The 57,671-nt window shown below is 61.4% G+C and carries 47 protein-coding genes and 1 pseudogene (1 of these 48 only partly in view); 28 read left to right on the forward strand and 20 right to left on the reverse strand.

Annotation, left to right across the window (positions count from 1 at the left end; genetic code table 11):
* Together BCL93_RS13625 and BCL93_RS13630 are read left to right on the forward strand one after the other, a co-directional pair.
* Window positions 1-2,142 (forward strand): type I secretion C-terminal target domain-containing protein (locus BCL93_RS13625; RefSeq protein ID WP_181463102.1); only part of this gene is annotated, 2,142 nt, incomplete at its 5' end.
* 60 nt (window positions 2,143-2,202) lie between these two features.
* Window positions 2,203-2,535 (forward strand): tryptophan synthase subunit beta like protein, encoded by a 333-nt coding sequence (locus tag BCL93_RS13630; protein ID WP_112055813.1) that lies wholly within the window; start codon window positions 2,203-2,205, stop codon window positions 2,533-2,535.
* A 128-nt stretch (window positions 2,536-2,663) separates the two neighbouring features.
* Here the strand turns inward: BCL93_RS13630 and BCL93_RS13635 are convergent, their stop codons facing one another.
* The 8 genes from BCL93_RS13635 to iscB all read right to left on the reverse strand — a co-directional run bounded on the left by BCL93_RS13635 (window position 2,664) and on the right by iscB (window position 11,930).
* Window positions 2,664-4,568 carry a bifunctional diguanylate cyclase/phosphodiesterase gene (locus tag BCL93_RS13635; RefSeq protein WP_112055814.1) on the reverse strand — a complete coding sequence of 635 codons (1,905 nt, stop codon included), beginning with the start codon at window positions 4,566-4,568 and terminating at the stop codon, window positions 2,664-2,666.
* 43 nt (window positions 4,569-4,611) lie between these two features.
* Window positions 4,612-5,319, reverse strand: a complete 708-nt coding sequence (locus BCL93_RS13640; protein ID WP_112055815.1) for a transglutaminase-like cysteine peptidase — start codon at window positions 5,317-5,319, stop codon at window positions 4,612-4,614.
* 58 nt (window positions 5,320-5,377) lie between these two features.
* A complete protein-coding gene (locus tag BCL93_RS13645) occupies window positions 5,378-6,598 on the reverse strand; it encodes a cation diffusion facilitator family transporter (protein WP_112055816.1) in 1,221 nt (406 codons plus the stop codon).
* 204 nt (window positions 6,599-6,802) lie between these two features.
* Window positions 6,803-7,963, reverse strand: a complete 1,161-nt coding sequence (locus BCL93_RS13650) for a 1-acyl-sn-glycerol-3-phosphate acyltransferase (RefSeq protein WP_258396556.1) — start codon at window positions 7,961-7,963, stop codon at window positions 6,803-6,805.
* Between the two features lie 49 nt (window positions 7,964-8,012).
* The gene (locus tag BCL93_RS13655) at window positions 8,013-8,936 is read right to left on the reverse strand and encodes a recombination-associated protein RdgC (RefSeq protein WP_112055818.1); all 924 of its coding nucleotides are present in this window, start codon (window positions 8,934-8,936) and stop codon (window positions 8,013-8,015) included.
* A 114-nt stretch (window positions 8,937-9,050) separates the two neighbouring features.
* A complete protein-coding gene (locus BCL93_RS13660; RefSeq protein WP_112055819.1) occupies window positions 9,051-9,827 on the reverse strand; it encodes a UDP-2,3-diacylglucosamine diphosphatase in 777 nt (258 codons plus the stop codon).
* Between the two features lie 162 nt (window positions 9,828-9,989).
* Window positions 9,990-10,502 carry a peptidylprolyl isomerase gene (locus BCL93_RS13665; protein WP_112055820.1) on the reverse strand — a complete coding sequence of 171 codons (513 nt, stop codon included), beginning with the start codon at window positions 10,500-10,502 and terminating at the stop codon, window positions 9,990-9,992.
* Window positions 10,503-10,568: 66 nt separating this feature from the next.
* A complete protein-coding gene (gene iscB, locus BCL93_RS13670; RefSeq protein WP_112055821.1) occupies window positions 10,569-11,930 on the reverse strand; it encodes an RNA-guided endonuclease IscB in 1,362 nt (453 codons plus the stop codon).
* Window positions 11,931-12,396: 466 nt separating this feature from the next.
* Here iscB and BCL93_RS13675 point away from each other — a divergent pair, with 466 nt between their 5' ends.
* Window positions 12,397-14,076: a glutamine--tRNA ligase/YqeY domain fusion protein gene (locus tag BCL93_RS13675; RefSeq protein WP_112055822.1), complete on the forward strand. Its 1,680-nt coding sequence runs from the start codon at window positions 12,397-12,399 to the stop codon at window positions 14,074-14,076.
* A 1-nt stretch (window position 14,077) separates the two neighbouring features.
* Complete coding sequence (cysS, locus tag BCL93_RS13680) at window positions 14,078-15,463, forward strand: cysteine--tRNA ligase (protein WP_112055823.1); 1,386 nt, start codon at window positions 14,078-14,080, stop codon at window positions 15,461-15,463.
* A 24-nt stretch (window positions 15,464-15,487) separates the two neighbouring features.
* Here cysS and BCL93_RS13685 read toward each other — a convergent pair whose 3' ends face one another.
* Window positions 15,488-16,615 (reverse strand): DUF1853 family protein, encoded by a 1,128-nt coding sequence (locus tag BCL93_RS13685; RefSeq protein ID WP_258396558.1) that lies wholly within the window; start codon window positions 16,613-16,615, stop codon window positions 15,488-15,490.
* A 57-nt stretch (window positions 16,616-16,672) separates the two neighbouring features.
* Here BCL93_RS13685 and osmF point away from each other — a divergent pair, with 57 nt between their 5' ends.
* The 14 genes and pseudogenes from osmF to BCL93_RS13750 all read left to right on the forward strand — a co-directional run bounded on the left by osmF (window position 16,673) and on the right by BCL93_RS13750 (window position 34,838).
* Window positions 16,673-17,581: a glycine betaine ABC transporter substrate-binding protein OsmF gene (gene osmF / locus BCL93_RS13690; protein WP_112055824.1), complete on the forward strand. Its 909-nt coding sequence runs from the start codon at window positions 16,673-16,675 to the stop codon at window positions 17,579-17,581.
* Window positions 17,582-17,607: 26 nt separating this feature from the next.
* Entirely contained in the window at window positions 17,608-18,798 is a 1,191-nt protein-coding gene (locus BCL93_RS13695; RefSeq protein WP_258396559.1) for an ABC transporter permease, read from the forward strand.
* On the forward strand, window positions 18,791-19,927 hold the full coding sequence (locus tag BCL93_RS13700; protein ID WP_112055825.1) for an ABC transporter ATP-binding protein: 1,137 nt from the start codon (window positions 18,791-18,793) through the stop codon (window positions 19,925-19,927). Before BCL93_RS13695 ends, BCL93_RS13700 begins: the two co-directional genes overlap by 8 nt.
* Window positions 19,917-20,678 (forward strand): ABC transporter permease, encoded by a 762-nt coding sequence (locus tag BCL93_RS13705; RefSeq protein ID WP_309251235.1) that lies wholly within the window; start codon window positions 19,917-19,919, stop codon window positions 20,676-20,678. Before BCL93_RS13700 ends, BCL93_RS13705 begins: the two co-directional genes overlap by 11 nt.
* A gap of 131 nt (window positions 20,679-20,809) precedes the next feature.
* Window positions 20,810-22,066, forward strand: coding sequence for an ISL3 family transposase (locus BCL93_RS13710; protein WP_112055826.1), 1,257 nt, complete (start codon window positions 20,810-20,812; stop codon window positions 22,064-22,066).
* A gap of 323 nt (window positions 22,067-22,389) precedes the next feature.
* Window positions 22,390-23,604, forward strand: a complete 1,215-nt coding sequence (locus BCL93_RS13715; RefSeq protein WP_112055827.1) for a thiamine pyrophosphate-dependent dehydrogenase E1 component subunit alpha — start codon at window positions 22,390-22,392, stop codon at window positions 23,602-23,604.
* A gap of 1 nt (window position 23,605) precedes the next feature.
* Window positions 23,606-24,583, forward strand: coding sequence for an alpha-ketoacid dehydrogenase subunit beta (locus tag BCL93_RS13720; protein ID WP_112055828.1), 978 nt, complete (start codon window positions 23,606-23,608; stop codon window positions 24,581-24,583).
* Window positions 24,584-24,623: 40 nt separating this feature from the next.
* Window positions 24,624-24,773, forward strand: a pseudogene (locus BCL93_RS17710) (biotin/lipoyl-containing protein); the annotation flags it as partial.
* A gap of 216 nt (window positions 24,774-24,989) precedes the next feature.
* Window positions 24,990-26,315, forward strand: a complete 1,326-nt coding sequence (locus tag BCL93_RS13725; RefSeq protein WP_258396579.1) for a 2-oxo acid dehydrogenase subunit E2 — start codon at window positions 24,990-24,992, stop codon at window positions 26,313-26,315.
* Window positions 26,316-26,363: 48 nt separating this feature from the next.
* Window positions 26,364-28,205: a protein kinase domain-containing protein gene (locus tag BCL93_RS13730; protein ID WP_112055829.1), complete on the forward strand. Its 1,842-nt coding sequence runs from the start codon at window positions 26,364-26,366 to the stop codon at window positions 28,203-28,205.
* A gap of 171 nt (window positions 28,206-28,376) precedes the next feature.
* On the forward strand, window positions 28,377-32,069 hold the full coding sequence (locus BCL93_RS13735) for an ATP-binding protein (RefSeq protein ID WP_112055830.1): 3,693 nt from the start codon (window positions 28,377-28,379) through the stop codon (window positions 32,067-32,069).
* Window positions 32,066-32,692, forward strand: coding sequence for a condensin complex protein MksE (locus BCL93_RS13740; protein WP_112055831.1), 627 nt, complete (start codon window positions 32,066-32,068; stop codon window positions 32,690-32,692). The genes BCL93_RS13735 and BCL93_RS13740 overlap by 4 nt, the downstream gene beginning before the upstream one ends.
* Window positions 32,689-33,933, forward strand: coding sequence for a hypothetical protein (locus BCL93_RS13745; RefSeq protein ID WP_112055832.1), 1,245 nt, complete (start codon window positions 32,689-32,691; stop codon window positions 33,931-33,933). Before BCL93_RS13740 ends, BCL93_RS13745 begins: the two co-directional genes overlap by 4 nt.
* Window positions 33,930-34,838 (forward strand): DUF7281 domain-containing protein, encoded by a 909-nt coding sequence (locus tag BCL93_RS13750; protein ID WP_112055833.1) that lies wholly within the window; start codon window positions 33,930-33,932, stop codon window positions 34,836-34,838. Before BCL93_RS13745 ends, BCL93_RS13750 begins: the two co-directional genes overlap by 4 nt.
* Before the next feature lie 29 nt (window positions 34,839-34,867).
* On the opposite strand, the gene BCL93_RS13755 is transcribed toward BCL93_RS13750, so the two are convergent.
* From BCL93_RS13755 to csiR, 5 genes are all read right to left on the reverse strand, one after another.
* The gene (locus tag BCL93_RS13755; RefSeq protein WP_112055834.1) at window positions 34,868-35,404 is read right to left on the reverse strand and encodes a winged helix DNA-binding protein; all 537 of its coding nucleotides are present in this window, start codon (window positions 35,402-35,404) and stop codon (window positions 34,868-34,870) included.
* A complete protein-coding gene (locus BCL93_RS13760) occupies window positions 35,404-36,702 on the reverse strand; it encodes a TRAP transporter large permease (RefSeq protein WP_112055835.1) in 1,299 nt (432 codons plus the stop codon). Before BCL93_RS13760 ends, BCL93_RS13755 begins: the two co-directional genes overlap by 1 nt.
* Before the next feature lie 15 nt (window positions 36,703-36,717).
* Entirely contained in the window at window positions 36,718-37,269 is a 552-nt protein-coding gene (locus tag BCL93_RS13765; protein WP_112055836.1) for a TRAP transporter small permease, read from the reverse strand.
* 156 nt (window positions 37,270-37,425) lie between these two features.
* Window positions 37,426-38,427 carry a TRAP transporter substrate-binding protein gene (locus BCL93_RS13770; RefSeq protein WP_112055837.1) on the reverse strand — a complete coding sequence of 334 codons (1,002 nt, stop codon included), beginning with the start codon at window positions 38,425-38,427 and terminating at the stop codon, window positions 37,426-37,428.
* A 324-nt stretch (window positions 38,428-38,751) separates the two neighbouring features.
* Window positions 38,752-39,486, reverse strand: coding sequence for a DNA-binding transcriptional regulator CsiR (csiR, locus tag BCL93_RS13775; RefSeq protein ID WP_112055838.1), 735 nt, complete (start codon window positions 39,484-39,486; stop codon window positions 38,752-38,754).
* A 237-nt stretch (window positions 39,487-39,723) separates the two neighbouring features.
* On the opposite strand from csiR, the gene glaH reads away from it, so the two are divergent.
* The gene (gene glaH / locus BCL93_RS13780; RefSeq protein ID WP_112055839.1) at window positions 39,724-40,704 is read left to right on the forward strand and encodes a glutarate dioxygenase GlaH; all 981 of its coding nucleotides are present in this window, start codon (window positions 39,724-39,726) and stop codon (window positions 40,702-40,704) included.
* 65 nt (window positions 40,705-40,769) lie between these two features.
* Window positions 40,770-41,972: an L-2-hydroxyglutarate oxidase gene (gene lhgO, locus BCL93_RS13785; protein WP_112055840.1), complete on the forward strand. Its 1,203-nt coding sequence runs from the start codon at window positions 40,770-40,772 to the stop codon at window positions 41,970-41,972.
* A gap of 28 nt (window positions 41,973-42,000) precedes the next feature.
* Here lhgO and BCL93_RS13790 read toward each other — a convergent pair whose 3' ends face one another.
* Window positions 42,001-43,713 (reverse strand): SulP family inorganic anion transporter, encoded by a 1,713-nt coding sequence (locus BCL93_RS13790; RefSeq protein ID WP_112055841.1) that lies wholly within the window; start codon window positions 43,711-43,713, stop codon window positions 42,001-42,003.
* 6 nt (window positions 43,714-43,719) lie between these two features.
* Window positions 43,720-44,649, reverse strand: a complete 930-nt coding sequence (gene rarD, locus BCL93_RS13795; protein WP_112055842.1) for an EamA family transporter RarD — start codon at window positions 44,647-44,649, stop codon at window positions 43,720-43,722.
* A 179-nt stretch (window positions 44,650-44,828) separates the two neighbouring features.
* On the opposite strand from rarD, the gene BCL93_RS13800 reads away from it, so the two are divergent.
* Both BCL93_RS13800 and BCL93_RS13805 read left to right on the forward strand, forming a co-directional pair.
* Complete coding sequence (locus tag BCL93_RS13800; protein ID WP_112055843.1) at window positions 44,829-45,632, forward strand: amidohydrolase; 804 nt, start codon at window positions 44,829-44,831, stop codon at window positions 45,630-45,632.
* Window positions 45,632-46,333, forward strand: coding sequence for a pseudouridine synthase (locus BCL93_RS13805; protein WP_112055844.1), 702 nt, complete (start codon window positions 45,632-45,634; stop codon window positions 46,331-46,333). The genes BCL93_RS13800 and BCL93_RS13805 overlap by 1 nt, the downstream gene beginning before the upstream one ends.
* Before the next feature lie 298 nt (window positions 46,334-46,631).
* Here the strand turns inward: BCL93_RS13805 and BCL93_RS13810 are convergent, their stop codons facing one another.
* Window positions 46,632-47,219: an outer membrane beta-barrel protein gene (locus BCL93_RS13810; protein WP_112055845.1), complete on the reverse strand. Its 588-nt coding sequence runs from the start codon at window positions 47,217-47,219 to the stop codon at window positions 46,632-46,634.
* A gap of 79 nt (window positions 47,220-47,298) precedes the next feature.
* The gene (locus BCL93_RS13815; protein WP_181463103.1) at window positions 47,299-47,760 is read right to left on the reverse strand and encodes a hypothetical protein; all 462 of its coding nucleotides are present in this window, start codon (window positions 47,758-47,760) and stop codon (window positions 47,299-47,301) included.
* Between the two features lie 194 nt (window positions 47,761-47,954).
* Here BCL93_RS13815 and pyrC point away from each other — a divergent pair, with 194 nt between their 5' ends.
* Entirely contained in the window at window positions 47,955-48,995 is a 1,041-nt protein-coding gene (gene pyrC, locus BCL93_RS13820; RefSeq protein WP_112055846.1) for a dihydroorotase, read from the forward strand.
* 57 nt (window positions 48,996-49,052) lie between these two features.
* On the forward strand, window positions 49,053-51,491 hold the full coding sequence (gene hrpB / locus BCL93_RS13825) for an ATP-dependent helicase HrpB (RefSeq protein WP_112055847.1): 2,439 nt from the start codon (window positions 49,053-49,055) through the stop codon (window positions 51,489-51,491).
* A 6-nt stretch (window positions 51,492-51,497) separates the two neighbouring features.
* On the opposite strand, the gene BCL93_RS13830 is transcribed toward hrpB, so the two are convergent.
* Both BCL93_RS13830 and BCL93_RS13835 read right to left on the reverse strand, forming a co-directional pair.
* A complete protein-coding gene (locus tag BCL93_RS13830; protein ID WP_112055848.1) occupies window positions 51,498-52,880 on the reverse strand; it encodes a pyridoxal phosphate-dependent aminotransferase in 1,383 nt (460 codons plus the stop codon).
* A 75-nt stretch (window positions 52,881-52,955) separates the two neighbouring features.
* Window positions 52,956-53,915 (reverse strand): MurR/RpiR family transcriptional regulator, encoded by a 960-nt coding sequence (locus BCL93_RS13835; protein ID WP_181463104.1) that lies wholly within the window; start codon window positions 53,913-53,915, stop codon window positions 52,956-52,958.
* A 293-nt stretch (window positions 53,916-54,208) separates the two neighbouring features.
* On the opposite strand from BCL93_RS13835, the gene BCL93_RS13840 reads away from it, so the two are divergent.
* The 4 genes from BCL93_RS13840 to BCL93_RS13855 form a co-directional block, all read left to right on the forward strand.
* Window positions 54,209-55,000, forward strand: a complete 792-nt coding sequence (locus BCL93_RS13840) for a ZIP family metal transporter (protein ID WP_220086287.1) — start codon at window positions 54,209-54,211, stop codon at window positions 54,998-55,000.
* Window positions 55,001-55,198: 198 nt separating this feature from the next.
* The gene (locus BCL93_RS13845) at window positions 55,199-55,402 is read left to right on the forward strand and encodes a cold-shock protein (RefSeq protein ID WP_112055850.1); all 204 of its coding nucleotides are present in this window, start codon (window positions 55,199-55,201) and stop codon (window positions 55,400-55,402) included.
* A gap of 527 nt (window positions 55,403-55,929) precedes the next feature.
* Window positions 55,930-57,168: a polysaccharide export protein gene (locus BCL93_RS13850; RefSeq protein ID WP_258396568.1), complete on the forward strand. Its 1,239-nt coding sequence runs from the start codon at window positions 55,930-55,932 to the stop codon at window positions 57,166-57,168.
* A gap of 161 nt (window positions 57,169-57,329) precedes the next feature.
* On the forward strand, window positions 57,330-57,671 hold the beginning of the coding sequence (locus tag BCL93_RS13855) for a polysaccharide biosynthesis tyrosine autokinase (RefSeq protein ID WP_258396569.1). It continues 1,905 nt past the right edge of the window; only the first 342 of its 2,247 coding nucleotides appear in the window; the start codon lies at window positions 57,330-57,332; its stop codon lies beyond the right edge, outside the window.

The raw sequence follows: 57,671 nt of genomic DNA on the forward strand, positions 1-57,671 counted from the left end.
AGTGCCACCGGCACGCTCACCTACACCGTCAGTGACGGCACCGCCACCGATACCGCGACGGTGACCCTGACCGTTAACGGCGTGAACGACGCCCCAGCGTCATCGGATTCCCAATTTACGGTTCAGGAAGATACAGCCTATACGCTAGATCTCGATGATTTCGGGCATTACACCGATATTGAAGGCGATGCCTTGGCGGCCATCGAAATCACTTCGCTTCCGGAAAATGGCGTACTGGAGCTATCGGGGGAGCAGGTGTCTGCGGGTGACACCATTGCTATCTCCGCTATTGAGGCCGGCGATCTCGTATTCGTGCCCGACACGAATACGGATGAAGATGGTGCCTTTGGATTCCGCGTCCAGGATGCCGCCGGTGACTGGTCGCAGAGCACTTATCAGGCCGCGGTAGTGGTAGAGGCGATTGCCGATACACCTGAGGTTGCCATCCAGCTCGGCGCCCCTTCGGAGCTCAAGGATACGCTTCAGTATGAGAGCAAGTCTCTGACCTTCGATGCTAAGCTCGGCGACGATAAGGGTGATGGCAACATCGATGGCAACTCCAGTAACTACGAGGAAAGTGTCTCCCAGACACTGAGCTTCGGCCCGCAATATGCGGGACAGACGGTATCCCTGACACTGGATGTCGATATTCAGGGTACCTGGAACCAGGGATGGGGAGTTACCGATGATTATTGGCAGGTGCTGTCAGGTGATGAGGTGCTCGAGACATTCAAATATGGTTCACCTTTGAACGAGGACGTGTCAGGGAATGTCATCACCAACATAGCCGTGGTACTTGATGAAAACGGTGAAGTGGAACTGTCGTTCCGAGCCTCTACCACTGAGAAAAGCGAAACGGTCACCATCAATGGGGCAACCGGCGAGGTGGCCGGCACTACCTATGAGGTCGTCACAGGATATGAATATTCCATCGATGTCTCGGCGGCGCTTCAGGATCGCGATGGCTCCGAGAGCCTGAGCCTGTTGATCGAAGGGGTGCCGGAGGGCGCGACGCTTAGCCAAGGAACAGACAACGGCGATGGTACCTGGACGCTGTCGGTGGCGCCCGGAGAACAAGACTTTGCGACCAACCTTACAATGACAACACCCGCTAATGTGAATGGTGGCTTTACGCTTACTGTTAAGGCGACGGCGACAGAGGCGTCTGGAGGCGACTTGGCCGTGAATACGGCGATGGCAGTCGCATCTGCTTATGAGCCAGGAAGCCCGAGTCTCGACGCGCCGTCAGCCGAACCGATCATTGCCGGTTACCACGGCTATGTCTCCGGCCAAGGTAATGGTAACAATACCGGCACCTATGCCAATAACAATGGCTTGAAGGAGACCTCGGCTTCCAATGCTGAAGCGATAGTCAGTGCCGATGGCTTTTACTCGGTGGAACGAAACGGCAATCCGCATTCAGAAACCAGCGATAGAATTGATCCAACCGAAGCACTTGTCCTTGAGCTGGGCCAAGCGGTAAACAGTGTGACCTTCGAAGTTCAGGGGAATGTTGGCGAGGCTCAGTGGTCTGTATTTGCCGCTAATGGCGATCGCCTTGGGGGGGGCAGCGCTCTCGGTGAGCCTAATAGTGAAGGCTTCCTGACGGTCTCCTACGATATGCCTTTTAGCTATATTGCCCTGGATGGTGGTGATGATTCTGCCTTCGCGGTCAAGCCAATCGGTGTCGGCATTGCGGGCACAGCCTCGGATGACACACTGAATGGGTCGGCGGGAGACGATACGCTGATCGGCGGTGAGGGAGACGACATCCTCTATGGCCAGGAAGGTGCTGATGTCTTTGCTTGGCAACTCGGTGACGAAGGGCAACCCGGCAACCCGGCCCAGGATACTGTGAAGGACTTTTCGCTTGCCGAAGGGGATTCCCTCGATCTTGCCGAGCTGCTGGTCGACGAGCAACCTGGCTCAATTGATGACTATTTGCATGCCGCACCCAGCGCCAGTGGCGGCGACACCATCCTGCATGTCAGTACTGGCGGAGGTTTTGCTGGCGATTATGCCAACAATTCGGGGCAGGAAAATCAGACGATTACCCTGGAGGGGGTGTCGATGGGTGATCAATCGTCACAGGAATTTATCAACGATCTGATTAATAATGGCAACCTGAATATTGATCAATGATGGGTCTGTGGCGATATCGCAAGCCCGTGTCAGGGATGAAACGTCTCGCGAGGAGGCAGTGTGTACATCAAACGCAATAAGGCGGGAGATATCGAGCAGGTCAGCCGCGTAGCGACAGACGAGTGTCGGGAGCGAATCGATGTTGACGACCCCGAACTGGATGTCTTTCTGGGACGAGAAGACAATGAAAGCGGGGCCAGGCTCGCCCAGTCGGATTTGGGTCTGGTTCGCGTGATTGAGGACCTGGTCGATGTGCTCATCGAACGCAACTTGATCAGCTTCACCGACCTACCAGAGCCTGCGCGGGAAAAATTGATGACTCGCCAGACTCTACGTCAGCGTCGTAACAGCGTGAGTCTGTTAAGCGAGCAAGACGAGGAAGAGTCAATTTAGGTCCCAACTTAGTTCAATGCGGTCCCGTTGTTGCTTGAACCTCATAAGCCGGATTTGCCATTGGCCAATCCGGCTTATTCGTGACTGCCTGTATCGTGACTTTGCGCGGTACGGCTTTGCGTATTGCATTAATCCTTGATCTTGATTGCTGTTCCCGTTACACCATCCATGCCGATCTCAAGGAGCACTCGATGCTCGCCAGGCGTTGATACGCCCTCGGCGATAGCCAGGATGCCCAGCGAGTGACTGAGGGTGGCCATGCCGCGAAGCAGGGTCTGTTGGGCCGGTTGATGGTCAACCCCTTTAGTAAGTGAGGTATCGAACTTCAAGTAGCTAAGACCACTGTCCTGCAGATCGGCTAGGCGAGTAAATTGCTGTCCGACGTGCTCAAGACCAATACGGCATTCGAAACGGCGCAGGTCACGGCAAAGTGACTTGAAGTCCTCCATATGATGGACGGCCACCGATTCGGGTAACTCCAGCCATAAACGCTTTGCCTCTCGAGGGTAGGCCGTCAGCAGTTCGCTCAACCGCTGTCGGAAACCGGTACTTGAAATGGCCCTTGAAGAGAGGTTGAGTGCCAGAGGGGTCTCTTCCTTTTCAAGACAATGGAGAGCACTAGTGATGCTGGCCAGATCCAGGGCGTCATCCATCCCGAACCGCGAGATCCAGCCAAGATAAACGCCTGCTGGTTGCCACTCGCCTCCCAACCATAGTCGTGACGGGCATTCCTCGTGTAACAAGTTGCCTTCGGCATCCATGACAGGGTAACGAGCCAACTGGACGCCATGAGTGAGTGCAGCATCCAGGGCGCTGCGCCATTCAGCGTGGGTGCTAAACAGCAGGTGGCTCGCTTTCTGGTCGGTCACGCAAACCGTTCTGCCGCCACGAAGCTCAGCCTTGGCGAGTTCACCATCAAGCTGACTCAGCAGCACGTCACGGGGTTCGTGGCGCGAAAAGCCCACAATGCCAATGGGAAGGTTGAGGAGCACCGGTTGGCGATCGGCAATCGGATGCAGGCGTCGTTTGAGCTGATCTGAAACATCATCAGGTGACAGGCCATTGGGCAGCAGCAGCGCAAAATCACTGCCATTGAGCCGCCCCGCCTGGCTTCCCGGATATTCCAGGGCAAACTGTTGGAGTGTGATGGCCAGGTCATGGAGGAAGCGGTCGGTCTCGGGACGTCCCATTCCATCATTGAGGCCTTCAAGGTCGGTGACGCGTACTATGGCTAAGCAGCCATGATGGAACTCTTCGTCGTTTTCCAGCACATATTCCAGACGCGTCATGAAGTAAGAACGGTTGGCAATGCCAGTGGGTTCATCCTGTTGTAGCTTGCGCCGTAATTCTTCGAGCTGACCGCTTTCACGGGTCAGCATCTGACGTACGCTGCCAGACAGCCTGTTCATGGCCATGACAAGATCGCGCAATTCCCGCGTCTTGGGTTCTGGAGAGATGGTGAAGCGCCGATTGCCGATGTCGTTGGCCTGGGCAATAACCGCCGTCAACGGGCGTTGGATGCGACGTACGATCAGCCAGGCGATCAGGGCGCTGATTAGCGCGGCGAGGGCAAACCACATCACCAGCCTCTGGCTGCTTTGCCACAGGGAGCGATAAGCATAGCTATGTTGGCTTTCGATTGTCAGGGTCCCGTATTGGCGCCAGCCGTCCTGCACTACGGCATGGCCGGCTGGAACGGAGATGCGGGCCAGTTCGACAAACCAGGCGGGGACATCGCCAATGAACGTCGGGGCCTCACGACGCAGGATGAGTTCGCCACTGGGATCCCGCAATTCGATGCGTCGATAGTGGCCGGTATCGAACTGGGCGGCCAGCAGGAGCTCGATGGTGACGGGGTCCTTGTCAAGCTGGCTCATGGACAAGGCGAGGGCATTGGCGTTGTCGGCGTTCTTGATGCGCACTTCCTGCTCGATGTAATGCCGACTCGTGGACAAGCCCACGATCAGGCTGCCGCCGAAAGCGAGTAACAGTACCGTCGCGATGGCGAGCCATAGCTGCTTGATTAGAGACATCCCGAGCCTCCCCTGTGCCGCCCGAAGGCGTTGCTGTCGATCATCATCCTAGAAATCCTTGTTCTCGCATCCTTGCCAGTACGTTGCGCCAGCGTGATAGCCGCTGGACGGGGTCGGCTCGCGAGCGGCTGGAGCCGCCTGCCCAAAGGCCGTCGCTATTGAAGCTGAACACGGGGGTGAGATCGAGCCGCTCGCTAGCCGGCCGGATGGTCTCCACCAGATTGTCCAATACGAGAGGTTCCGCGCCGGGCAAGCGGTAGTACCCCAGCACCATATGCGCCTGAGAAAGCCCGCCGCGCCCAAGACTTGCGCGCACGTATATCAGCCTGAGCCGCTCAATGGGCACGCCCAGCTGCATGAGGCTTATATACTTGGCGATCGTAAAGTCTTCGCAGTCACCTTTGCCCCTTCCCAGCGTTTCCAACGGTGTGGCCCAGTAATCCTCCTGTTGCCAGATGGCGCGATCATCAAGCCAGCGGATGCGCTGATTGAAGAAATCGTTGACCCCCGCCAGCTGCTCGGCGATGCCGAGTGGCTTAAGGCGCTCGAGCAATGCAAGCCAGGCGTTCAGGGCAGCCGTGCCCTCGGTGCCGTAGCGAGACTGCATGACCTGGCGTAATCGCGAGGGATCGAGCGCTGCGCCGACCGGCGACGACAGACCCAGGCAGGCACCCGCCAATAAACCTCCCAACCCCATCAGCAGCTGACGTCGCTGACGGCGAAAGGTAGGGCTGGCAAGTGGTCGAGCCATCGACGATTTCCTGCCCGAAGGGCCTAAAGGAGAGATGTTTTAAGGCCAAGTGAATATATCAGGCCTTGCCTGGCCCCTGCCAGATACGTAACCGACCGATCCAAGGCAAGCCGGCGGCATGCTTTCGCAGGCTATCGGCCGCCTCGTCGAGGTTAACTTCGGGCTGCAACTGCTGCACGTAGAGGGACACGTCGATGCGCTGGTCCAGATAGTGAAGGTCCAGGGTCAAGCAGGATTCCCAGGCGGCGAGTCCGGACCAGGCCTTGGCGAGTTCGGTCTCCACTTCCTCACGCAGCGGCAGCGCATGAAGAGGGCTCTGTGGTGGTGCGTGCTGATCGTCTTCGGGGTCGATGTGGAACGTCACATCGCTAAGGTCTGGAAATGAATGATGCAGTTGTCGGCAGACTTCATTGCCGACTTCATGGGCTTCCGAGACGGTGACTCGGGGGTGTACCACTAGGTGCAGGTCGAGCAATATCTGGCCGCCGACGGTGCGAGTGCGCAGGTCGTGCACGCCGCGAACGCCTGGGACCTGTTCGGCGGTTTCTCGCATGCGTTGCTGGTCGGACGCGGGGAGCGCGGTGTCGATCAGCTCCTGGCTCGCTTCCCACAAGAGCGAGCCGCCTATCTTACCGACCATGATGGCGACCACCACAGCCGCTGCGCCATCCAGCCAGCCGGCCCCGAGCTGAGCGCCAAGCAGGCCAACCAGCACCACCACGGTGGATAGCGCATCGGAGCGCGAGTGCCAGGCATTGGCCTCGAGAAGTTTGGAGCCTACCTGCTTGGCGATCTTCATCGTGTAACGATAGATCCACTCCTTGGCGAGCAGAGCCACCACGGCGATGCCGATCGCCCAGGGCCCAGGCGCCAGAACCGGCGTGCCGCTGAAAAGCCGCTCAAGGCTGGCCCAGGCGATGGCACCGGCAACGAAGATCAAGATGCTGCCGAGCCACAGTGTCGCCAGCGTTTCGATGCGACCGTGGCCGTAGGGGTGACCGCTATCGGGCGCTTGACGACCGAAGTGGGTGGCGCCGATCACGAAGATGTCGGTGAGGATGTCTGAGAAGGAATGAATGCCATCGGCCACCAGGGCCGCCGAGCCGACCATCAGCCCTGCCACCAGCTTGAACATGCCCACCACGAAGTCGATGCCTGCACCAATCAGGGTGACCCGATGTGCGGCCCGTGTGTTGGCAGCGTGGTGATCAGCCTGGTTCTTGGCCGTGCTGTCGATAGCGTGATCGCCAGCCGAAGTGGGGGAGTGGGGGTGAGCCATAGGGATTACCTCAAACGGATGGCCCATCGCGATGGAGCCGGTGGCTGAGAGTGTGGTCGAAAGTGTGGCCTAGAGTGTGGCTTAGGGTGTGGCAAAGAGTGTAGCTGAGAACGCGGTCGTGCCCGGCATTGGGCGGTGCCTGGGCAGTGGGCACCGCCCAGGCGATAGGGCGTAGGCGGGCCCTATCGTGCGGGCTTGTCGTAGCTAGAGTCGACCGGCGCGGTTGAGTACGGGGTTGGCGTATTGGGCAAGCCACCAGTCACGTAGGTGAGTGGGAACCTCTGCCAGTCGGGCATGAAAACGCTGGCGATCAATGTCGGTGACCTCGGTCAGGTCGACGAGATCTGGCGCCAGTCCGCTGGCTTCGAGGGCCAGTTGGTGACTCGGGAAGAGATGATAGCCTTTCATGACTTGCTGATCGATCTCTTGGGCAACTGCCTCAGGACTTTCAAAATCCGCTGACAGTGGCGTGCCGAAGGTCAGCTTGATGCGTCCCTTGGCGCCGGTGATGCCGGCGACGATGGAGCGAATGTCCTCGAACTCGATCTTCTGGTAAGCGCCCTCGGTATGCATGGCATAGAGCTCACGGGCCTTTTGCAGGTCGCAGGGGTCATACTCGTAGCTGATCGACACCGGCACCATGCGTAGCTCGCGGATGATATCGCCGAGCTTTGCCTGCTTGTCGGCCTGGCGCCCTGACATGGTCAGCATCTTGATGATCGCCGGGTCGGCGCGGTCGATGCCGTCCTTGGCGCGGCCTTCGCGCTGTGCCATCCAGATCGAATGATTATCCTCGCCAATCGAGTGGCGGATATAGCTTGAAAGTAGCTGATATGCCGCCAGCATGGCGCGCTTGCCCTTGGCCGAGCGCGGCACGATGAAGCTCTTGTTGAGGCGCATGAGATCCGACACATAGGGCTTCTGAAGCAGGTTGTCACCGATGGCGATGCGTACCGTGCTGCGGCCAGCCTGATAGAGCGCGTAGTTGACGAAGGCCGGGTCGAGGGCGATATCGCGATGATTGCCGATGAACAGATAGGCCTGGTCATCCTCCAGACGATCGAGGCCTTCCACCTCGAAAGTGTCGGTCGTGGTACGGATCATGCGCTGCATGTAGCTGGCGATGCGCATCTGAAAGTCATACACGCTATTCACCCCGCGCATTTCGCGGCGGATGGCGAAGCTGGCGATGGTGCGCGCCAAGCGTGGCGCCAGCCGAGCGAGTCTTGGAAGCTTGAACTGGGTCAGGGCATCGAGCAGCTCAGCATTATTGGCCAGCCGTACGATGACCTCGGCCACCTCATCGTCCTTGTAGGGGCGAATATCGGCGAAGGGGTCGTTTGTTGTGGCGGAATTTGTGGTCACGATGAAGAAATCACGAGGTTGAAGACTAAAAAGAGGTAAAGGGCGCCGATCATGGGCTGGGCGCAGCCGAGGCTTCGCCGTCCAACCAGCCGATCAGTCGTTCCACGACCTCGGCCAGCGTCTGTGCCATCAGCACGAAGTCGGCTTCCATGCGCAGTATGGCGTCATCGCCGTCATTGGCTTGGTTAGCCTCATCGAGCAGCGCATCGGAAAAACGCAGAGATTTGAGCGCGAGGTCGTCGTGCAGGACCAGGGATAGCTGCCCTTCGACCTCGAGTGCCAGCTTGTGGGCTTGGCGTCCGCCTTCGAGTAGGGTCTGGATCTCGTCGCTGTCCAGATCCACGGCCCGGGCGCGCAGCACGCCATCATCTCCCTGAGCCTTGAGCTCGACCTGGTCGCCGAGTAAAAGGCCAGTCGGGCGACTGTCCGCTTCCTTGAGCCATGCGGTCATGGCGCGAATCGGCAAGGCTTGGGTCGCAAGCGGAGTCACCTTGAGGCTGCCCAGCGTCTGGCGCAGCAGGTCGAGAATTTCCTCGGCGCGGGCACGGCTGCTGGCGTTGACGGCGATCAGGTCGCGGCGCGTGTCCCACCACAGGTCGACCTTCTGACTCTTGATGAAGGCGCGCGGCAGCAGTTCTTCGTAGACCTGTTCCTTGATCGCCTGCTTTTCCTTGCGTGGCAGTGGACGGCCTTCGGCGGCCTCCCGGTCGGCGCAGCGCTCCTCGACTTCTTCTCGCACCACGCTTGCCGGCAGCACGCGCTCCTGACGCAGTGCCGACAGCAGGCGGTGCCCCTGGATCTCATGGAGGTGGCGTTCACTGCCACGGCCGCCTGGCGTCCGCCAGCCCAGCCGCGTGGCTTCGCTACCTCCCAGCGGGCGGAAGGCCTGTTCGGCGAGCTGGTCGTCCAGGTCGTCGTGGGCGATCTGCGGTGCGTCATGCAGGCGATAGAGATGCAGGTGCTTAAACCACATGGCAAGTCTCTGACAAAAAAGGAGCAACATTATGGCCAAAGGGGGCCTTCGGTGCCAGCTCTGGGCTGGCGATGCGCATGTCGTTCTGGCGCATGCGCACCTTCTGGCCAGGCCTCAAGCGCTGGGCGGTGCGTCAAGCGGGAAGTCGCGCAGCTCGGGAGCTTTTCCGGCTTCGAGGCGAATATCCCAGCCTTGATCGGGCTGCCAGTCGCCCAGCACGATGCGTATGGCAGGCTGGTCATTGAGCGTGAGGTCATGGATGGCTGGGCGGTGCGTATGGCCGTGAATCAGCAGGGCCGCGCCATGTGCCTTCATGGCCTTGACCACCTCATCGGGCGTGACATCCATGATGTCCTCGGCCTTGTTGGAGTTGGCATCGCCAGACTGCTCGCGGATCTGCTTGGCCAGCGCTAGGCGCTCAGGGATAGACATCGCCAGAATCTGCGCCTGCCACTGAGGATCGCGGGCCTGGGCACGAAACGCCATGTAGGCCTCGTCCCGAGTACACAGGCTGTCGCCGTGCATCAGAAGGATCGGCTCGCCGTCGTTGTCGAGCTTGGTGGGGTCATCGAGCAGGGTAGCCCTACAGGCATCGGCAAAGCGCTTGCCCATCAGGAAGTCGCGGTTACCATGCATCAGATAGACCGCCGTACCGGCACTGCTCAGGCTGTTCAGCGCCTTGGCGACGCGCTTGACCAGGCCAGCGTTGCCGCTGGGTTCGGCTTCCGGCAAGTCGAGGATGTCATCGCCGACCCAGGCCTCGAAGAAATCGCCGAGGATATACAGAGCATCCGCCTTGCTGGCCGTTTGCTCCAGGTAGGTTAAGAGGCCGTCGGTGATCTCGGGGGCACCCGGGTGCAGGTGCAGGTCGGAAATCAGCAGAGTCGTCATGGCGAGCCTGTTTTTAGATGCAGTTTGTTTTGGTGCCGCTGGTGAATACTCAGCTGGCTTGGCGCCACCGTCGGGCACTTTTTACCATCGAGCATAATTCACCACCTGACAATATAACGAGACACGCCCGCGCGAAGGCGGGCGTGTCCGTAGGCGCAGTTCTCAGACGTCGCCTTGAGCGTCATCCTTGAGGTAGGCGCGCTGAATCACCACGTCGTCGGCGGGTACGTCGGCGTGCATGCCGCGGCGAGTGGTCGGCACGGCGCGAATCTTGTCGACCACGTCCATGCCATCGACCACCTTGCCGAACACGCAGTAGCCCCAGCCCTGCAGGTTCTTGCCGCTGTGATCGAGGAAGTCGTTGTCGGCGATGTTGATGAAGAATTGGGCGGTGGCCGAATGCGGGTCCTGGGTGCGGGCCATGGCCAGGGTGCCCTTGCGATTCTTCAGGCCGTTGTCGGCTTCGTTCTCGATTGGCTCACGGGTCGGTTTCTGGTTGAAGTCGGTGTCGAACCCACCGCCTTGAACCATGAAACCGTCGATGACGCGGTGGAAGAGAGTGTCGTCATAGTGGCCGTCGGTCACGTACTGCTGGAAATTCGCGGCGGTCTTGGGCGCCTTGTCGAAATCGAGCTCGATGGTGATGTCGCCGTAATTGGTCTTGAGAATAATCATCAGAATTTGCGTGGGATGCCCGGTACTTTGAGTGCCGGGAGGGATAGCGCGTCGCCCGAAGGGCGACTAGGCGGCCCGTTTCCCTTCTCCTTGTTGATGGATTGAAGATTTTCGGTGATAGCGATAGCCATCACCGCGTTGAAGAATCGAGCAGTATTTGTGTGAAATACCCTGCACGGCCCCATGTTCGTTTTGAATGTTGAAGCTACCCGACTTGCGGATCGCCACACGACCGACATGCGTGCCGGCTTTCTTGCCGGTCGGCACGATGGCCTTCACCATGTCGCCAGTCTGGAAGCCCTTCGCCCGCTTTTCTCGCATCAGATAGCCGCGTGGGAAGCCGTGCTTGGTCAGCCGCGTTCGCTGGTAGCTGCCGCGCCCCATGGCCTTGATGCTGAGGGTTGGCACCTGCCAGCCATGCAGCGCATTGACCTGGCCGACGCAGGCGGCATCCAGGGCATGCGTCTTCGGCACGCCCAACTGGCGACGGTTAAACTTGGTTTGGCTACCCGAGGCAATCTCGACCGGCAGGCCAGTGTTGGCCAATGCTCCATGCAAGGCCCATCGAGTGGCATTGACCGCCGAAGCATCGCGTAGCGGTCGTTTCTGTTCACGTATGACGCGCTGATAGCGCGTCTCCGCCGAGAGCTTATTGGCCTTGAGGCGCGTCTTGAGCCCCTTGTCGCGAGAAAAGAACGTCTCCAGCGAGTCGTTGCCCTTGGCCTGATTGCAGTCGTGGCAGGCGATGGCGAGATTGCTGACTCGATGGCTGCCGCCACGTGAGCGTGGTACCACATGCTCGGTCTCCAGCGGCGTGTCCGTGGTGCCGCAGTAGGCACATTCTCGTCCCCACTTCTCCAGCAGGTACTCGCGCACCTCGTAGCCCATCAGGGTGCCTTGTTGATACTCGACGCCACTGATCTCGGGGTTCTGCATCTGCTGCATGTCGAATCGCACCAGCTCCTGAGCCAGCTCGGTTATCGGGCCCAGCAGCCGCAGGCGGTGGATCCATGCTAGCTGGGTATCGACCCGGTGCTGAAGGCTCGGCGGCAACCAGCCCTCACGTCGCGTGCGGTTATTGAAACGTGGTGCTCGGTAGCGCAGCTGGTTGCGACGGCGACGGCGGAAGGCACGGCGCTGGGTCAGGGCCTCACGGATCTGGAAGCCACGATGCAATAGCTCGAACAGCGACAGGACGTGCTGGCCTTCGGCGCTCGAGCGCACCACGGCCACCCCTGTCGCCTTGCTGCCGGGATCGAGTTTCAGCGCCAGGCGCTGTGTCTCGCCACCGATCCGATCCCGCAGCCGGATCGTGAACGGGTAGCGCTTGTGCACCACAGCGCGTCCGCGCTCCAGCATCAACCGGGCACGTTTCTCGCTGCACGGCATCAACGGATGCTTCTGTTTATCTAACACGAAAACCGACATTCGATTTTCACCTTGTTCGAACCCTTACGGGTCTTGTGTCGCGGGCCTTTCGGCCCGTCTCCCTTCGGGAAGGTCAGTCACCGGCTCCTGCGTTGCCGCAGCGATCAGAACCTTCGGTGCTTTACCTTTCACCAGCATGATTCAGACCTTCCAGTGTCCGGAACTCAGGAAGCATTCCGGAGTGGGTCTTGACGACCTGTGACTAACGTAGCGGATTGGTTACCGCTTTCCCTGGTCAACCTGGCCTGTGGGTTTCAAAAGCCTCTCCCTTCAGGGAGAGGTAGTTGACGTCAGTTTCCCGGAAGTCGTAATGGGCGCCTTGGCGTTGCGCATCTGCGTCGCGCTATAATAGCTGTTTTGCATCGACGCGCGAAGTCGGCATCCGCCATCCGTCCAAGTCGGTTTGGATGGGTGAGAGGTCCGGCCAGTCGCCAGCGTACTCCATCAAGAGGTTCCCAGACGCCCCATGAGCAATGACAGCACCAGCGCCCCGAACTTCATTCGCAACCAGATCAGCGAAGAGATCGAGGCTGGCAAGGTCGACAAGATCGTTACCCGCTTTCCGCCGGAGCCCAATGGCTTCCTGCATATCGGCCATGCCAAGTCGATCTGCCTGAACTTCGGCCTGGCCGAGCAGTTTGGCGGCGACTGTCACCTGCGTTTCGATGACACCAACCCGGCCAAGGAAGAGCAGGCCTACATCGATGCCATCAAGGAAGACCTTCACTGGATGGGCTTCGAATGGGCCGGTGACGTGCGTTATGCGTCCGATTACTTCGACCAGCTCTACGCCTGGGCGCAGCACCTGATCCGCGAAGGCAAGGCCTATGTCGACGACCTGTCGCCGGACGAGATCCGCGAGTACCGTGGCACCCTGACCGAAGCCGGTCGGCCGAGCCCCTATCGCGAGCGCAGCCCCGAGGAAAGTCTCGACCTGCTCGAACGCATGAAGCAGGGCGAGTTCGCCGAGAGCGAGAAGGTGCTGCGCGCCAAGATCGATATGGCGTCACCCAACATCAATCTGCGCGACCCGATCCTCTATCGCATTCGCCACGCCAGTCATCACCAGACCGGCGAAAAGTGGAAGATCTATCCGTCCTACGACTTTGCTCACGGCCAGTCGGATGCCATCGAGGGCGTGACCCACTCGATCTGCACCCTAGAGTTCGAGGATCATCGCCCGCTCTACGAATGGTTCCTCGACAACCTGCCGGTGCCGGCCAAGCCGCGCCAGATCGAGTTCGCGCGACTCAACCTGAATTACACCCTGACCTCCAAGCGCAAGCTCAAGCTGCTGGTGGATCAGGGCATCGTCGATGGCTGGGACGACCCGCGCCTGCCGACAATTTCTGGTATGCGCCGCCGCGGCTACACGTCGGCGTCGATTCGCAAGTTCTGTGACATGATCGGCGTGACCCGTGCCGATGGCGGCCTGGTCGAGATTGGTATGCTCTATCACGCCATTCGCTCGGATCTTGAGGACAATGCGCCGCGCGCCATGTGCGTGATGAAGCCGCTCAAGGTGGTGTTGACCAACGTGCCCGAGGATCACGCTGAGGTGTTCGAGGTTGCGGGCCATCCGGCACGTGATGATATGGGCACCCGCAAACTGCCGTTCACCCGCGAGATCTGGATCGACCAGGACGACTTCATGGAGGAGCCGCCGAAGAAGTTCTTCCGCCTGGCGCCCGAAAAGGAAGTGCGGCTGCGCAATGGCTATGTGATCCGCTGCGATGAGGTTATCAAGGACGACGCTGGCGAGATCAGCGAGCTGCGCTGCTCGGTGGATTTCGAGACCCTCGGCAAGAACCCGGAAGGCCGCAAGGTCAAGGGCGTCATCCATTGGGTCAGCGCCGAGCACGGCGTGCCGGTCGAGGTGCGTCAGTACGATAACCTGTTCCAGGTCGAGCAGCCCGACAAGGACAAGGAGACCGACTTCCTGGAACACCTGAACCCTGAGTCGCTGGTGACCGTCCAGGGCATCGCCGAGCCCTCGATTCGTGACGTCGCTCCCGAGTCGCGCTATCAGTTCGAGCGGGTCGGCTATTTCTGCGCCGACCGTTATGCCTGCGTCGACGGCAAGATAGTGTTCAACCGCACCGTGGGTCTGAAGGATGGCTGGGCCAAGGCACAGAAGAAGGGCTGATATGCAGATTTACAACACCCTGACGCGCCGCAAGGAACCGCTCTCGCCGATCGAGCCCGGCAAGCTTGGCATGTACGTCTGCGGCATCACCGTCTATGACTACTGCCACATCGGGCATGCCCGGGTGATGGTGGCCTTCGATGTCATCACGCGCTACCTGCGTGCACGGGGCTACGACGTCAATTATGTGCGCAATATCACCGATATCGACGACAAGATCCTCAAGCGTGCCGAGGAGAACGGCGAGGCGATTGGAGCGCTGACCGAGCGCATGATCACCGCCATGCATGAGGACGAGGATCGGCTCAAGGTGTTGCGCCCGGACCACGAGCCCCGTGCGACTCGTCATATCGACGACATCGTTGAGATGATCGAGACCCTGATCGGCAAGGGGTTTGCCTACGCGGCCGAGAATGGCGATGTCTACTATCGGGTGCGCAAGTTTGCCGACTACGGCAAGCTCAACAACCGCGACCTGGATGAGATGCGCTCCGGTGCACGTATCGATGTGGGTGAGCATAAGGAAGACCCGCTGGACTTCGTGCTGTGGAAGGCCGCCAAGCCGGGCGAGACCAGCTGGCCCTCGCCCTGGGGTGAGGGTCGGCCCGGTTGGCACATCGAGTGCTCGGCCATGTCGACCTGCTGCCTGGGTGACACTTTCGATATCCATGGCGGCGGGCCGGACCTGACCTTTCCGCACCACGAAAATGAGATCGCCCAGAGCGAAGCGGCTACCGGTTCACGCTATGTGAACACCTGGATGCATGCCGGCGCGGTTCGGGTCGACAGCGAGAAGATGTCCAAGTCGCTGGGCAACTTCTTTACTATCCGCGAGGTGCTCGAAGTTCACGACCCGGAAGTGGTGCGCTATCTGCTGGTGGCGAGCCACTACCGCAGCCCGATCAACTATGCCCCGGATGCCCTCGATGATGCCCGTCGCTCGCTGGAGCGCTTCTACAACGCTCTGAACGGCGTCGAAGCGGTCGAAGGTCGGGTGGAGGCCCGCTTCGACGAGCGCTTCACGGCGGCCATGGATGATGATTTCAACACCCCCGAGGCCCTGGCGGTTCTCTTCGACCTGGCACGTGAGCTTAACGTGGCCAAGAAGGAGGCGCCCGAGACCGCCCCGGCGCTGGCCTTCGAGCTCAAGCGCCTGGGCGAGGTGCTGGGGCTCTTCGATCAGGACCCGGCGGCCTTCCTGCAGGCGGGCGCCACGGCGCTTGCCATCGGCGAGGACGAGATCGAAGCGCGCATTGCGGCTCGGGCCGCGGCCAAGAAGGCCAGGGACTTCGCCGAGGCCGATCGCATCCGCGAGGAACTCACGGCGCTGGGTATCACCCTCAAGGATTCCCGCGAGGGCACCACCTGGGTCGTCGATCGCGACTGAGACGATGTTTGGCCTTCGCCCGCCTCAGCGGGTGAAGGCCACCTGGGCGGGCGGCAGTGGCAGCTTGCGAGGCCAGTCGTCGCCGACAATGAATAGCCGGTGCCAGGTATCGTCCTCACCCTTGAGCACCAGGGGCAACGGTGCCGCGCCGGTGCTGAAGCGCGTCGCCAGATAGGCCTCGACTTCCTCGAGCGGTCTGAGCCGCTCGGGGAGCGGTGGCGCCAGCCAATGAGGCTTGTGCAGCCAGGCCCCTTGGGTGTCAGCGACCAGCTCGGCGCGAAAGGCCGGCCAGTCGTGCCAGGTGAGCCATTGGCCGCGCAGGTGCTCGGCGGTGGCTTCGACGGGCGAGGGCAGCGGCCTTTTTGCCGGGTCCCGCTGCCAGGGGTAGAAGAGCACGCCGGGCATCGCCATGCGCTGATCCAGGCTTCTTTCGCCATTCTCTAGGGCGTTGCGCCCACTCTGCGTACCTTTAGTGAACTCGCTGACGGCGAGGCGCGCCTCCGGGGTGTCGATCAGCGGCAGCTGATGGTGGAAGAGATGGCTTCGCTTGCCGGCCAGGCTATCCGCGCAGCCAGGCCCCACCCAGCGCGCCTGGTCAGTGGCGTCGCCGGGGCCCTCGGTGAGGCCCAGATAGAACTTGATCGCGACTTCCAGGTGAATGGGCACATCGCACGGACGGTGCTCCTGCTGCTGCAAGGAGGACGGTCGACGGCGGCTCGTTTGCTGATAGACCATGTCCAGCTCACCCAGCGTGCGTCGTTCCCGCATCACCGGCAGGTTGTGGGCCAGTAGCCGCGTATTGGGCGAGCTCTCGAGCAGGAATTGCCAGAGCCGTTCGTGATAGTGCCCGAGGCGCGCATTCATGGCGCCGCCTACCCAGTCTTCCAGTGCCTGGGGAGCGGCTTCCAACCGATCCAGATAGTCTCGCCAGCCCCCATTCGCAAGCCCCAGTTCATCAAGCCTCGGCCGGCCAGGGCAGGGCATGCTGAGCAAGTCCGGGGCGAGGCACAGCCAGCCAAGGTCACGCACCAGCGGGTGGCGCCAGGTGTCCAGCATGCCGTCGGGATTCGTTACTCTGTCGTCGTCCATCGATTCCTCAAGCCAGGACAGGCGTTTAACGTTGACGTCCTGCCAGACCATCCATCCTGACATTGTAACGTCAGTTCCTTATACTGCCTGAATACTTGGCATACCACTGGGGTAAGTGCGATGAAGCGGACATTGACATGGATAGCAGCATTGGCAACCAGTGCCATGGTCGGGCAGGCACAGGCTGCCGCCCCGGTGGTGGTGTCCTCGAAGATTGACACCGAGGGCTCGGTGCTCGGGGAACTGATCATGCAGTCGCTGGAAGCCGGCGGCATCGACACTGAAAACCGCCTGCAGCTGGGGGGCACCAGCATCGTGCGCCAGGCGATCATCGCCGGCGAGATCGATATCTACCCCGAGTACACCGGTAACGGTGCCTTCTTCTTCGACATGGCGGACAGTCCGGTGTGGAAGAATGCCGCCGAGGCTCATGCCAAGGTCAGTGAGCTGGATCGCGAGGCCAACGGCTTGGTGTGGCTTACCCCGGCCGAGGCCAATAATACCTGGGCGATGAGCGTGCGCGGTGACCTGGCCCGGGAGCATGGCCTCGAGTCCCTTGAGGACCTATCGACGTATCTTGCGCAAGGAGGTGAGCTCAAGTTTGCCGCCAGCGCTGAATTCGTCGAATCGGAAGCGGCCTTGCCGGCATTCGAGCAAGCCTATGGCTTCGAACTCGACTCTGACCAGCTGGTGGTGCTATCCGGCGGTAACACCGCCGCCACCCTGCGTGCCGCTGCACTGCAAACCAATGGCGTCAACGCCGCCATGGCCTACGGCACCGATGGCGGACTGAATGCGCTGGACCTGCACGTGCTCAAGGACACACTGGAAGTGCAGCCGGTCTATCAGCCGGCCCCGGTGGTGCGCCAAGAGGTGCTCGACGCCTATCCGCAGATTCCCGAACTGCTCTCGCCGGTGTTCGAGGCGCTGGACCTCGAGACGCTGCAGCGTCTGAACGGTGAAGTCGCCGTCAACGGCGCCGACCCGGCCAAGGTCGCGGCGACCTTCCTCGACCAGCTCGAGCAATAAGCATTTCTGGGCGGGCTCTCGCAAGCGTGTCACCTTCCTCGCCACTTTCACAGCGGCGCTCGGCGTCCCCTAACCGGGTGCTGCTGGCCCTGATGCCGGCAGCGCTTGCGGCGCTGACGCTTCTGGATATCGCCAGCGTTCAGCCCAATCGCATCGTGCCGGGGCAGGGCATGGATCTATGGGCGATGCTGGGTCCCGCCAGCGTGCTCCTGGCGCTACTCCCGTTGGGGATTGTCGGCCTGGCGTGGCGGGCCACAACGCTCCGGTTGCGCTGGGCCCTGTGCCTCGTCGTGCTTGCCATGCTCGCTCTACCCCTTGGGCTGGCCGCTTTCTGCCGTGCTTTTATCGACCCCGATGCACCCTACGCCCGAGTGGGGCTGGCGGCAGGGTTCTGGGTGCTGCTGTTCGTGTTCATGCTGGCGCTGATCGAGTTTAAGGCGAGCCTGCGGCTGCCGCGTGGCAGCTGGTGGGGGCTTGGCGCGCTGATGCTCGGGGCCTGGGCCTTGTCGCTTGCCAGCGGGGCGCTGGATAAGCTGGCCCTGATGCAGGAATACCTGGGCCGCAGCGACAAGTTTGTCGAAGCGCTTATTTATCACAGTCTGTTGGTAGCCTCGGCGGTAGGGCTGAGCCTGGTGATGGGATTTGCCCTGGCGCTGGCAATGCGCCGCTGGCCGCGGCTCGAGCGCAGCATCAATGGGGTTCTGAGCCTGATTCAGACCATTCCCAGCCTGGCCCTGTTCGGTTTGCTGCTGGCGCCGCTGGCCTGGCTCGCCGATCGTTATGACTGGCTGGCGGCGCTCGGCGTGCAGGGCATCGGCGCGGCACCGGCGCTGATCGCCCTGGTGGGTTACAGCCTGCTGCCGATGACGCGCAATACCTTCGTGGCGCTGGGTGATGTCGATCCCGGGGTTATCGAATCGGCCCGGGGCATGGGCATGAGCCCCAGCCAGATATTCCTGCAGGTGCGCTTGCCGCTGGCACTGCCGGTAATGATCGAAGGCGTGCGCATTACCAGCATTCAGGCGATTGGCCTGGCGGCGGTGGCCGCGCTGATTGGTGCCGGTGGGCTCGGCACCTTCGTCTTTCAGGGGCTGGGGCAGGCCGCCATGGATCTGGTGCTGCTAGGTGCCTTGCCGATCATCGCCATGGCGGTGATCGTCGATGGCCTGCTGACCGCCCTGGCCGGCAGGCTGCGACAAGGAGTTCGTCATGACTGAGCAGGTGCGTATCGCGCTGCTGAACGTGTCCAAACGCTTTGGCGAGGACACCGCCGTTGACGGCCTATCGATTGCCATCGCGCCTGGTGAGCTCTGTGTGCTGGTGGGCACCTCTGGCTGTGGCAAGTCCACCACCCTGCGCATGATCAATCGACTCATCGAGCACAGTGACGGCCAGATCCACATCGACGGTCAGCCGATTCGCGAGATCAACGAGCAGGCGCTGCGTCGGCGCATCGGCTATGCCATCCAGAGTACCGGGCTCTTCCCGCACTGGACGGTCGCTCGCAACATCGGCCTAGTGCCGCGGCTGTTGAAATGGCCCGCTGAGCGCATCCAGAAGCGGACCCGCGAGCTGATGCAGCTGTTGGGGCTCAATGAAGCCGAGTTCGCCGGCAAGTACCCCCATCAGCTCTCTGGCGGTCAGGCGCAGCGTGTCGGTGTGGCCCGTGCCCTGGCGGCTGACCCGGACATCCTGCTGATGGACGAGCCCTTCGGCGCCCTGGATCCTATTACCCGGGAATCCCTGCAGGACGAACTGCTCAGGCTCCAGGCGCGGCTGCACAAGACCATTGTCTTCGTGACCCACGACATGGAAGAGGCCTTGAAGCTTGCAGATCGCATCGTGGTCATGAATCGCGGGCAGGTCGTGCAGCAGGGCAGCCCCCAGGAGCTACTGACGGCGCCGGAGAATGCGTTCGTCGAATCCCTGCTCGGCGGGCGTGATCGCGGCCTCAAACAGGCGGGTCTCATTGCTGTGCGTGACGTGATGCACCCGACGGGCGCGCGCCGCCAGACCACCGCCGCGGCGGTCGGTAAAGATGACAGCCTGCGCGAGGCCCTGTCGGTGATGCTCCTGCATCGTCTGTCGAGCCTGACCGTGGTGGATGAGCGCGATCGCACGGTGGGCACACTGGGGGTCGATGACATCATGCACCGCAAGAACCAGCTCCCTGTCGCCTCGGCCAAACCCTCCCAAAAGCCCGCTTCCAGAAGCGACACCGGCGATGCGTCCGAAGGTAAGGCCAAGGCTCAGAATAGTTCCCAGGACAGTTCCAAGGATGATGCCAAGGATAGCGACGAGGAAACGGCGTCACCCCAGGCCTCGGAGCCTCGCCATGAGGACTGATCCCGTTATCATGGGCGCTTCTATCCTATCGCCTTGGCGACGCTGGGCGGCTCCACTTGGCTGGTTCGCGGCGCTTGGCACGCTGCTGGTCGCCATGCCGCACTTGGGGCCACTGTTCGCCGCCATCGACCCCGAGGCCCGTGAGCCGATCTATCGTCGTGATGCCTTCGTCGATCTGTTGGCCAATCACCTGCTGCTGGTGGCCGGCGCCTCGTCCATCGCCATCGTAAGCGGGGTGAGTGCCGCGATCATGGTCACCCGGCCGTGGGGGCGTGATTTTCTGCCACTGGTCAGTCAGTTGGCCTCCATCGGTCAGACCTTCCCGCCGGTAGCGGTGCTGGCGCTCGCTGTGCCCTGGCTGGGCTTCGGCGGGCTGCCTACCGTGGTGGCCCTAGTGCTCTATGGTCTGCTGCCGATCGTGCGCAATACCCTGGTCGGTATCGGTGAGGTGGATCCCGCCACCCGGGAGGCCGCTCGAGGCATGGGCATGTCACCAACCCAGGTGCTCTGGCAGCTCGAGCTGCCGTTGGCCGCGCCGGTCATTCTGGCCGGTATCCGCACCTCGGTGACCGTGGGGATTGCCACCGCGGCGATCGGTTCGACCATCGGCGCCAAGACCCTCGGGGACCCGATCATCGCCGGCATCATCAATGGCAACACGGCCTACATCCTGCAGGGCGCGATCCTGATTGGCGTGCTGGCGCTTTCCATAGACAGCGTCTTCGCACGCCTGCTGCCCTCACAGCGCTGACGGCTCACGTATCGGGTTCTTGTCTCGAACCGCTTTTATCCCTCCTGTTTTCTGGCTCTTCGTCGTTGGGTGTGGAATTCGCTCCCTGATCTGGGCCAGGATATGACCTCCACTTGGACAGGAGGCATGGCATGGACGGCACCCAGATTCTGACCCTCGGCTTGGGCCTGGAAGCGCCCTGGGTTCTCAAGGACCAGCATCTAGATACCTCCGTGTCGCCCCACCGCCTGGACCTCTATGTCGAGGCCGAGCGGGGAAGCCTCTACCCCTGCCCGGCGTGCGGCAAGGCCTGCCCGGCCCACGACTTCACCGACAAGACCTGGCGGCATCTGAACTTCTTCCAGCACCACTGTTACCTGCATGCTCGCGTGCCTCGCACCAAGTGCCCCGAGCATGGCGTCAAGCGCATCGAGGTGCCCTGGGCACGGCCGGGCAGCGACTTCACCCTGCTGTTCGAGCAGGCCGCCATGTCACTGGTCAAGGAGATGCCGGTGCTGGCCGTCTCCCGGCAACTGGAGATCTCCGACAAGCGCCTGTGGCGCATCGTACATCACCATGTGGGACGGATGCTGGGTCAGCTGGACCTGTCCGAGGTCGAGGCCGTCGGCCTGGATGAGACGGCCTCACGACGCGGCCAGCGCTATGTCACCGTGTTCCTCGACATGCAGCGTCAGCAGGAGCCCGTCATCTTCGCCGTGCCCGGCCATGGTAAGGCCGCCATCGAGGCCTTCGGTGCCTTTCTGGTCGAGCACGGCGGCGACCCGAGCAACGTGGTCGAAGTGGTCTGCGACATGTCCCAGGCCTTCCTGAGCGGCGTGGCCGAGCACCTGCCCAACGCCGAGGTGACGGTCGACTGGTTCCACATCGTGCAGACCTTTACCAAGGCGCTGGACGAGGTCCGCAAGCGTGAGCGACGCCAGCAAGCTCATCCCAAAGCGCTGCGCTGGGCGGTGCTGAAGAACACCGAGGCCGGCAACCTGACAGCCAGCCAGATCACCGCTCTCCAAGAGCTGGTGAGCGACCGTAGCGCCACGGCGGATGCCTGGATTATTAAAGAGAAGTTGAGGTGGATTCAGCAGGCGCCGACGCCGCGTGCCGCCCGATGGCGCATCACGAACTACCTCAAGGTCATGCGGGAGGCCGTTACCGGCCAGGCACTCCTCAAGCCGATGGCGAAGGCCCTGACGACGCTGGAGCGGCATGCCGAGCAGGTAGTGAGGCGCTGGATATCGGGACTGACCAACGCGCGCCTGGAAGGCATGAACGGGCTCTTCCAGGCGGCCAGGTCACGCGCACGCGGCTACCGGAACGAGGCCAACTTCATCGCCATGATCTACCTGATCGGCAGCCCTGTGGGGCGCTTGCTCGATCAGGCCAAATCCACATGAAGCGTCGAAGAACCTGTTTTCTCCACCTTGTCTTGCTCTGCATCGACCGTTCCTGCTCGCGCCCAAGCGTGCGATGGCGCGGCGGGATCAGCCGCCTCCCTTAGCGGATGAGTGACCGTTCATGGCGCCTGCGACCATGGTCTCAGGCACCGTGGCTATACAGCACCCCATGCCGGGCTCTATCTTACGTTAACGTAAACTTGCGGCATCAGGTCATTACCAGGCGGACTATGCCATCGGTTTGGTTTATGACTACCTTCTGAATAACCATGCCCTCACAAGGGGCGTGAGGCTTTTCACCACCACCCCCAGGGAAGAGCATCATGACAACAACCACTTCCTCGCTCGTTCACTCCCCGACCTTTCTGAAGGGCGACGAGTTTTCGATCGATACCTTTGCGTTGCTCAAGCAGGACGGCAGCCTCTTTGAAGGAGCAGCGGCGCCCGAACTCGACCGCGACAAGGCGCTGCGCATCTACCACGCCATGGTCTTCATCCGGGTGCTCGACGAGCGCATGCTGGCCGCCCAGCGCCAGGGCCGGCTGAGCTTCTACATGCAGTGTACCGGCGAGGAGGCCGCGGTAATCGGCAGTGCCGCGGCGCTGGATGACGAAGACATGATCATGGCTCAGTACCGTGAGCAGGGGGCGCTGGCCTATCGCGGCTTTAGCTGCGACGAATTCATGAATCAGATGTTCGGCAACGAGCGTGACTACGGCAAGGGACGCCAGATGCCGATCCACTATGGCTCGGCCAAGCTGCATTACATGACCATCTCCTCGCCGCTGGCCACTCAGATTCCTCAGGCCACCGGCTATGCCTATGGGCAGAAGCTCGCCGGCGATGGCCACTGCACTATCACCTATTTTGGCGAGGGGGCCGCCTCGGAGGGCGACTTCCATGCCGCGCTGAACATGGCCACGGTGCACAAGGTCCCGGTGATTTTTTTCTGTCGCAACAACGGCTATGCGATCTCCACCCCGGCGGTCGAGCAGTTCGCCGCCGATGGCGTCGCCCCCCGAGCCTTCGGCTACAAGATGCGGGTCATGCGGGTCGACGGCAACGACGTGCTGGCGGTCTATCAGGCCACTCTGGAGGCGCGCCGGCTGGCCGTGGAGCATAACCAGCCGGTATTGATCGAGGCCATGACCTATCGCCTGGCGGCCCATTCATCTTCCGATGATCCTTCCGGCTATCGCAGCAAGAAGGAAGAAGAAGCCTGGCGGGAAAAAGACCCGATCCTGCGACTACGCCGCTGGCTGGAATCCCGCGAGTGGTGGAGCGATGAAGAAGAGAAGACCCTGCAGGAGCGCCTGCGTCGTGAGGTGCTAGAAACCATGAAGGTAGCCCAGAAGCGCCCGGCGCCGCCTCTCGAGAGCCTGATCACTGATGTCTACGACACCCCCACGCCGCAATTGAACGAGCAGTTTGCCGCGCTGGAAGCGCATATCCGGCTTTATCCAGAGGCCTATCCCAAGAGCGCTTCCCAAGGCTCGACTACGTCATCGGATGCCGAGAACGGCCAGGGAGGGCGCTGAGATGGCGAACATCAATTTACTGCAGGCCATCAATCAGGCGCTGGATATCGCCATGGCCGCCGATGAGCGAGTGCTGTGCTTCGGCGAAGACGTCGGCGGCTTCGGTGGCGTCTTCCGCGCTACCAGCCACCTGCAGGAAAAATACGGCAAGGCACGCTGCTTCAACACGCCGCTGGTCGAGCAGGGCATCATCGGCTTCGCCAATGGCCTGGCCGCTCAGGGGTCAACGCCGGTGGCGGAGATCCAATTTGCCGACTACATCTTTCCGGCCTTCGACCAGATCGTTAACGAGTCGGCCAAGTTCCGCTACCGGTCTGGCAATCTGTTCAATGTCGGCGGCCTGACCATTCGCGCGCCCTACGGTGGCGGTATCGCCGGCGGGCTCTATCACTCCCAGTCGCCTGAGGCGTATTTCGCGCATACGCCGGGCCTCAAGGTCGTGGTGCCCCGCAACCCGCACCAGGCCAAGGGGTTGTTGCTGGCGTCCATCCGTGACCCCAACCCGGTGCTGTTCTTCGAGCCCAAGCGGCTCTATCGCGCCTCGACCGGAGAGGTGCCGGAAAGCGATTACCAGCTGCCCCTAGGCGAGGCCGAGGTGATCAAGGAAGGCAGCGATATCACCCTGCTGGCCTGGGGCGCCCAGATGGAAGTGACAGAGCAGGCTGCTGAACTCGCCGAGAAGGAGGGTATCTCCTGCGAGATCATCGATCTGCGCAGCATTCTGCCCTGGGACGTCGAGACCGTGGCGACCTCGGTCTTAAAGACCGGCCGACTGCTGATCAGTCATGAGGCACCGCTGACCGGCGGCTTCGCCGGCGAGATTGCCGCCACCATCCAGGAGCGCTGTTTTCTTTACCTGGAGTCGCCGATCAGCCGGGTCACCGGCCTGGATACGCCCTTCCCGCTGACGCTGGAGAAGGAATACCTGCCCGATCGCCTCAAGGTCTTCGAGGCGATCAAGGCCAGCATGGCGTACTAGAACCCGGTATCCGGACAGGAGAGCAATGATGAGCGATTTTATGCTGCCCGATATCGGCGAAGGTATCGTGGAGTGCGAGGTGGTCAAGTGGCTGGTCGGCGAGGGCGACGTGATCGAGGAAGACCAGCCCGTCGCCGAGGTGATGACCGACAAGGCGCTGGTGGAGATTCCCGCGCCCTATCATGGCCGGGTCACTCGGCTGTATTACCGAGAGGGTGAAATTGCCAAGGTGCATGCGCCGCTCTTTGCCCTGGTGGGAGATGAGGCCGGCGAGGAAGGACCGTCACCAGAAAAAGAGCAGGGTCAGGCACACCAGGGGGCGTCTCAGCCGGCAACTCGAGAGGCGGCCACGCGCGCGCCGGAACCAGCGTCTCAGATCGCCGCTGAATCGTTGTCTCGGCAGGCCATCTCCGCCAGCGGCACCGACTTCGTGCTGCCGGATATCGGCGAGGGCATCGTCGAGTGCGAGGTCGTCGAGTGGCGTATCCAGGAGGGCGACGAAATCGCCGAGGACCAGCCGGTGGTCGACGTGATGACCGACAAGGCATTGGTCGAAATCACCGCACCGGAGGCCGGCCGTGTGACCCGGCTTTACTATCAGCAGGGCGAGCATGCGCGGGTGCACTCGCCGCTGTTTGCTTATCTTCCCGAAGGACTAGGTCTCTCCGAAGGGCAAGCGTCTTCTAGTGCCGCCGAGCCCGCGGCGACCAACCCGCAGACGACGCGGCAGGCGGGAGGTGCTGCTGAGGGCGCGGTCGTGTCGCCGAGTGCACCGCAGCAAGGACGCGCCTCAGCCCAGGGCAGTGGTGCTTTCGGGCGGATTCCGGCGAGCCCGGCGGTGCGCCGTCTCGTGCGCGAGCATGCGCTGAGCCTTTCTGCCATTCCCGGCTCGGGCAAGCACGGCCGGGTGCTCAAGGACGACGTGCTGCGCTTCCTCGAACAGGGCGAGCACAGCGACGAGCACCGCCAGCCATCGTCGAGCGAGACGCCTGCGCCGACGACGGTCGGTGGCACCTCCGCCGTCGGCGAGATCCGCGTCGAGCCCCTCAAGGGCATTCAGGCGGTGATGGCGCGGCGCATGGTGGCTTCGGCCAGCACCATTCCGCATTTTGCCTACGGCGACGAAATCGACGTCACCGAGCTGCTGGCGCTGCGCGAACGCCTCAAGCCCGAAGCCGAGGCGCTGGGGGTGAGGCTGACCTTGATGCCTTTCTTCATGAAGGCCCTGGCGCTTGCGGTGCAGGAGTTCCCGATCCTCAACAGCCGGCTCACTGATGAGGTCACCGAGATTCACTACCAGAGTGCCTGCAATATCGGCATGGCGGTGGACAGCCGGGTCGGCCTGATGGTGCCCAATGTGAAAGGCGTCGAGCGCAGGAGCCTGCTGGCCATCGCCGGCGAGATCGCGCGCCTGACCCTGGAGGCACGGGAAGGCCGCGTGCAGCAGGCAGATCTCAAGGGTGGCACCATCAGCATTTCCAATATCGGCGCCCTGGGCGGCACCTACGCCACGCCGATCATTAATGCCCCGGAGGTGGCCATCGTGGCGATCGGCAAGACTCAGCGGCTGCCGCGCTTCGATGCCGATGGCCAGGTGGTGAGCCGGGCGATCATGACCGCGACCTGGTCGGGCGATCATCGTGTGATCGACGGCGGCACCATTGCCCGTTTCGTCAATCGCTGGAAGGGCTATCTGGAGTCACCGCAAAGTATGTTGCTGCACCTTGGCTAGGTCGCGATGGGCAGGATCATGCTGGGATCGCACTGACGGGATGAGATCATGACGGCGACGTCGCTCCAGCAGTTCTACATCCCGGAAGAGCAGTCGATCTACCTGCTCAGCCATGACGATGCTAAGAAGCTCAAGGACTGGGTCGCGCTCTGCCAGACCCAGCTCGAGCAGCTCGGCTACCGTGACATCGCTCTGATCGGCAAGGGCGCCTATGGCTTCGTGTTTGCCGGTCGGGCGCGGCACCCGGCCGGCGAGGTCGAGCACGTCTTCAAGTTCACCCGGGTGACGCTACCTCAGAAGTTGCAGGACCGGCTCGAGGAAGAGGCCTTCATGCTCGAGCAGGTCGAGCACCCGCGAGTGCCCAGGCTGATTGCCTACCAGCGGGTGCGCAACCAGTCGATCCTGGTCATGGAGCGGGCACCGGGGGAGAACCTCGAAGAAGTATCGTTGCGCCACGGCCGGCTGTCGCCGCGGCTGGTGGTACATATTGCCGCGCAACTGGCGGACATCCTGCGGCACTTGCGCCGTGAGTCTGGGCGGCGCAAGCCGCTGGTGCACGGCGATATCAAGCCCTCGAACCTGGTCTTTGATGCCGCCACCGAACGTATCGCCCTGATCGACTGGGGCTCCTCGGTCTTCGCTCAGCTCGACGAGCGCCTGCAGCACGTGGCCACCAACGTCATGGAGCTGATGTCCGATAACCTGCAGCAGACCAACGCCCGCCTGGGCGATGTCTATTTCATTGGCGAAGAGCAGCTGAACGGCGCACTGTCGTCGCCACGTTTCGATGAGCAGGGCGCGGCCGGGACGCTATATGCACTGGCCTCGGGGCAGTCCTGTCGTTTCGGCCATCGGGCGATACCCGCAACGTCGCTTGGCCTGCCCATGGAGTTTGCCCGCATGCTCGACGCCATGCTTTCGCCGGACCCGGCGCTGAGGCTGCGGGCCGGCGATTACTTTCTTGATCATATGCCGCGGCTGGCGCGCACCGTGATGGTCGAGCTCGACGAGCCCCCCGAAGCGTCACTGCTACCCGTCTGGGTGCGTCCGGCCGGGCGCGAGATCGATACCGTGGTCTACAGCTCGCGCAAAGCCTTCCTGCGCGAGGAAGGCGCGCCGGAGCAGATGAGCGAGGTCAACGACGTTCAGCTCGACCGTTACTACAAGAACTTCATGCAGGGCATGGGGGAGACCGAGAAGGCCTTCCTGGCCGCAGTCAGCCGGCTCGGTCGCTATCCCGTGGTCGGCGGCCTGGCGATTCGCTGGGAGGCTGACGGTATCTACGTCGATATCTCGCTTAACCTCCATGACCCCGCCCTGAAGGCGGCCTTCGTCAGCGCCGTCAACAACATGATTCACCTGGCAAGGGCCATCTACCGTCGAGGGATCTTCAAGAGCTGCCTGTTCAATGCTCGGGAGACCCTGCACGTCGACCGGCTGGGGCCGGATCAGCCCTTTATTCTCACGCCGGACATGCGCCTGCCCTACGAGGTCAGCGCGGTCCCCGAGCTCGAGGATCACACCCGGGTGCATTCCTATTTCGAGGATGGCCCCGACCCGGAAGAATTCCTGGTGCTGCCCGACGAGATCATCGTCTCTCTCGAGGCTCTCAACGCCATCCACCATACCGGCATGATCATCTTCGAGGCGCTGCCCACCCACTTGAAGATCCACAGCTACTACCGGCTGCTGGATCCGGCACGCGAGTCGGAGTTTCGAAAGCGACTGAATGACATCCTGGCGGCGGTGGGGCTGATCGAGGGGCTTGGCGTCTCGGGCTTCATGAAGATGCCTTACAAGGACACCAAGTTTTTTGCCCACATCGAGCGCATGCCGGAGCGCTACTACCCCAAGAATCCTTATTCCCCCAAGAACCCCTATGCCTCATGAGTCAGTCCGCTGACCACGCACACCGCAGACCTCACTGCCCGCTCAAAGGCCCGCCGATGTTTAAGCCAGGCACCGATTAGACCGCTATTGGCATACCTGCTCGGGCTCCATCCGGGCCTCGCCTCTGGCAAGATAGGGGCCATGGATGTCAGTAACGAATAAGGACGTGGCATGGCCCATCTTTTACGCATCGTGATGATTCACGGCCACCTTGACGGTGTGGTCGAGCTGAATGTCGATGGTCACACCAATATTTGCGGGACCAACGCCTCGGGGAAGACCACCTTGCAGCGCCTGGTGCCGGTGTTTTACGGCGAGCTGCCCAACAAGGTAGTGCCCAAGACACGCATGAAGTTCGATGCCTTCTATCTGCCGCATCGCAACAGCTACCTAGTGTATGAATACCGGCGCGAGGCGGGCAATGTCTGCCAGGCGGTGTTGACGCGCAAGAGCGATGGGGGCGTCGAGTACCGCTTCGTGGGGGCGCCATATCGCCCACAAGACTATCTGGTGGAGAGCGAGGCCGGTGTCGCGGCCCTCGATTACAGTCAGTGGGCCAGCGAGCTGCGCCGCGAGGGGGTGAGCGTATCGGCCAAGCTGGGCGCTACCTCCGAATACCGCTCGGTGATCCAGAATGATTTCACCCAGCTGCATGGCAATAGTCGCGATGGCCTCAGGCTGCGCCAGATAGCCGCTCAGTTCAGCCTGGTGAAGCCCGAACGCCGCATCCGCCACATGGAGAAGCTGATCTCGGCGGTGCATGCCAAAGAGGGCAAGATGGATACCCTCAAGACCATGCTGGCCGCGATCTTCGAAGAAGATGGCGTCGAGCTGCCGGTCACCCGGATTCGCAATACCAAGGCCCGCGACTGGATCGCGCAGATGCGTCAGTCGATGCGCCTGGAGCCCATGCAGCAGTTAGTGGCCCGGCTTGGGGAGGTGGATCGCGACATCGCTGACCTGGAGGCGACGTTATGGCAGCTCAAGCCCCAACTGGAGGCCGATCGTCATCGCGCCGAGCGCGGCCTGGCCGATAGCGATGAGCAGCTTGCCGTCCACCAGCGTGACTTCCAGGCCCGTGAACGTGACTACGGACAGACCCGCGACGCGCTTAACGATCGCTTCAGCGAGCTTAACAGCGAGCTCGAACGTACCCAGCATGAGCTCACCGATCTGCAGCAGCAGTACGAGCGCTACGCCGAGGCGGACATGCCGGCCCTGGAGCGTGATCTGGAAGCCTTGCCCCAGTGGCGTGAGCAGTGCCAACAGCTTCGAGAGCACCTGACCCACATGCAGGAAGCCGTGCAGGCCAGTCAGGCGCAGCTCGATGGACGGCTGCGCGAGCTGGCCGATGTGCTGGCGCGGCAAACAGAGGAAACTCAGGGCCTCGTCGATGCCCTGGGCGATGAGAAAACTGCCAGTCGCGAGCAGCAGTGGGAGGCCGAGCGCAGTATCGAGTCGCGGTATCAGGACGAGCGTGCAGCCCTCGAGGGCAGCTATCAGGCGCGGCTCGAGCAGGGCGTCGAGCGATTGGCCGAACTCAAGGCGCAGCTCGCGTCTACCACCCAGACTGGCGAAGAGGCCCAGGAGGCCGAACTGGCCCAGGCGCGGCTGGACCAGGCGCAGAGCGATCGCAATGCCGCATCTGAGAGCCTGGAAGGCGTGCGCCACGAGCACGAGACCCTAAAGCGCGAACGTGACGCCGCTGAACGTGAGCGCGAAGCGGCCAGGCAGCGGTTGTCTGAGGTTCAGGATCATGGCTATGCGCTGCATCAGCAGCGTGATCCTGCCCAGGGCAGTCTGCGACATTTTCTGCGCTACCACCGGCCCGGCTGGGAGCAGCAGTTGGGCAAGGTGATCGCGCCCGAATTGCTCGAGCGTCGGGATTTGTCGCCGCAGCTTTCTGAGGTGGCGCCAGAAGGGGGGCAGGGTGACCTGTTCGGTGTGGCCCTCGATCTGGCGGCGATTGACCTGCCTGATTACGCACAGGATGAAGCCAGCCTGATGGCGGCTATCGAGGCGGCCGAGGACGCGCGTCAGCGGTCAGAGGCCGAGCTGCAAGCGGCCGAGAAGCAGCTCAAGTCAGGCCACGACCGCGTGCGGGAGGCCGACGAACGCCTGGGGCAGGCGCGGATTGCGCTCAAGCGAGCCGACGAGGAAGTGAAGTACGCGCTCGAGGCGCGAAGCCAGCAGCAGGAACGCCATGCCCGGCAGCAGAAAGAGCGTCGTCTGGCTGGCGAAGAGGCGCTGGCGGCTCAGGAGGCGACTCAGCAGGCACTGCGTGACGAAAAGCGTGAGCAGCTGAAGGCGATGGCGGAATCTCACCAGGCGCAGCTTTTGGAGCTGAAGGCCGATGGGCAGAGCCGACTGGATAGTCTGCATGAACAGATTCGCCAGCATAAACAGCGGCTCGATGACTTGAAGGATGAACACCGGCGTCAGCGCGAGGAGCTGGAAGCCGCCTATGATCGAGAGCTGCAGGAGCAGGGCGTTGACCCCGTTACGCTGCGAGATACCCGCTCGCGTTTGACAGCGCTCGATGAGCGTATTCGGACCACGGCTCGGCGCCGCGAAGAGCTCGACGCCTATACCCGTTTCATGCGCGTTGAATGGGGCGAGCGCAAGCCACAGCTGGTCGACAAGGAAGCGGTGCTGTCGCGTGACCTCCAGGCGGTCAAGCGCGAACTCGAGCAATGCAGGCAGGATTTCCAGGCGGCCAAGTCGGCGCATCAGGATGCGATCAAGGCACTCAAGGCCCAGCGCGACGCGCAGCAGCAGGTGATCGACGCCCTCAAGCCGCTACTGAGCCAGTTGGCCGGCCTGGGGCTTGGCGCGTCGACTCAGCCTATCAGCGAGGCGCCCGGCGATGTGCATGAACGCATGGAACGGGCGCGGCAAGCCCTGGCCAGTCGCAGTCATGAACTGGATACCCTGCGCAAGGGCTGCGAGCAGGTGGAAAGCGAGTTGATCAAGGGCGCCACGTCGGGCTTCGTCGAGACCCTCGACGCCGAGCGGGCCAAGCTTGTGGAAGATGACCCCGAGCAGGCCGGCAACCCTCGGCGTCACCTACCGCTATTGCGCGGCATGCTTCAGCTGCTGGAGGATCAGCAGCAGCAGCTGATCCAGGAGGGGCGCAATCTTGGCGATGACCTGGACAAGTTCTTCACCGTCTTTCGCGACCTCAACCGCCGCATCAGTGCCCAGAGTCGTCGCCTCTCCGAAGAGGTCGCCGACGACCTGCGCCTCGAGGGCATCAGCAAGGCCGAAGTGCGCATCCAGTCGACCATCGATGAGCTGGGCTTCTGGGAGCCTCTTAAGCTGTTTGCCGAGCATTTCAGGGCGTGGCGCGGCGACGGCCTGCCCAGCGATGACTATCTCAATGCCCTGGCCGATGTGGTGGACCTGCTGCGCAGCGATCAGCAATACAGCTTCGAGAGCCTGCTGCGCCTCGAGCTTTACTTGAACGAAGGCGGCAACGATCTGGTGATCAAGAACGATCGCCAGCTTCTGGAATCGTCTAGCCACGGCATGGCCTACCTGATCCTGTGCAAGTTCCTGCTTGCTTTCACTCGCTTGCTGCGCGGCCAGGCGGAGATCGCCATCCACTGGCCCATCGACGAGATCGGCACGCTGGCCTATCACAACGTCGAAAAACTTTTCGATGCCTGCGACAGCAACCGCATCCATATCGTCGGCGCCTTTCCCAACCCCGAGTCGGACGTGCTGATGCTGTTCCACAATCGCTATCTGATCGATCGCGACGACAGCCGCCCCAACCGTCGTTGTCTGAAACGCATCGAACCGCGGCTGAGTCGCCTGGCCGAGCGGCTGCAGGCCCGCGCCACCGAGGAGGTCGTAGAATGATTGAACATGGCCCATTGATCGAGCGCTTGCTGGCCGGCGATTTCATCTGTGCGGTGAGCGACGAGAGCGCCTTTCGGCGCCTGCAGGACGAGCAGATCCGCGAGCAGCTCGACACCTACCTGCGCCCGCTCAATCGGCGACTGGCCGCCAACCCGGAGGGCAGCGTCTATTTTCTTGCCTGGCGGCACGTGAACGACGAAGCCCGGGAGCAGCTCTCCCAACAGTTGGGCGAGACGCTTCACAGCCTGTTGCCGCTGCTTGAGTGGCTACGGCTGGTGCAGGAGGCGCTGGGGCGCGATGCCCTGATTGCCCCGGGCGACGTGCTCAAACCGGCCGAATTCAGCGCCAAGTGTGAGGATAACCAGAGCCTACGCGAGCGGCTGGAACGACTGGCTACTGATAGCTTCTTCGGCTCCCAGAGCGAGCAGCTCGACGCGCAGTTGAAGCAGGTCTTCAAGCGTCTCAAGGAGCATGGCTATCTACTCCAGCCGCATGCCGACCGACAGGTCTACCTGGTGACCGGCAAGGTCGATTACCTGATCGACCTGGTGCGTTTCATTCGCGACGAGGAGAACCTGCCCATCGACGAGGAGGCGCCGGCGACTCAGGAGGCCCTGCTGTGAGTGAGGTTCACGCCCTGGAAAGCCGACTGCTGACCACCGGTACCGAACGGCTGTCGCTGCTTGGCAAGCACGCCGATGCACTGATGCAGGGCTATACCCGCGACGAGGTGCCGCTTGAGGCACTGACCGATGCAGCCTTGCGCAAGCTGCTCGCGGCTCGGATTCTGTGGCGGCCCGATGAGCAGAGCGGTGTAAAACTGTCCCCCAAGGTCCGGGATCTGATCGCCGAGATGCTTGCCGACGAGACCCGGCGACACGTCAATGCCGGTGTCGCCGAGACGCTGGAGCTTATCCGCAGCCTGGTGCAGAGCTATCGTGAGGCGCGTAGTCGCGGTGAATACTGGCAGCAGGAGCAGCAGCTCTTGCGCCTGCGTCAGGAGGTGGACGACCTCAACGGTCGCTTCGCCGATGCCATCGACAGCCTCTGGCAGCGCCTCAACAGCGACTTTGGGTTTGTCAGTCGCCTGAACGACAAGATTCGCGAGAACCATCGCGCCCAGAAGCAGATCGAGCGCCTGCTGGACGGCCTGACGCTGATCGACTTCGACGAGCTGATCGAACTGGTTGGCAGCGATGGCACCCTGCGCAAGTTATTGATCAGTCAATTGCAGCAGCAACTCAGCCAGCACTACACCAGCCTGAGAGAAGTGCAGCGACGCCTGACCGAACTGATGACGCGCTTTCGTCAGCAGCAGTCGCGTAGCCGCCTGGTGGCCGGCATGGCAGCTTTCCTGCGCGAGCACCCGGGGTTCGTGCCCGGCAACTATGCCCGTCGTAGCGAGGTCCCGGCCCTGGTTAACCGTGCCACCTCGCTTACTGCGGCGGCGGCGCCCGCGCTGGACCGTCATCGGGATACCGCTGTGCTCAGCGAGCTGGTTCGCCAACTGCCGGCACCGGTGCAACCGCCACAGGCCGTGGAGGCCGCTCAACCCGCCGAGCAGCAGCAGGAATCTCGCGTCGCCGCTCGTCAGCAGGCCCTGAAGCAGGATGTCGAGCGCTTCTACCTGGCGGTGGTCGATGAGGCTGACGCCTCCGGCGTCAGTGCCTTGGGCTATCTACACGCCAGGGATCTGGATTGGCAGGACGAGATTTGGCTGTTCCAGGTGATCGCCGAGTATCAAAGCCTGCCGCGCAGCGAGCAGCGCGCCTTTCGTCTTCATCAGGAAGAGAGCCAGGCCAGCAGCTTCAATCACGTGCGGCTGATCCACGACGTCACGCTGCAGCTGGCGCTTCCCGCATGACGCTCTCTAGCGCCGCCCGTCGTGCCCTCAACGAAGTCGAGCGGCGGCTGCGCGGTCAGCCAACGCTTGAGAAGGCGCGTAGTGCCAAATGGGTCAAGGAAGTTGAGGCGTGGTGTGCTCAGCAGGATATCGATCTGCGCGCACGACAGAACGTGAAAACGCTGCGATTTGATCGTGATCTGCTCTCCAAGATCAATCGCGTGCTGGAGAGTCTTGGGCAGGCGCCACTGGGCGTTAGCCTCAGTGGGCTCACCACGTCTGAACAGGCCTACCTGGGAAGTGAGGAAGCGAAAGGCGTGGGACAACGCCCGCGATTCCGGCGGGTGCTGGTCAACCTGCCGCTCGAGTCCTCTCTGTCTTGGCTTTCCGCCGAGTCTCGCCAATATCGCGACCTGGACTGGCCGTCGATTGACCTGGGGGCCTTCGATGCGCTCATTCAGATAGAGAATCTCGACAGTTTCTATGCCTTTAGCGGCGACACAGAGGCCAACGTCATTCGCTCGACAACTGCTCGTCGCATTTGTCGGCCGCTGGTCATCTATCGCGGCGACAAGCACTACGGCGGCGGCTTTGCTGCCCTGGCTAGGGCGTGGATGGACACCGGCAAGCCGCATGGCTATCTGGGTGACTTCGATGCCTCCGGCGTGTCGTTTGCGCTGGCGAGCCAGTCAACGCATCTGATCTTGCCACCATTGGAATGGCTTGCCGCCAAAGTGACCGGCGATCATCTGCCGCCAGAGCAAACGAAGACACAGGCCGTGCTTCGTCAACACCTGAAAAGCCTCCGCCGAGATCATCCGTTGCAGCCTTATCTAGCGCTCATGCTCGGCCAGCAGCGCGGGCTCCGGCAGCAGTGGTTTGGGGCCGATCTCGAGTGGGTGCCGCTGGGCCTTGGGTCGGACTAGACTTTCTGCGTCTGAGCGCTCTGTGTCTCCTATAGCGAGGCCGCTGAGCGAGCCGCCTGGTCATAGAGCCCCGACATGGCACGCAGCAGCCCTGCCATCTGGTGCATGTCCTCACGACCGATGCCCAGCGAGGACAGCGACTCGACCAGACAGTCCTCGCGGATCTCTGCATAGCGCTGGCAGGCCGCACGACCCTCATCGGTGGTGCGGAAAAGGGTTTCTTTCCCCTGTTTCTCGCCGGCCACCAGGCCGTGCTTGCCGAGTTTCTTCAGCGCATAGGTGACGGTGTGGGTGTCCTCGACGTTGAGCACCAGGCAGATATCCGCCTGGCGCTTGGCTCGTTCGCGATGGTTGACGCTGTGCAGCACCAGTACATCCAACACCCCGAGTTCCGGGTATCCCGCCGCTGTCATGCAACGCACCATCCAGCGGTTGAAGGCATGCCCCGAAATGATCATGCCAAACTCGAACTCCGACAGCTCCTGTGCGCTGTGGGAGAGGTGTTCCGACGACACGATCGGGCCGCGGCGGGTCGCGGCGGGTGCGACGACGCTGTCCTTGCTCATCAACTGTTCCCCATGGCCTCGGGCAGGTAGGTAACTATCTGTGGAAAGAGAGTGATCAGGATAACACCCAGCAGCATCAGGCCGAAGAAAGGCAGCGCGGCCCTGGCGATATGCAGAATGTTGCGCCCGGTCATGCCCTGCAGCACGAAGAGGTTAAAGCCAACCGGCGGTGTGATCTGTGACATCTCCACCACGATCACCAGGAAGATACCGAACCAGATCAGATCGATGCCGGCGGCCTCGACCATCGGCAGCATGATCGAGGTTGTCAGCACCACCACCGAAATGCCATCGAGGAAGCAGCCCAGCAGGATGAAAAAGACCGTCAGCACGGCCAGCAGCATCAGTGGCGACAGCCCCAGGGTGCCGATCCAGGCGGCCAGATCGCTTGGCAGGCCGGTGAAGCCCATGGCTGCGGTCAGGAAGGAGGCGCCGGCGAGGATGAAGGCGATCATGGTCGAGGTCTTGACCGCGCCGAGTATCGCCTCGGTGAAGATGCGCCGGCTCATGGCGCCCTGCAGCTTCGCTAGCAACAGCGACAGCACCACGCCGACGGCAGCCGCCTCGGTGGGCGAGGCAATACCGGCATAGATTGAGCCGATCACGCCCACGATCAGCGCGAACAGTGGAATCAGGCGGCGGGATGCCCGCAGCTTGTCCTTGAAGCTCATTCGCGCCTCGGCCGGTGGCACCTTGTCCGGATAGCGCCAGGACCACAGCATCAGGTAGCCGGCGAATAGCGTGATCAGCATCACACCCGGCAGCACACCGGCCATGAACAGTCGCGCGATGGACTGGTCGGTGGCTACCGCATAGACGATCAGGATGATCGAGGGTGGAATCAGCAGGCCAAGGGTCGCCGAGCCGGCCAGGGTGCCCAGCACCAGGCGCTCATCGTAGCCACGCTTGGTAAGTTCGGGAATCGACATCTTGCCCATGGTGGCGCAGGTGGCAGCCGATGAGCCGGAGACCGCCGCGAACAGGCCGCAGCCGACCACATTGGTATGCAATAGGCGCCCAGGAATGCGTTGGAGCCAGGGCGAGAGGCCGCTGAACATGTCCTCGGCGAGGCGCGAGCGAAACAGGATCTCGCCCATCCAGATGAACATCGGCAGGGCGGTCAGCTCCCAGCTGTAGCTTGCGCTCCAGATATCCGAGGCCATCACGTCGCCGGTGGGAATCGAGCTGAACTGACTGATGGCGATCCAGGCGAGCCCCATCAGGGAAAAGGCCACCCAGACGCCGCTGCCGAGCAGCAGCAGCAGGGCGACCAGCAATACGGTCATCATGACGAGCATGGGAGAACTCCGTGCTTATTCTTGGCCGCTATCGTCGACCTGGAAGGTCGCCGGGCGAGTCAGGGCTATGACCAGGGTATTGACCCAGGCCTCGAGCAGCGCCAGGCAGAACAGCAGCGTGCCGATCAGCATGGCGCTCTGCGGAATCCACAGCGGAATGCGTAAAAGCCCGTAGGAGGTCTCATTGAAGGCGATGCTGTCGGCCAGCAGGCGGTATTCATAGAAGGCCAGATAGCTTGCCAGCAGGAGTGCCAGGCTCAGGCACCATAGCTCGATGAACACCCGGATTTTGGGCGGCAGGTTGCCGATCAGCAGGGTCACGCGGATATGGCCGCCATTGACGAAGGTGTAGGCCAGCCCCAGGAAACTGGCGCCCACCAGCAGGAAGCCGGAGATTTCGGAGAGGCCGGGGATAGTCAGCCCCAGGCTGTCCAGGCCCAACTGTTCTGCGGCCATGTCAGCCAACCGGCCAAGGATCTGGGCGGTGATCAGCGTACAGATCAAACACAGGCAGAGGGCCGCGCCATAGGCACCGAGGTCATACAGCGGGCGGAGTCGGAATTGCATGAGACGTACCTATTGAAGTACCTGTTTGAAGCACTTGCTAGAAGTACTTGTTAGAAGTACTTGTTAGAAGTACCTGTTGAGAAGTACCACGGCGAGGGAAGGGCAAGGCCCCGGCGACATGGCCGGGACCCTAGCTAATCGCGTGTTGTGCTGGATTTATTCCTTCGCGTCGCGGTAGTTCTGGAGAATCTGCATGCCCTGCGGGCCGGCGCGATCGACCCACTCTTCGGTCATCATGCTGCCGATGTCCTGTAGCGCCTTGGCCAGTTCAGGGCTTGGCTCGCTGACGGTGATGCCGTTCTCCTTGAGGGTCGCCAGGGCATCCTGGGTCTCCTGGCGGCTCATGTCCCAGCCGCGCTGCTCGGCTGTCGTCGCTGCCTCCAGCACGGCCTGCTGGGTCGTCTCATCCAGGCGCGAGAAGGCACGTTCACTGACGATCACCATGTTCTTGGGTAGCCACAGCTGGGCGTGGTTGAAGTGGCTCAGATAGTCCCATGCCTTGGTGTCGGCGCCGGTGGCCGGCGAGGTCACCATGGCATCGACGCGGCCGGTGCTGAAGGCGGTGGGGATGTCCGGCACCTCGATTTGGGTCGGCACGGCATTGGCCAGACTCGCCAGGCGCTCGCTTGACGTGTTGTAGGCGCGCATCTTGAGGTTGCGCAGATCCTCGATCTTCTCGATCTTATCCTGGGTGTAGATACCCTGGGGTGGCCAGGGTACGGCGAACAGCAGGCGCAGCCCCTGTTTCTCTAGCTCCTCGCCAATGATCTCGCGAGAGGCCTCCCACAGCGTCCAGGCGTCTTCGTAGTTGGCTGCCAGATAGGGCACCGAGTCGACCTCGAAGATCGGATTCTCGTTGGCCAGACGCGACATGATCAGCTCCCCCGCCGGCACGATGCCACGACGGACCGAGTTCTTGATCTCGGCATGGTCGATCAGCGAGCCGTTGGAGTGCACGGTGATATCGAGCTCACCGTCGGTGGCTTCGCGTACGTCATCGGCAAATTCGCGGATGTTCACGGTATGGAAGGTGCGATCGCCGTAAGGGGTTGGCATGTCCCATTCGGTGGCGGCCTGGGCGCTGGTAGCAAGCGTCAGGCTGGCGGCGGCAACACCGAGGCTGGCGAGACTTGCGCTGGCAAAGGTCTTGGCGGTCATCGAAAAATCCTCATTGTTATTGGCGAGGTTATTGTCGCGGTCATCGGTCCATGGCGACAGCAAGCATCGCACGGATACGACGAGACCAATGTACGAGAGGAAGCCTAGGTCGAGATAGTTGCCCGCGTCAACGATGTTTCGACTCTTTAGCAGCGTTTTAACAATAAAATATAGATAAATTATTTTTCGGAGAGCGGAGAGAGCGAGGGCGAGGATGTTGCTAAAGGGGGAAGGCCCCGCCACGCCAGCTTGTGTATCGCGATAGGCGGGGGAGCAGAGATGCATTGGGCGCTGAAACTGGCCCGGTGAGCTGGAGGCAGGGAGTCAGACCAGTCCGCGGGCCTTCATCAGGTCGGTAATGATCGGCACTGGCGTCATGATGTGATCGCGAGTCAGGTCGCCGGCCCGTTTGGCATCGCGGGCGAGTATCGCATCGACGAGGTCGGCATGTTCCTGGCGTTTGGCAGCCAGAGCTCGGTCGGAAAATACCGTCTGGCAGAGCCATAGGTGGCGATAGCGAGCGGCCTGGTCGAATAGGCTTTCTCGGGCCATCAGCAGCTGGCGGGAGCCACAGCCGGCGACCAGGGCGCTATGGAATGCCTGGTGTCGTCTGTCCCAGACATCGAGCATTTCATCCGGACCATGTACCTCGGCCACCTTGGCCAGCGTGTGGGCCTTGGCCAGTATCTCTGCCTCCCAGGTGTCGTCGCCGCGTTCGATTGATAGTTGCACCAGCATGGCTTCGAGCTGGGCCCGGGCATCATAGATATCGTCAAGTTCCTCGATCGACATGGGCGCCACGCGATAGCCGCGCTGGCTGATGGCCACCACCAGGTGCTCGGATACCAGCTGTGACAGGGCTTCACGCAGGGGGCTGATGCCGAGGGCATATCGCTCCTTCAGGCGGCTCATCAAGAGCTTCTCACCCGGCTGGTAGATCCCACAGATAATGTCCTGCTTGAGCCAGGCATAGGCGCTGATGCCCATGTTCTGGCGAGGCCCTCCTTGCCGGGCGCTGCTCTGGCGTGGGGCGTTGTCCTTGGGTGGGGAGTGATCCATTGGCGCTATCCATCGCGAGGTGATGACAATATCTACATGATACCCAATCCGACGGTACCGAGCATATCGTCCCGGGTGCATGTTATTTTTGACGAAATATAAAAACGTCGACATTTTTATATATTGTGGCTATTATTTGGTTTGTCCATGCATCAAAAGCTCAGGTTAAAAGGCTCGTACGTGCCCTGAGTGGCTTGCGGACCGCTTTTATTATGATGATTTGCTCTGGAGGTTCCGATGACCGTCTTGACCCAGTTCGACGCGACTGCCGTGCCGGCCCCTCAGGCGCTAGAAGGCTTCACCCTCACGTCCTCTGACCAGTCGCCGCGCCTGCTTGAGCTGACGCTGTCTCGCGAGGTGGTCGATGCCTTTGTCAGTGCCGTGGCCGAGTGGCCGGTGCAGGCACTGGAATACAAGTCTTTTCTGCGTTTTCGCATTGCGCGCATTCTCGATGATCTGTGCAGCAACACCCTGCAGCCGTTGCTGATCAACACATTGGCTGATCGCCGAACGGGCGGCCTTTTGGTCACTCCGGAGGGCCTGAACCAGGTCGAGCAGGCCGAGGACATGGTCAAGGTATCCACTGCGGTAGCGCATCTGATGGGGCGTTCCAACTTCGATGCCATGAGCGGTCAGTATTACGCTCGCTTCGTAGTCAAGAACGTGGATGAGTCGGACAGCTACCTGCGGCAGCCGCATCGGGTCATGGAACTGCACAATGACGGTACCTTCGTCGAGCAGGACACGGACTATGTGCTGATGATGAAGCTCGACGAGCAGCACATGGAGGGAGGGAATTCGCTGCTGCTGCATCTCGACGACTGGGAGCACCTGGCGCATTTCTATCATCATCCGCTGGCGCGTCGTGAGATGCGCTGGACGGCGCCACCCAGCAAGCGAGTCGACAAGGACATCTACCATGCGGTATTTGATGTCGACCGAGACGGTCTGCCGGTTATGTCCTACATCGATCAGTTCGTGCAGCCCAAGGACTTCGAGGAAGGCAACTGGCTGGCCGACCTCTCCGATTCGCTTGAGAACAGTGCGCATCGGTTGTCGGTACCCGTGCCGGTTGGTAGCTTTCTGTTAATCAACAACCATTATTGGCTGCATGGCCGCGACCGTTTTACGCCGCATCCTCAACTGCGTCGTGAGCTGATGCGCCAGCGGGGGTACTTCACCCATGCCAATACGTTGCGCCAGTCGCGTCAGCGCTAGACTTCGTCTGAACACTATTCGGCGGGCGTCAAAAGCACGACATTCCCAACAGCGAGGAAATGCCGGTGTACGATTTCATCATTCTGGGCGGCGGTATTCTGGGCATGTCCACCGCCATGCAGTTGGCCAAGGCCTATCCTGATTGCCGTCTGTTACTGGTCGAGAAGGAAGCCGGCGCGGCCCAACACCAGACTGGCCACAACAGTGGCGTTATCCATGCCGGTGTCTATTACACGCCGGGCAGCCTGAAGGCGCGCTTCTGTCTCGAAGGCAATCGCGCTACCAAGGATTTTTGCGATGCCCAGGGCATCCGCTATGACGAATGCGGCAAGCTGCTGGTTGCCACCAATGCGCTGGAAATGGAGCGCATGCAGGCGCTGTGGGAGCGCACCGCCGCCAATGGCCTCGAGCGAGAGTGGCTGGATGGCGATGCGCTGCATGAGCGGGAACCCAACATTACCGGTATTGGCGGTATTTTTGTGCCGTCGAGCGGCATCGTCGACTACGGCGAAGTGACGCGGGCTATGGCCGCCGAGTTCGAGCGGTTGGGCGGCGAGATTCGTTATTCCACCGAAGTGATGGGCATTCAGGAGCGTTCCCGGGAGGTGGTCGTGCAAACCTCCCAGGGAGATATCGCCGGCAAGTTTCTGGTGACCTGCTCGGGGTTGATGGCTGACAGGGTGGTGCGCATGTTGGGCGAGACCCCAGGGTTTACCATCTGCCCCTTCCGTGGCGAATACTATCGTCTGCCCGAGAAGCATAACCACATCGTCAATCACCTGATCTACCCAATCCCCAACCCGGCCATGCCGTTTCTGGGGGTGCACCTGACCCGAATGATCGATGGCAGCGTCACGGTGGGGCCCAACGCGGTGCTGGCGCTCAAGCGCGAGGGGTATCGCAAGAGCGATGTCTCGTTGACTGACATGGCACGGATGTTCACTCACCCCGGCATCCTCAAGGTGCTAAAGGCCAACCTGCGCCCGGGGCTGATCGAAATGAAGAACTCCCTCTATAAGCAGGGCTATCTGGAAGAGGTTCGCAAGTACTGCCCGAGCCTCACGGCGGATGATCTCGAGCCTCACCCGGCCGGTGTGCGGGCGCAGGCGGTATCCCGTGAGGGCAAGCTGATCGACGACTTCCTGTTCGTCGACACGCGGCGCACGGTCAACGTCTGCAACGCGCCTTCGCCGGCGGCCACCTCAGCGCTGCCGATCGGCGAATACATCGTCGATCGGGTCAAGGAACGCCTGGCTGACGTGTGCTGAGCCGAGGTGTGGAGCGGGGCGTTGGCGCTCAGTCCGCGCGCTGACGTAGCTCGCACCAGGCCGCATAGGTACTGAGGAAGACTCGGCCGCTAAGGCTTTCCAGCAGGTCGCTCTGCTTGAGCTTGTCCATCACCGGCCCTTTGACCTCAGCGAGGTGCAGGGTGACCTCGGAATCCTTGAGGCGCTCATTGATCGCATCGAGGCTCTCGAGGGCCGAGGCGTCGATCAGGTTGACCGCCGAGCAAATCAGGACGACATGCTCGACCTCAGGCCGGTTGGCGATCAGGGCGTAGACGGTGTCTTCCAGATAGCGGGCATTGGCGAAGTAGAGGCTCTCATCGATGCGCAGCAGGGCCACATGGCTGTCGCTCTCGACGTCATGACGGGTGATGTTGCGGAAATGTTCGGTTCCCGGCACGCGCCCGACCAAGGCACTGTGGGGGCGGCTGGTGCGATACAGGAAAAGGCCGATCGACAGCGCTACCCCGGCGATGATGCCCGCTTCGACGCCTTCGACCAGGGTCAACAGTATGGTGGCTGCCATGGCGGTGAAGTCGCTACGCGAATAGCGCCAGGTCTGGCGGATCATCTTCACGTCGACGAGAGTCAGGATCGATACCGTGATGGTGGCGGCTAGGGTGGCCACCGGCAGGTGGTAGAGCAGCGGCGTCAACGCCACGGTCACCAGGGCAATGCCGATGGCTGCGATGGTGCCGGCAGCAGGGGTCTGAGCGCCGGCATCGAAGTTGATCACGGTGCGAGAGAGCCCACCGGTGACCGGCATGCCCGCTGACACGGCGGCGGCGATATTGGCCGTCCCCAGCCCGATCAGCTCCTGATTGGGCGAAATACGCTGGCGGCGCTTGGCGGCCAGCATCTGGCCCATGGACACCGACTCGACGAATCCGACTACGCTCAGCAGCAGGGCGGGTACCAGCAGTTCGTGCCACAGGGACAGGTCGAGGACCGGCAGCGTCAGAGGCGGTAAACCGCGGGGAATGTCGCCGACCACGGCGACGCCCTGGTTGGCGAGATCGAAGCGCCAGGTCACTAGCGTGGTCAATATCACGGCAAACACCGGCCCAGCCTTGGCCAGCAGATCGGCGGCGCCGGCGGGCAGGCCAATCGCGCGCAGGCCCTGGCGGCCGCGGCGGCGCATCAGCACCAGAAAGGCGAGGCTCCCGGCTCCGATGGCAAGCGTCGCGGCATGCGTATCGGTCACGCTCGTGATCAGGTTCGGTAACAGCTCGGCGACGGTAAAGCCCGGCGCGGATATGCCTAGGAGGTTGGCGACCTGGCTGGTTGCGATCAATAACCCCGATGCCGTAAGAAAGCCGGAAATCACCGGGTGGCTGAGGAAATTGGCGAAGAAGCCAAGCTTGAGGGCCCCCATCAGCGTCAGCATCAGACCCGAAAGCAGGGCCAGCACCATGGCCGCCTGCAGATATTCCGCGCTGCCGACTACCGCTACGGGCGCCAGGGCAGCGCCGGTCATCAGGGCAAGAATCGCGACCGGACCCACCGCCAGGGTGCGGCTGGTCCCGAACAGCGTATAGGCCAGTAGCGGCAGTATGCTGGCATAGAGCCCGACCACCGGCGGCAGCCCGGCGATGATGGCATAGGCCAGCGACTGGGGGATGACCATGATGCTGACGATGATGCCGGCCACCAGATCGGCCGCAAACAGGCGGCTCGTGTAATGAGGAAGCCAGGTCAGGATGGGCAGGTAGCGCTTCAGCATGGGGCTCTACTTTTGGCTGGCAGCGGCGGGAGCAGTGCGGGCGCGAGACGACCAGGCCGACCATGAGTATAGCGCAAGGCCCACCCAGATCAGCAGAAAGCTCGCCAGTTGCAGCGGTGCCAGAGGTTCATGGAACACCAGCAGGGCGATGCCAAACTGGATGCTCGGGTTGATGTACATCAGAAAGCCGAGGGTAGCCAGGCGTAGCCGCCGGGCTGCACCGGCAAATGCCAGCAGAGGCAGGGCGGTAATCACCCCGCTGGTGATCAAGAGTGCCGTCTTGGTCGGGGTTTCCAGGAAGTGTCCGCTGCCCTGGACGCCTAGCCAGGCGACGGCGGCCAGGGCCACTGGGAATAGCAACAGCGTCTCGACGAATAGCCCCGACAGGCCATCCAGCGGCACCTGTTTGCGCAGCAGGCCATAGGTGCCAAAGGAAAAGGCCAGCGCCAGGGTGATCCAGGGCAGCTCGCCCAGGCCCACCAGCTGAATAACGATGGCAATGCCGGCGAGGATGACCGCCACACCCTGCAGGCGGTGCATTCGCTCGCGCAGCACCAGCATGCCCAGCGCCACATTGACCAGTGGTGTCAAAAAGTAGCCGAGACTTGCCTGCAGTACCTGACGGCTTTCCACGGCATAGATGTAGATGCCCCAGTTTATGGCGATCAACACTGCGCAAGCCAGCACTCGACCGAGGCGTCGGGGCTCTTTTAGAGCGCCGATCACGGGAGACCAGCGCCCCAGCACGCTGACCAGTATCACCAGAAACAGGCATGACCAGAGCACGCGATGGGGCAGAATCTCGAGGGCCGGCACGCCATCGAGGAGTGCAAAGAACAGCGGGAAACAGCCCCACATCACATAGGCGCCCAGGCCCAGCGTGACCCCCTTGGCAGCCTCTGGGTCTCGGGGTAAGGAAGTCGTCGTTTGTCCCATTGCTGCGTCCCTGCCTCGCCTTGGAAAAGCCCTAAGCTAGCATAACGCCTTCATCAGCCCCAGCCGATGTTGGTGGAACCGGCCCATTCCGGCTCTGTAATCGGCAGGCGCACGACGACACGAGGCGGCCGAGACCGTTACGATAGGGAGACACTGGCTTGATCAACGGAGGGCATGGCATGAGCGACTTGAGAACCACTCTGGTGCAGTGCGACCTGCGCTGGGAAGATCCCGATGCCAATTGTGAGATGCTCGAGGAACTGCTCGGCGAGCTGGGCTCGGCCGAGACGGATCTGATCGTGCTACCCGAGATGTTCGCGACCGGCTTCACCATGAACTCCAGGGAAATGGCCGAACCCATGGCCCAGAGCAGAACCGTTGCCTGGCTCAGGCAGCAGGCAAGGTCGCGTGGCTGTGTGGTGACAGGTAGCGTTGCCATCGAAGATGACGGCAGCTGTTACAATCGGCTGATATGGGCGCGGCCTGACGGCAGTATCACCCACTATGACAAGCGTCACCTGTTCCGGATGGCCGGGGAGCATGAGCGCTATGGTGCCGGTGATGAGCGAGTGATCGTCGAGCTCAAGGGCTTCCGTCTGCTGCTGTCAGTCTGTTACGACCTGCGCTTCCCGGTGTGGATGCGTCAGCATCCGGACCAAGGCGAGCATTTCGAGTACGACGTGCTGTTGTGCATCGCCAACTGGCCGGCCCCGCGCCGCCAGCCGTGGCGGACCCTGCTGGCAGCCCGAGCGATCGAGAATCTCGCGTTCGTGATCGGCGTCAATCGTGTTGGCGAAGATGCCAAGGGCCTTGCCTATGCCGGCGACTCCATGCTGCTGGACTTCAAGGGCGAGCCGATCGTCGATCGTCCCCGTGATCAGGCCTTCCTCCACACCGTGACTCTCGAGCGACAGCCGCTCGAGGATTTTCGCGACAAGTTTCCCGCCTGGCGGGATGCCGATGATTTTGAGGTTTCTTTTTAATGCGTTTGGACAAGTTTCTCAGCGACACCACCGACCTGACCCGCAGCCTGGCCAAGAAGGCCATGCATCGGGAAGAAGTCATGGTCGATGGTGTTGTCGTCAAGAACCCGGCTACCCAGGTCGGTTCGCACAACAAGGTAAGCTGGCTGGGCCAGACACTGGCGCTGGTTGGGGTGCGCTATGTGATGCTGCACAAACCCGCCGGCGTCGAGTGCAGTGCCCGTCGCGGCCTTTACCCACTGGCACATGAGCTCATCGAGCTGCCCAAGGCAGAGCGCATGAATACGGTGGGGCGCCTGGACGTCGACACCACCGGCCTGGTGCTGATGACTGACGATGGGCAATGGTCGCATCGGATTACTTCGCCTAAGCGGCGCTGCGAGAAGGTCTATGAGGTGACCCTCGCCGAGTCGCTGGAAGGTGAGGAGGCCCAGCGCGCGATCGAGGCATTCCAGGAAGGCGTGCTGCTTGACGGTGAGGAGCAGCCGACCAAGCCGGCTGAGCTGGAGATGCTTGGCTCCCATCAGGCCAGGCTGGTGCTGATCGAAGGCAAGTATCACCAGGTCAAGCGCATGTTCGCCGCCATTGGTCATCATGTGACGGAACTGAACCGTTCTTCGATCGGCCCGATCGAGCTGGATGCGGCGCTGGCTCCCGGTGAATGGCGCCATCTCAGCGAGGAAGAAATCGCCGCTTTTTAAGGGAATCTACACCGAGTAAGTATACCGTTATCTTACTCGGTATGATGTCGGTGTAAGAAGCCTTGGGTGAGTAGTCGTGGTTGAGTGGTTCTGGAAAGGTCGTGATTGAGAGCCCGTGCTAGAGAGGTCTCTGGTGGAGAGTTCCTTGATAGAGAGTTCCTTAATAGAGAGGTCTTTAATAGAGAGGTCGATGCAAGGAGGTTGAGCAGAGGATATTGGGAGCAAGACCTGCACAGAAAAACCAGGGAGAAGGGGCGCTGTCCGAGAGCGTGGATATCGTTTGGCCGGTCAACTTAGATTAAAACCGGAAAATCAGCGAGGCGGTGGCCATGGTCAGGTGGTCGAGGTCATTGGAGTCGATGACCTCGTATTCCAGTTGGCCTACCAAGGAGCGGTATAACCGCATGTTGGCTCCCATCCCGTAGATAGGAGCAGTACCGCCCATGGACCCTGACGACTCGGGGGAATCGATGCTGCCGCGCCATTCTGCAAGCCCCGATTTGGCAAAGACGCCGACACGCCCCATCTTCACACCGGCCAGCAGGCTGCCGTTCATGCTGATGGTATCGAGGAGGGTGGGAGAGCCATCGAGTGACACCGAGACATTGTTGCTCTCGAGGTAAGCAAGCTCTGCGCCAAATTCCAGGTGCGGAAGGCGAGAAAAGAAATAGCCGGCCATGACACGAAAGCCGGTGGTATCGCCGTTGGCGGTATTCACCTTGCTTCCGCCAATTGTCAGGCCATTGTCCAGAGCAATGCCTCCATCGTCGGTGTCCGCGTAGATCGAGCTGTTGTCAGATCTGGCAGCCAATGCCGTGGAGCTAATGCCCAGTAGACAGAGCAGCGTCAAATGGATCAGACAGCGGCTCAATGCGGGGGGCGTCATGTGATGTTCGCCTATGCTTGGACTCCGGTGGAGTCAGCCATTCATCGGCTTAAAGCTTAGTGCTCGGCACGAGGTTTATCTACTTTTTGTCATTCAAGGGCTTGGCGCCGTTGCCAGTTTTCCCCCTGAATTTGCTGCGCAGGGTGAACAGCAGCGACTTGAAGGCCTGCGTCAACACGAAGACAACCCAGCCGGCCGTCGCCAGGATATTGACCATCAGCATCTTCTGACTGCCGCTTAGCGGCGTGGTCAGAAGTCCCTCGACCACCACCGCAAAGAACAGCGCCATCAGCAAGGGCAGGGCGAAAAGGTGCATCTGCATTTCAGTGCGCCGACGGCGGACCCGGAAACGGCGCAGGGTGATGCGCATCGGGCGGTGGCCCCAACTGACCACCAGAATGGTCGCGACCAGGGTTAAAGCCGCCACCGTTGGCATCGTCGAGCCATCCCAGATCGAGAAACTGACCGACCAGGCCAGGGCCAGCCACATGGCGCCCTCCAGGGCGGCAATGATATCGGCTGACTGGCGAACCCTTGGCATGATGTCTCTCCCTGAATAAAGGCCACCATAATACGTAACCCGACGGGACTTGTCGCAAGCCCTTATCGCAAGCCTTGCTTTCCTGGAGACCGGTCTATCTCGCCAACACCCTGATTCGACGGATCGCTCAGGGGCCACGCAGTGAGGTCGAGACGTTATACTATGCCCCCGCCATCTACCACACAGGATCCGCCGTGAATCAGCTGACCATCACCACTCCCGACGATTGGCACCTTCACCTGCGCGATGGCGAGCCGCTTGAGGCGGTCTTGCCCTACAGCGCCCGCCAGTTTGCTCGGGCGATCATCATGCCCAACCTGACCCCACCGGTCACTACCACCGAGCAGGCCCTGGCCTACCGGGAGCGCATCCTTGCGGCGCTGCCCGAAGGGGCGAACTTCGAACCGCTGATGGTGCTCTACCTCACCGACAACACCCCGGCCGAGGAAATCGAGCGGGCCGCGGCCAGCGGTGTGATCAAGGCAGTCAAGCTGTATCCCGCCGGGGCAACCACCAACTCATCCTCTGGCGTCACCGACATTCGCCACTGTGATGCGGCCATTGGCGCCATGGCGCGCCTGGGCTTGCCGCTGCTGGTGCATGGCGAGGTAACCTCGCCGGAGATCGACATCTTCGATCGCGAGGCGATCTTCATCGAGCGGGTCATGGCGCCGCTGCTCGAGCGTCACCCGACCCTCAAGGTGGTGTTTGAGCACATCACCACGGCGGATGCGGTGAACTTCGTGCGTCAGGCGTCGGATAACGTCGCCGCTACCATCACCGCCCATCACCTGCTGTTCAACCGCAACCATATGCTGGTCGGCGGTATCCGTCCGCACTATTTCTGCCTGCCGGTGCTGAAGCGCGAGACCCATCGCGCAGCGCTGATCGAGGCGGCGACCTCGGGTTCGCCCAAGTTCTTCCTGGGCACGGATAGTGCCCCCCACGCCCGCGGGGCCAAGGAGTCGGCCTGCGGCTGTGCTGGCGCCTTCACCGCGCCCGCCGCTCTTGAGCTCTACGCGACGGCTTTTGAGCAGGCAGGGGCATTGGATAAGCTCGAGGGCTTTGCCAGCCACTTCGGCGCGGACTTCTATGGGCTGGCGCGCAATCAGGGCACGGTAACCCTGAATCGCGAGGACTGGCAGCTGCCTGGCGAGCTTGCCTATGTCGGTGATGACGTGATCGTACCGCTGATGGCGGGCGAATCGCTGTCCTGGAAACTGGCTGACGCCTGAAACACGCATGCCCCATGAACGACTGCCCTATGGCGACCGACGTATGATGGCTTTCTCATGACTGGCGCGCTCACTCTGCCCATCGAGGCCCGCCTGCCGGCTATCCGTGAAGCGCTGGCCGGACACCCCCGAGCCCTGCTGGTCGCCGAGCCCGGCGCCGGCAAGACCACTCGGGTGCCGCTTGCCTTGCTCGACGAGTCCTGGTGCCGTCAAGGCAAGCTGCTGCTGCTCGAACCGCGTCGCGTGGCGGCTAGGCTCGCCGCGCGCTACATGGCCGAGCAGCTCGGTGAGTCGCTTGGTGAGACGGTGGGCTATCGCATGCGCGGCGAGAGCCGGGTGGGACCAAACACCCGACTCGAGGTCATCACCCAGGGGGTGCTAACACGCCTCTTGCAGGACGATCCACTGCTCGAGGGCGTGTCCGGGATTATCTTCGATGAATTCCACGAGCGCAGCCTGGAGGCGGATCTGGGGCTGGCGCTGACCCTGGATGCACAGCAGGGACTGCGCGATGACCTGCGACTGCTGGTGATGTCGGCGACCCTGGACGTGGACGCGCTCAAGCAAGTGCTGGGCCAAGCGGCCCCGCTGATCGACTGTCCCGGCCGTTCCTATCCGGTGACGACTCATCACCGACCGGTGAATGTGCGTGACGATGCTGCCCGTCAGCAGGCGGTGGTCGTGCGCGAGGCGCTGGCTGAGAATGAGGGTGATCTACTGGTGTTCCTGCCCGGTGTCGGCGAGATTCGACGCCTGGCCCGGGCGCTGTCCAGCCTCCCGGACGATGTCGCGGTGCTCGAGCTGCATGGCCGTTTGCCGCTCACTGAGCAGCAGCGTGCACTTAGCCGGGATGACCAGGGCCGGCGCCGGGTGGTGCTGGCCACCGCCATCGCCGAGTCCAGCGTGACCGTCGATGGCGTGCGAGTGGTGATCGATGGCGGTTTCGAGCGGGTGCCGGTGTTTCAGGCGCGACTGGGGCTGACGCGTCTGGCCACTCAGCGACTCAACCGGGCCAGCGCCGACCAGCGGCGCGGCCGTGCCGCTCGCCAGGGCCCGGGGGTATGTTATCGACTCTGGGCCGATGAACAGCCGTTGCCGGCTCACGGTGATCCCGAGATATTACAGGCCGACCTGGCGCCGCTGGCCTTCGAGCTGGTGCGCTGGGGCATTCAGGATGCCGCGGCGCTCGAATGGGTCACGCCACCGCCCGTGGGCCCATTGGCCGCGGGTCGTGCCTTGCTTGAGCGTCTTGACGTGCTCGATGACGATCACCGGCTGACCTCGCTGGGGCGTGGCTGCATTCGCTGGCCCTGTCATCCGCGCCTGGCGGTGATGCTCGAACGGGCGAGTGAACTCGATGCCATGCCGCTGGCCTGCTGGCTGGCGGCGCTGCTCGAGTCACGCGCTGGCGGCGACGCGCGCGACCTTTCGGTGACGCTCTCGCAGTTGCCCGGTCGCGATGCCCGGGGCGCCGAGGCACAGTGGCTTCGCGATGCCAAGCGTCTGTCCGGCGTCGCCCAGTGCGGCCTCAAGGTGGCGTCGCTAGCGCCGTTGGGAGAACTGCTGGCGCTGGCCTATCCCGAGCGGGTGGCGCTCTATCAGTCGCCAGGGCGTTTCAAGCTGGCCGCCGGCAACCTGGCGCTGCTCGAGGCGAACCATCCGCTGGGACATGCCGAGGCGCTGGTGGCAGCGGAATTGGACGGCCAGGCTCAGGGCGCGAAGATCTATCGCGGCGCGGCATTATCCTTGTCACGGCTTGAAGCGCTTTTTCCTCAGACGCGCGAATTTCACCCCCGGCTTGAGTGGAGCGATGAAGAAGGACGACTGATCGGAGAGGATGTACGCTCGCTGGGTGAACTGGTACTCGAGCGACGGCCCTTGAAGGCCCTGCCCGCCGAGGCGGTCCGCGAGGCGTTGTTGTCGGCAGTTCGCCGACGTGGTCACCTGGCAGTCGATGCGGCGGCCGAGCAGCTGATGGCGCGCGTGGCCTTGCTCCGCCAGACCCTGGGTGACCCTTGGCCTGATTGGTCGCAGAAGGCGTTGCTTGCCGATCTTGATGTCTGGTTGGCGCCCTATCTGGATGGCGTGCGGCGGCTCGACAAGCTCGATCGCCTGCCACTGGCGTCAATCCTCCTGGATCGGCTCGACTGGCCTCAGCGCCAGACCCTTGATGACCAGGCGCCGACCCATTTGGCGGTGCCCAGTGGCTCCAGGGTCCGGCTCGACTATACCGGCGCCGAGCCGGTGCTGGCGGTCAAACTGCAGGAGCTGTTTGGCCTCGCGGAGACGCCGCGTATCGCCGGCGGGCGAGTGCCGGTGCTTTTACACCTGCTGTCGCCCGCGGGTCGTCCCCTGCAGGTCACTCGAGATCTAGCGAGCTTCTGGACCAACGGCTATTTCGAGGTGCGCAAGGACATGCGCGGGCGCTATCCCAAGCATCCCTGGCCTGAAGATCCATGGAATGCCCGAGCCACCGCCCGCACCAAGCAACGCTAGCCGTCGTTAGGTGTCTAGTCTGTTTGACCCGCTTTCGAGCGTCTTCACGAATGCCGTGATGGCGTGAATGCCGTCGCGGACCTTCTCGAGGCCTGGATGCGCGATCACGGGGCCCGAAGTGGTCAGCAGGGCGGCACCATCGAAATCGACGTAGGCCAGGCGGACCGTTAGCCGTTCGGCCGGGGCGCCGAAGGCGGAGCCGGGCAGCAGGGCCACGCCGCACTCATCCAGCAGGACTTCGGTCAACTCGCTGCCGGTGGTGATGCCGCGCTGGGCCAGGGCCTCGCGATGGGCTTCGAAATCCGGGTAGAGATAGAAACCACCGTCGGGCGCATGAGTGCGAATGACCGCGTCATCAAGTTTAGCGGCGGCCCACTGGCCGATCTCTGCAAGGATCTCTCGCTGGCGCGTGATGTAGGCATCCAGTGCCGGTGTGCGCTGGTAGGCCACGCAGGCAGCTTCCTGTATTGGGCTTGCGACGCTCGACCAGGTCTCGGACGCGATGCCAAGCAGCCGTGAGAATAGCGCCTCGCCAAGCGAGGCTGGCACATGCATGGCGCCCAAGCGCCAACCGCCCGCGCCACACCATTTCGACAGACCGGTGGTGGTCACTGTGCCTTCCGGGTAATCCCGTGCGAAGGCGCGATGGCTGCCGTCATGGTCGAGCACTCCGTATATCTCGTCGGATAGCACCAGCAGATCATGCCGCCTGGCGACGTCAGCGAGTTTGGCCTGTTCGGCATGATCAAGCGACAGGCCGGTGGGGTTGCCTGGCTGGTTGAGGATCAGCAGGCGGACTCGGTTGTCCGACTCTGTCTTTTCTCCCCTCATTACTCCTTTTTCGGTTGGGGCGCGATCGGCCAGGGCTGCTTCGAGTGCGGCGGCGTTGACCTGCCAGCGGCTCTCGAAACTGCACGTCAGGCGCCGGGTGGCGAGCTGGCACATCCGCGCCTGGGGCGCATAGGAGACCCAGGCCGGGTCTGGGATCAGCACTTCGGCGTCGGCAGGCAGCGCCTTCATCAGGGCGAACAGCAGAAGCTTCGAGCCCGGGGCCAGCAGCATTTCTCCGGCCTGCCAGTCGACGCCATCTACCTCGCGATGAAAGGCTGCTACCGCTTCGCGGGCTGAGGCTAGGCCCTGTACTGGCAGGTAGGCCTTGTCGGCGGCATGGGCGGCCAGGGCCTCGACGGCTGGTGTGAAGACCGGGAAGGGCGACTGCCCGAAACCGAACTTGATCACCCGCTGACCGCCGGCCTCGCGCAATCGTGACTGCTCGTTGATCAGCAGGGTGTCTGAAGCGCGTGGAGCCTCGCCGGCATTGAGCCGTTGAGTCAAAGTCGACGTGCTGGCGGATGCCGAGTCATGGTGGGCGGATGAAGAAGAGGGCATGTCAGCCTCCTGAGGCTTGGGCTCTTGTCGGGTGGTGTCTGTTGGGGGCGGGGTGACGTTGGTCGCGGGTCTGAGTTATTCGACGCCAAGGCGTGCAATCAGCGCCTCTCGGCGACGAATCCTCTTGATGGCGTCCGGTCCCAGGCGAGCGGCCAGTCGGGAGAGCAGCATTTCGACTAGCAGGAACAGTGAACTCATCGGATTGAAGAAAAAGGGCCCGCTCGCTGGGGCGACCAGCGTGTAGTCGCTCAACCCCGGGACTTCACCACGAGGATGGTTGGTCAGGCCGAGAATCGGCGTGCCCTGGTCGGCCGCCGCCCGGGCATAGGCCAGGGTGCTACGGCTCTCTGGGCGAAAGGCGATAGCGACGACGCAGTCCCGCTCGTCGAGATCCAGCGCGCATTCGACATCGACACCGGCGGTGGAGGCAATCAGTTGGACGCCATCGCGAAGATAATCGAGGTAGTAGGCTAGGTAGTGAGCGGCGGCAAAGCTCGCGCGTAATCCCACGACGTGCACTCGCCGGGCGCTAAGCAGCTGAGAACAGGCAGCTTCCAGGGTGGCGTTATCGAGTGCCTCCAGGCAGGCGGCAACATTGTCGTGCTCGGCCTGACAGAGGAACTGCTCCGGTGCCATGGCGCTTGAGGAGGTACTCTGTTTGGCATCACCGATCAGGCGCTGGGCACGGCTCGAATAGAAGCTGCTGTCGGCAAGATCCTCGCGGAAAAGCGCCTGAAAGGTCTTGAAGCCCTCGAAGTGCAGGGTTTTGCACAGGCGAGTCAGGGTCGAGGCATTGACGCCATGATCTTGAGCCAGCGTCGAGATGTTGTTCAGACCGACCTGCTGAGGCTGGGCCAGGAAACTTTCCAGCAGCGTCAGCGCCCGGGCCGAAAGCTTGGGGAGCGGCGCGTTTCGCCAGTGCTTATCGCCCCGCCGCGCAGCCTCTACCAGGCGTGCCAGTGTCGCAAGGTCGTGAGGGGGAAGTGCATCTTCAGAGGGCGAGTCTTCGGGCGATGCTTGGGGTAATGGGGGCATCGGGTATCCTCTAGCCAGCACTTGGGTATGACGGTAATGGTAATCTTTGTTTGCATAAACGCAAATATATTTGCGAAATATCGGTTGTGAGGCCTGCCCCGTACGATGAGACATCCCCGGGGCCTGTGGTCGGCGTCGGCGGATGAGAAGACTCTGGCTGCAAGAGCGGGACGCGTTAATTCCGATTGAATAACATCTTGTGTTCAACTCTGCCGGGGTCGCGTCCACCGTCAAGATGGACCGCCTATGCCAATCCTTTCGCTTTATGAAGATCTAGGAGACATGTTCGCCTCATGCCAGATATCAGCAGTTTATCTCCCTTGATGCTCGGCACGCTTGGCAGTCTGGTGGCCGGCCTGATGACGGCCGTCGGGGCTTTGCCCGTACTATTCGGCAGGATTCCATCGCCCGCCATGCGTGACCTGTCGCTGGGGTTTGCTGCTGGCGTCATGCTCTCTGCGTCTTTTTTCTCCTTGATCATTCCCGCCCTCGATGCTGCCGGTGGGCGATATGGGGAAGGAATGATCCCGGCGGCCATCGTGTCTGTGGCGATTCTTCTGGGTATTGGAGCGGTGGCACTGCTCAATGAGCTCTTGCCGCATGAACACTTCGAGAGCGGGCCAGAAGGGCCTGCGAGTGTGTCGCTGCGGCGGGTCTGGCTATTCGTCATGGCGATCACGATCCATAACTTTCCGGAAGGCCTGGCCGTGGGCGTCGGTTTCGGATCGGATGGGCTAAGCGGCGGGATGCCGCTTGCCATCGGTATCGGACTACAGAACATGCCGGAAGGCTTGGCAGTTGCTGTGGCACTGATGGGGGAGGGCTATCGGCGCCATCAGGCATGGGGCATTGCGGCTATCACCGGCCTGGTTGAATGCTTCGGCGGTCTATTGGGGGCGGGCATCACCACGCTGTCGTCATTGCTGTTGCCCTGGGGGCTTGCCTTTGCGGCGGGCGCCATGCTGTATGTCATCAGTCATGAAATCATTCCCGAAACGCATCGTAACGGTCACCAGAAAAAGGCGACCGCGGGCCTCTCGATCGGCTTGGTGATGATGCTCTTCCTTGACGTCTGGCTAGGTTGAGGCGGATAGGCGTACACGATGGTTGACCTCGGCGCTCAAAAGCTTCAAGGTGCACACAGTTGGTTAGCAAGCAGTAGAACGTCAGATGTAAGCGATCCCTTTGGTCGTGCTGGTGTATTTCTTTCTTGTTTACCCACTGCTCTATCGGGTAACACCCGGCAATTGTATCAACGCGCTAACAGCGCAAGGATCGTAAAAATGGCAACTGGCACAGTTAAGTGGTTCAACGACGCTAAAGGCTTCGGCTTCATCGCACCGTCCGACGGCGGCGACGATGTCTTTGCTCACTTCTCCGAAGTCAAAATGGAAGGCTTCAAGTCCCTCCAAGATGGTCAGGAAGTGACCTTCGAAGTGACCCAAGGTCAGAAAGGCCTGCAGGCTTCGAACATCCAGCCGGCGTAACGCCGCTGATCCTGGCATCGCCAGGCATTAGAGGCTTCTAGTCTCTTCAAACAAGGCCCGCGCAATGCGGGCCTTGTTGCGTCCAGGCCTTGGAATTGAAGAAGACCAAGGTCTATTACTCTGACAGCGGCTCGGACGCGCTGAGCGAGCTCCTCGGCCTAGACTCGCTTGATCTTGTAAGCCATGGCCGGAGGCACTCCTGTGGCTCACAGGCCTTGTCGATTTTACGACCGGGCCTACTAGGCTTTGATCACCGCCAGCCTGAACCAAGTCATTGATAAATAATTATTTATCTACTTGATCCTGTCATTGGTATCCAAGTAGACCCCCGCCTGCGCGAGCACCGCGATTAGATATCTCACACTCATTCGATGATGAAAATGATGATGTGAAATCCCAATAGTTTTGTAACCTAGTGAAAGAAATCTTCATTTATTGTAACTAAATTCCCTGGATGAAGGTGGCTACCCGACAGGTGGCTTGTGATCCGTTTGGCTGGCCGGGGTGATACAAAAAGATAAGAATATATGGCATTTCGCCAATACTGGAAACTGGTTTCAGTGGCGGTAGCGTGGTTTTATTTCGCAAGGGAGTACGTAATGGAAGAAATATTCCATGCTGGGGAAGTTCATAAAAGGGCCGTTGGAAAGTCTTATATTTCCATCAGTCTTTCTCTGTTGCTGTCAGTTATTATCTTGGCTTCCCAAGGCTGTGCCTTTGCGCCAGGAGGACATATAAGCTATGAGACTGACTCCCCTCCTATAGATGACTTAGTCGATATTAAGGCCATTACGCCTGAGCTCGTGGCGGCCTATCGGAAAGATATCAATGGCGACATTGCTAGCTTGGTTCCACCTGAGATTCAGCAAGAGCTCGATGACTATCAATACCTCGTCGGGCCAGGGGATATTCTGAGTATCATTGTTTATGATCATCCGGAACTTACCATTCCGGCCGGCGCCGAGCGCAGCGCTGCGGAAACCGGGAATACCGTACATCCGAACGGGACAATTTTCTATCCTTATATCGGTAGCGTTCGTGTTGCAGGTAAGTCGTTGGATGAGATTAGGCGGCTTATTACTACCAACCTGTCTAATTACATCAATGATCCACAAGTTGAAGTCAATATCGCCGCCTACCGTTCCAAGAAGGTCTATGTGAGTGGTGCAGTCACTTCGCCAGGAACGTTGCCGATTACCAGCGTGCCCTTGACGGTGCTTGACGCGATGAGTCAAGTCGGTGGCGCCACCGAGAATGCCAACTGGCACAGTGTGATACTCAATCGGAAGGGCGGTAAGCAGGAAATCTCCCTGTATGCCTTGTTGCGGCAGGGCGATCAGGCGCAGAACCTGTTATTGAAGGATGGAGATGTTCTCCATGTGTCGACTCTTGAGAATCAGAATGTCGCCGTGCTCGGTCAGGTACGCACCCCCGGTAATCTAGCCCTCGGCAATGAGCGGATTACATTGACAACGGCCTTGGCAAGAGCTGGCGGTGTCATTGAAACAACCGCAAAGCCCTCCGGAATATTCGTGATACGGGTGCAGCCTCCAGAGAGTGATAAGCTGGCTACCGTTTATCAGTTAGACATCAGCAATGCCGCTGCATTGACTATGGGAACTCACTTCCCGCTACAACCAAAAGATGTAGTTTATGTGACGGCTGCGCCACTGGCTCGCTGGAACAATGTTATCAGTCTGCTGTTGCCCACGGCTGTGCTTCCTATCACTATATCTGATGCCAACAATGGACTCGAAGGCCTGTAGTCATCAGTTAGCCAGTCTGTCTGGATCGTGCTAGTGAACAATCTGTTATTTATTGCTATGGGTTGATGTCTAAACAACATGTTTTATACCGTCGATCGGTTTTCTTTGCAGGTATCTATAAGCGAAGATTAACCAGGCACAAAGGCACCGTTATGACTAAGATGCAGCAGATTCCCAATGTGCCTCATGAAAATACAGATATAGACATTTCCCGCTTGTTAGCCATTATGCTGGATAATAAGTGGTTGATATTGTCTGTTGCATTCTTGTTTTTCCTAGGTGGGGCCGTTTATGCTTTCATGTCGAAACCCGTGTATAGGGGAGATGCGCTGGTTCAGATAGAAAAGCGTTCTTCCGTTAACCCTCTCGGGGACCTAAAAACGGTGATGGGAGAAGAAAAGAAAAGTTCATCTGTAGAAGTTGAAATTCTACGCTCCAGGATGGTGTTAGGAAGAGTTGTTGATCAGATGAACCTTGATACTATTGTCGTTCCACATACGCTT

The sequence above is a fragment of the Onishia taeanensis genome, assembly GCF_003268885.1.
GTDB classification, from domain to species: Bacteria; Pseudomonadota; Gammaproteobacteria; order Pseudomonadales; family Halomonadaceae; genus Onishia; species Onishia taeanensis_A.

What these genes read in the sequence shown, in the direction of transcription:
- BCL93_RS13635 (WP_112055814.1), bottom strand. Translation starts at nt 4,568, where the DNA reads ATGTCTCTAATCAAGCAGCTATGGCTCGCCATCGCGACGGTACTGTTA.
- BCL93_RS13710 (WP_112055826.1), top strand. Translation starts at nt 20,810, where the DNA reads ATGGACGGCACCCAGATTCTGACCCTCGGCTTGGGCCTGGAAGCGCCC.
- BCL93_RS13735 (WP_112055830.1), top strand. Translation starts at nt 28,377, where the DNA reads ATGGCCCATCTTTTACGCATCGTGATGATTCACGGCCACCTTGACGGT.
- BCL93_RS13835 (WP_181463104.1), bottom strand. Translation starts at nt 53,915, where the DNA reads ATGCCCCCATTACCCCAAGCATCGCCCGAAGACTCGCCCTCTGAAGAT.
- hrpB (WP_112055847.1), top strand. Translation starts at nt 49,053, where the DNA reads ATGACTGGCGCGCTCACTCTGCCCATCGAGGCCCGCCTGCCGGCTATC.
- BCL93_RS13705 (WP_309251235.1), top strand. Translation starts at nt 19,917, where the DNA reads ATGAGGACTGATCCCGTTATCATGGGCGCTTCTATCCTATCGCCTTGG.
- BCL93_RS13815 (WP_181463103.1), bottom strand. Translation starts at nt 47,760, where the DNA reads ATGCCAAGGGTTCGCCAGTCAGCCGATATCATTGCCGCCCTGGAGGGC.
- BCL93_RS13800 (WP_112055843.1), top strand. Translation starts at nt 44,829, where the DNA reads ATGAGCGACTTGAGAACCACTCTGGTGCAGTGCGACCTGCGCTGGGAA.
- BCL93_RS13840 (WP_220086287.1), top strand. Translation starts at nt 54,209, where the DNA reads ATGCCAGATATCAGCAGTTTATCTCCCTTGATGCTCGGCACGCTTGGC.
- BCL93_RS13845 (WP_112055850.1), top strand. Translation starts at nt 55,199, where the DNA reads ATGGCAACTGGCACAGTTAAGTGGTTCAACGACGCTAAAGGCTTCGGC.
- BCL93_RS13805 (WP_112055844.1), top strand. Translation starts at nt 45,632, where the DNA reads ATGCGTTTGGACAAGTTTCTCAGCGACACCACCGACCTGACCCGCAGC.
- BCL93_RS13765 (WP_112055836.1), bottom strand. Translation starts at nt 37,269, where the DNA reads ATGCAATTCCGACTCCGCCCGCTGTATGACCTCGGTGCCTATGGCGCG.
- BCL93_RS13770 (WP_112055837.1), bottom strand. Translation starts at nt 38,427, where the DNA reads ATGACCGCCAAGACCTTTGCCAGCGCAAGTCTCGCCAGCCTCGGTGTT.
- BCL93_RS13715 (WP_112055827.1), top strand. Translation starts at nt 22,390, where the DNA reads ATGACAACAACCACTTCCTCGCTCGTTCACTCCCCGACCTTTCTGAAG.
- BCL93_RS13675 (WP_112055822.1), top strand. Translation starts at nt 12,397, where the DNA reads ATGAGCAATGACAGCACCAGCGCCCCGAACTTCATTCGCAACCAGATC.
- BCL93_RS13720 (WP_112055828.1), top strand. Translation starts at nt 23,606, where the DNA reads ATGGCGAACATCAATTTACTGCAGGCCATCAATCAGGCGCTGGATATC.
- BCL93_RS13750 (WP_112055833.1), top strand. Translation starts at nt 33,930, where the DNA reads ATGACGCTCTCTAGCGCCGCCCGTCGTGCCCTCAACGAAGTCGAGCGG.
- rarD (WP_112055842.1), bottom strand. Translation starts at nt 44,649, where the DNA reads ATGGGACAAACGACGACTTCCTTACCCCGAGACCCAGAGGCTGCCAAG.
- BCL93_RS13850 (WP_258396568.1), top strand. Translation starts at nt 55,930, where the DNA reads ATGGCATTTCGCCAATACTGGAAACTGGTTTCAGTGGCGGTAGCGTGG.
- BCL93_RS13665 (WP_112055820.1), bottom strand. Translation starts at nt 10,502, where the DNA reads ATGATTATTCTCAAGACCAATTACGGCGACATCACCATCGAGCTCGAT.
- BCL93_RS13730 (WP_112055829.1), top strand. Translation starts at nt 26,364, where the DNA reads ATGACGGCGACGTCGCTCCAGCAGTTCTACATCCCGGAAGAGCAGTCG.
- BCL93_RS13645 (WP_112055816.1), bottom strand. Translation starts at nt 6,598, where the DNA reads ATGGCTCACCCCCACTCCCCCACTTCGGCTGGCGATCACGCTATCGAC.
- BCL93_RS13655 (WP_112055818.1), bottom strand. Translation starts at nt 8,936, where the DNA reads ATGTGGTTTAAGCACCTGCATCTCTATCGCCTGCATGACGCACCGCAG.
- cysS (WP_112055823.1), top strand. Translation starts at nt 14,078, where the DNA reads ATGCAGATTTACAACACCCTGACGCGCCGCAAGGAACCGCTCTCGCCG.
- BCL93_RS13830 (WP_112055848.1), bottom strand. Translation starts at nt 52,880, where the DNA reads ATGCCCTCTTCTTCATCCGCCCACCATGACTCGGCATCCGCCAGCACG.
- BCL93_RS13760 (WP_112055835.1), bottom strand. Translation starts at nt 36,702, where the DNA reads ATGCTCGTCATGATGACCGTATTGCTGGTCGCCCTGCTGCTGCTGCTC.
- BCL93_RS13700 (WP_112055825.1), top strand. Translation starts at nt 18,791, where the DNA reads ATGACTGAGCAGGTGCGTATCGCGCTGCTGAACGTGTCCAAACGCTTT.
- BCL93_RS13640 (WP_112055815.1), bottom strand. Translation starts at nt 5,319, where the DNA reads ATGGCTCGACCACTTGCCAGCCCTACCTTTCGCCGTCAGCGACGTCAG.
- glaH (WP_112055839.1), top strand. Translation starts at nt 39,724, where the DNA reads ATGACCGTCTTGACCCAGTTCGACGCGACTGCCGTGCCGGCCCCTCAG.
- BCL93_RS13810 (WP_112055845.1), bottom strand. Translation starts at nt 47,219, where the DNA reads ATGACGCCCCCCGCATTGAGCCGCTGTCTGATCCATTTGACGCTGCTC.
- csiR (WP_112055838.1), bottom strand. Translation starts at nt 39,486, where the DNA reads ATGGATCACTCCCCACCCAAGGACAACGCCCCACGCCAGAGCAGCGCC.
- BCL93_RS13790 (WP_112055841.1), bottom strand. Translation starts at nt 43,713, where the DNA reads ATGCTGAAGCGCTACCTGCCCATCCTGACCTGGCTTCCTCATTACACG.
- BCL93_RS13755 (WP_112055834.1), bottom strand. Translation starts at nt 35,404, where the DNA reads ATGAGCAAGGACAGCGTCGTCGCACCCGCCGCGACCCGCCGCGGCCCG.
- iscB (WP_112055821.1), bottom strand. Translation starts at nt 11,930, where the DNA reads ATGTCGGTTTTCGTGTTAGATAAACAGAAGCATCCGTTGATGCCGTGC.
- osmF (WP_112055824.1), top strand. Translation starts at nt 16,673, where the DNA reads ATGAAGCGGACATTGACATGGATAGCAGCATTGGCAACCAGTGCCATG.
- BCL93_RS13740 (WP_112055831.1), top strand. Translation starts at nt 32,066, where the DNA reads ATGATTGAACATGGCCCATTGATCGAGCGCTTGCTGGCCGGCGATTTC.
- BCL93_RS13685 (WP_258396558.1), bottom strand. Translation starts at nt 16,615, where the DNA reads ATGTCAGGATGGATGGTCTGGCAGGACGTCAACGTTAAACGCCTGTCC.
- BCL93_RS13660 (WP_112055819.1), bottom strand. Translation starts at nt 9,827, where the DNA reads ATGACGACTCTGCTGATTTCCGACCTGCACCTGCACCCGGGTGCCCCC.